The following is a 57,671-nucleotide window of genomic DNA, read 5'->3' as shown; positions in this document are numbered from 1 at the left end:
TCTAACCTTGTTGAATCTGATGATTCTCAACCTGTAGAACCTGAAACCGAAGAACAAACAATTGTGGTGGAAAATGAGGTAAAAGTAGAACCTGAAATGGAATCTGAAATAGAGGTAACGCCAACATCAACAATAACACAACAAGCGGTGTCAGATCCACAATCCACTAAAGCAAAAAGTAAATTAGGGTTGATTATTATTATTTTTGTCATTCTGCTGACTTTCGCTGGGATTGGTTTTGCAGTATGGTATTTTTTATTCTCTCAAGATAAAAATCCTTTAATTTCTCTAACTCAAAGTAATAGTCAATGTAATATTGCTAATGCAACAACTGATGATTTATCTTTTATTCAACAATGTTTACAGAGTAAACCAGATGCTGGTGCAGTAATTGATGTCATAAATCAGGCTAAACAAGCTAATAAATGTAATATCGCACAACGTTTATATGCCAATCAATCTTTATTGAATGCCAAAGTGGCCTTACTTTATGCGAAAGAATACGATGTGAAGTTTTATCAAGATAACCAGTGCTTCAAGGCAGATAAAGAAACGGCAATTTATTGGTATGAAACGTCATTAAATAATGATCCAAATAACGAGTTGGCTAAAGAACGGTTAGCTGAATTACAAAAATAATTAAGGTGCAGGTATGAAAAAAACAGTAATTTCAACATTGATTTTCGGATTTAGCCTAACTTGCTTACCTTTGGTTAGTTCGGCTTTAGAACCATTAAAGCAAGCCGGCAAAACAACACTTTATCAGCGAGTTTTGAGTACACCAACTTGTGAGTTAAAAAAAAATATTAATGATGCTACTGGTCAATCAGTACCTGCCTTTTCGCGTTATTATGTGTATGAACGGAAAAATGAAAATAATCAAGAATGGTTGAATGTGGGGCCTGATTCATATGGTAAAACTGTTGGTTGGATTAATAATTCCTGTGCTGTTGCTTGGAATATGCAACTGACTTTAGTTTTTACTAATCCTGTTGAACGTGATCCTTTATTATTTTTCAAAGATAAAGCCTCTTTATCAACAATTATTGATGCTGATAAACCGGAAACATTGATAAAACCTATTCGTGATGCACTAAAAGAAAATAAAACCACACCACAAGTGGTGGCACAAGAACCTAAAGAATTTATTGATTTTAAAAGTAATTTCTATTTATTACCTATCTTACAGGGGGAAGAGGTAATGAATGGCCAAGGCTTTTATGAAAGAATTTTAGAGGTTGCTTCGGTTAGTAAACAAGAAACAGTTGTTAAAAATAATAACAAGTCGACTAATCAGTCTGCTGATGATAATACTAATCAAGTTGCCCCATTTAAGGCAGCTATTGTATTTGTTATCGATTCAACTATTTCAATGGATCCTTATATTTCTAGAACCAAGGAAGCAGTGGAAAGAGTTTATCAACATATTGAAAAAGAACATTTACAAGATCAGGTTAAATTTGGTTTGATTTCGTTTCGCTCAAGTTTAAAAGCCTCAGATAAATTAGAATTTGTCAGTAAAGTTTTTGCAGATCCAAATAAAGTAAAAAATAAAGATGATTTTAAAAAATTAAGTGCTTCACTCAAACAAGCATCTGTATCCACCGCTTATTTTGCTGAGGACTCTTATGCAGGTGTATCTCAAGCATTAAATGATATTAATTGGAATAGCTTTGGTGCTCGATATATGATTTTGATTACCGATGCAAGTGCTATTCCAGGTGATGATAAACTTTCAAGTACCGGAATGGATGCAGCCCAGTTGCGACTTGAAGCACAGCATAAAGGAGTTGCAATTTATGCTTTACATTTAAAAACACCGAGTGGTGAAAAGGATCATCAAGTAGCAGCTGCCCAATATTCTGATTTGACTTATAACGATTTTATTCATAAATCATTGTATTATCCCGTTAATGCTGGTGATGTTAATGAATTTGGAAAGAAAGTCGATTCATTAGCACAAGCTTTATCAGAACAAGTTAAATTAGCTTATAAAGGGGAATCATCAGTTGGTAATGCGCTTAATGCTAAAGATGATGATGCCGATATGTTAAAAGATGCTTTACTATTGAGTAAGGCGATGCAATTAGCTTATCTAGGTGATACTAAAGGAACTAAAGCGCCAACTGTTTTTAAAGCATGGATTGCTGATAAAGATTTTGTTAAACCGACTATTCCAACTGCGGAACCACGAATTTTGTTAACTAAATCGCAATTAAGTGATTTGAGTGATATTGTGACTAAGATAGCTAATGCAGCTAATGATGGATTAATTTCAGCTGATGATATGTTTTCACAACTACGTTCTGTTGCTGCTGCAATGGGACAAGATCCAAATAAATTAAAATCAGATTCTGTCACTAAGATTGCTGATTTAGGTTTACTTGGCGAGTATTTAGATAATATTCCTTATAAAAGTGATGTAACTGGTCTTGATCAAGAAACATGGAAGAGTATGAGTGGAATTGAACAAGAAAAGTTTATCCGTAATCTAAATAGTAAAGTTCGTTATTATCAAAAATGTAATGCTGATGTTGATCGTTGGATTTCATTATCTGAAGGTAGTGATCCGCGCGAAAATGTCTATCCTGTACCATTAGAAATGTTGCCATAAAAAATGTTAACTATTAATAATCTGGTAATTTCCAGACCGATAGGCAAATCTTTTTTTAAAGTTTGCCTACCAGAGCTTTCGGTTAAAGCCGGTCAAGTTGTTGTCATTAAAGGTGATAGTGGTTGTGGTAAAAGTACTTTACTCGAAATGATTGGTATGATTCTTCAACCTGATGAAATTAGCCATTATCATCTTATAGTTGATAATCAAAATTACGATATTGCTGATGTGATTCAACGCAATGATGTAAATGAATTAGCGACTATACGCGCAAAATATTTGGGATTTATGTTACAAACGGGTGGATTATTACCTTTTTTAAATATTAAAGATAATATTTTATTATCAGCGAAGTTATTACAAAAAAATATTGAACCAACCAGATTTGATTACTTAATTGATAAATTGAATATAGGTCATTTGTTGAATAAATATCCTAAACAGTTATCAATAGGTGAAAGACAACGAGCATCTTTCATTCGTTCGATTATTCATAGACCTGCGTTACTGTTAGCTGATGAACCAACTTCCGCACTTGATCCTTATAATGCTAATTTATTATTTGATCTAATTATAGAGCAAGCCCAGCAAGATAATATTGCGGCTATGATTGTCACTCATGATTGGCAGAAAATTGAAAATAAAGGATTGTTTACTTTATCGGCAAAATTAACTTCTACACAATCATCAGAATTTTTACCGTTATCAAGTAAGGTATAGAAGATGGATAATGTAACCTCAAAATGGCGATTTATTATTCGGTTATCATTAGCCGATTTATGTTATGATAAGAAAGTATCATTTTGTATTATCGCATCTATAATATCAGTCATTACACCATTGTTGCTATTATTTAGTTTGAAGTATGGTGTTGTCGCTCAGCTACGCCATCAATTACTTAATGATCCACAAAATTTAGAGATAAAAATTGTTGGTAATCTACAACTTGATCAACAGATGTTCGATTGGATTGCAAAGCAACCTGAGACGGCATTTGTTATTCCTCTTACTCGTTCTTTGAATACACAAGCTGATTTGCTTAATGATTCAAGTCATTTTGTTAATAATGCTGAAGTTATTCCGACCGCTAAAGGTGATCCAATAACTCAAGATATGCCTTATCTTCCTCATAAAAATCAAATTCTATTGAGTTCTTTGGCGGCCGAGAAAATGCAAGCAGCAATTGGTAACCGAATAAAAATGGTTATTACTAGACAACTAGATGGTAAATTGGAAAAAGGAAGAACTGAATTAGAGGTTATAGGTATCATTCCTGAAGCGTATTATAGTCGTGCAGCAGGTTTTATAAGTTTAGATCTTTTAATTGAAATGGAACATTTTTATGATGGTTATCAAAGTGAAATTTTTCCAACCGGAACAGGTTTAACTGATTCTTCCTACCCTAACTCATTTGCAAGAGCTCGAATTTATGCTAATTCGCTTGATAATGTTGCTCCTTTAGCCTTTAAATTGCGTGAAAAAAATATAGAAACGCGAACTCAGGCTAATGCGATTGAAAATATGCAAGCTATTGATCGAGTCTTAGGTTTTATTTTTAGTGTGATTGCTATTACGGCAATTTTTGGATGTATATTATCTTTCAGTGGTTCATTTTTATCTAATATAGAGCGAAAACGTAAGGATATTGCTTTTATGAGGCTTATAGGATTTAAGTCTAAGCAAGTTATGCTCTATTTACTGATACAAGCAATGACGTTAAGCTTTTTAGCTTTTATCGTATCATGTTTGCTATTTTTATTAGGAAATTGTGCATTTAATCTGGTTTTAGGTAAAAATTTAGTTTCACAACCAATCGTTAGTCAATTACAATTTTATCATTTCATTATCGCATTTATATTAACACTATTAATATCATTTGTTGTTGTTGCGATAGGAGGACGAGGTGCTATCAATATTCAACCCGCCGAGAGTCTACGTGAAGCGTAAGTTTAAGCCTATTTTTTTTGGGATTATTTTCGGTTTTATTCCTAGTATGGGATATGCTCAGCCATGGGATAGTAAATTTTATAATCCTAAACCGGCCAATGATGATGTTATTCTACCTATGCCGTGTGAAGGTAGTTTGGTGATGAAAAAAGTTTTTACACCAACACGTAAACCATTGGATGATGTTAAAATTGTTTTAGGTAATAACCAAAAAGAACTTGGTTTCGCTGAGTATGCAACACCTAATTATATCTCAGGTAGTTTTTCTGATGATGGTGCAGAAAGATATTATCTTATTGGGAAATATGAAATTACCGCTCTTCAGTATCAATCAGTTATGAATGATAATTGCCCAACAGCCAAAACTAATCTTGCTTTTCCTATTACTGATATCAGTTGGTTTGATGCTGTAGCTTTTACTGATAAATATAATCGTTGGCTAATTGAACAAGCAAAAAATAGATCAAAAGACTTACCCAAAGGGTATGTTCGTCTACCAACTAATACTGAATGGGAATATGCGGCAAGAGGTGGTTCTAAAGTTAGCGAATCAGAATTCCGTGAATCAAAATTTCCTATGGTGAATAGTTTAGAAAATTATGCTTGGTTTTCTGGTGCAAAATCAGCCAATGGTAAACTGCAACTTATTGGTCGGTTAGATGCTAATCCGCTTGGTCTTTACGACATTTTGGGTAATGCGAATGAAATGATGTTCGATTCATTTCGCATGAATAAACTAGATCGTTATCATGGTCAGCAAGGAGGTATGACTGTTCGCGGTGGAAGTTATTTAACGCCAGAAGCATCGATAACTACTGCATTCAAAATAGAAAAACCTTACTATGATCTTCAAAGTGCTTATAGAAGCAAAGATGTTGGATTTCGGTTAGTTTATACAACTGAAGTTATGCAGTCGAATGATCTAGTAAAAGAACTGGACAAAGAATGGAATGAACTGGGTAACCAAGCGGGTCTTTCAAAAGATGATAATGTGGTTAGCGAGCTGGAAAAAATTACCAAGCAAGTTGATGATGAAAAAACTAAAAAAGAATTAAATCAACTTAATGCTCTTTTACGTAGCGCTAATCAAGCTCGTGATGAACAGAGAGATCGCTCTATTCAATCAGCTTTACAATTAGGTGCTTTTTTATGTGCTAATGTTTCCGATTTGAATGCTAAATTTGAATATAACAATAATTTATTTGAAATAATGACTAATGAGGTATGTGATCCAAATGAAATAGAAACATTGAATGAAGATAATATGTGTTCCAAAGTGAAGCTAAATGATTTAAAAAATGTCCTAAATGAATCTAAAAATGCCCGTGATTTTATATTAAAATATTATTCAGATACTATTGTAAATACTGCAACAAATTATGAGAAGGATACCATTAACAATCAATCTAAGCCTACGCAATTTATACTTGAAAATAGTGGTAAAGCCAACATGAGCGATTACTTAAAACTCTATTTCAAACATATTAATAAATATATTGAATCCGGGAAGATCGACCGAGCAAATTGGCTTGAGACGTGTAATGAAATAAAAGGAAAGTAATAATGAATAAATTAATAGTAACAATGACCTTGTGTATCTCACTGATTCTATCAGGTTGCCAAGCATCAGGTGGTGCAAGTTCAAAAGATGTTGATCCAGCTTTAAGCAAAAGTAATAGTGCCAAATTTTTTAGTAAATCAGCATGGCAGTCTTGTGCTATAGGGGCTGGTATCGGTGGTATTGGTTGTGTATTATTGGGCGGTAAAACTGGCACATGTCTTGCCTCAGCGGCGGTTGGTTGTGGTGTAATGATGGGGGCCAATTATTATCTTGATAATAAACGAGCTGAATATGCTGATGCTGAAATGCGACTTGATGTTTATATTCAAGATGTTCAGCAAAATACTTATGAAGTCCAAGCAGTTACTGAAAGTGCAAAAGCTGTTTTAGATAAAAACTTGGCAACATTAAAATCATTAAATAAACAAATTAATTCTCAATCCGTTACTAAAACACAGGCCCAAAAAGATCTGACTCAAATAGACGCCAATATTGCTTATTTGAAAGATAAATTATCACGCATGAAAAAAGTTGAAAATGATTGGGTTTCAATTTCATCACAAGAACGACAATCGGGTGTAAATGTGTCAAAACTTGATAAAGAAATTAATCAGTTACATAAACAAATTGCGGTACTTGAAAAACAAATTAATCTTGTTACTCAACAACGTTCAGCTGTAAGGGTAAGCTAATTATGAAAAAGATATCTGTTCTATTTTTACTTAGTCCATTGTTACTTATAACTGGGTGTTCGACAACGCCAGAACAATGTGACCCAACTAATACTAACATAGGTATTATGGATAAAATTAGCTGCAATTATTCAGGTAACTATCAAGCTCGTATTGATAAAAAAGAGCAAATTTTAGAGAATGAAAAACGAGCTAATGCACAATTCAGAGAAATTTATGCAACGATTGAAAGACAAAAAAATTCGACTTCATCAAGTGTTAAACAAAAGCAAGCACAGTTGCAAAAGTTAAAAAAAGAATTGACTCAATTAACTAATGAAGTAAAACAAAAGGCTAAAAATCGTGATGATTTACAAGCACAAGTTAATGATATTGAGCAACAGTTGAAGAAAGTTAACAATTCCAATTCATCTGAACTTGAAAAACAAGTTGAATTAGATAAGTTAAATAAAAAACTTCAACAGCTACAAAAAGCTTTAAATTTAGGTAAATAATTTAGCAATGCAACGTATAACAAGAGTTATATTTGATCAGGGTGAATCTGATAAGATTTCTTTGTTAAAAGAATATAATTCTTTGTTAGTATTGCTAAAGAATAATTTAACTGAGCGAACATTTTCAATTTTAGGTCAGCCAAAGTTAATTGATAATAATCAATATATTGGTTGGTATAGTAATTTAGAAGGGCAACCTATTTTACTCAATGATATTGAAAATGAAGAACATAAAAAACAGATAGAAAAAACGCTGAATACACGAATTAATGACCTTGAACTCGTAATCAAATCAATGTCATTGACAAGAGAGGAACAAGCTTTAATATCTGCATGGTTACCGAGAATAAAAAACTCAGGAAATACCATTTATGTAATTAATGATGAACCTGTTATTGTTAATTCATTTAAAGCTCCGATTTTACCTGAACCTACAGCAATACCACCTACATCAAAATCATTTTGGCGTTGGTGGTATTTTTTATTACTCGCACTGTTTTTAATTGTATTGCTTGGTTTTATTTGGTTCTTTTTTTGTCCTTATGGCAAAGAAAAAGCATCAGATTCTCCATCAATAATGGCACAAAATACAGAGAAAAATAGAGTTGAATCAACCCCAGTAGTTAAACAAACTAATGTTTTAGAACCAAAAAACGAAACTGTAACAGAAGTTAAGAATTGTATAACTAAAGAAGAAGCTACTAATAAGATATCGGCTTCTAAAATGGTGATAATATTTGATAATTCAGCCTCAATGACTTTAACCTTGATGGAATCACAAGAAAGTATCGATAAATATTTAAAAAGTAATTTTTATTCGATGACAGAAAAAGAAGCCGAAGCTTATGAAAGAAAAATGACCAGATTACCTAATCGTTTATCAAGTAGTAAAGAAGTAGCATTAACCAGTATTGATAAAATACAGCAAAATATAGATATTTCTCTTGTCACGTTAACAAGTTGTCCGGCTGCACAAACTACATCATTCTATCCTTATGAAGATAGAGAAAAATTAAAAAGTAAAATTAAACGGTTGCAGCCATTAGAATATAATAGTGCGACGCCATTATATAGTGGTGTTATACAGGCAAGTAAAATGCTTGATGGTATTAATCGTGATGATTATATATTAATTATTAGTGATGGTGAGGATAATTGTACTAAAAGTAATATATGTACTCTTGCTAATGAAATAGCCACAGCGCAACCTCGTTTAAAAATTAATATTGTTGATATTGCTGGACAGCATAAAATAGATTGTGTAGCAAAAAGCACTGGCGGTAACGTTTATATAGCTCAAAATCCAACCGAGCTTATTAAACAAATGAGTAATGCCGTTTCAGATATGAATATTAGTAAACCTATTTGTAAATAAGATATAATAATTTTGATTTAATTGACAATTTATAAATTAAATATTTAGCTAACTAATAGACTTTTATAAAGACTTTTTAATTAACAAGGAATAAGTTGAGAGATGCAAAGAATAACTCGTATTGCTTTTGATCATAGTAACATAGACAAGATGCAGTTACTGGAACAGTATAATTCTTTACTTTCAATACTTAAACCTCATTTGACCGCAAGAACATTTTCAATTTTTGCTTCATCAAGATTAATAGAAAACAACCAATATATTGCCTGGTATACTGATCTTGAAGGCCAACCTGTATTGCTTAATGATATAAGTGACTCGTCGCAAAAAGCAGTAATTGAAGACGCCTTACATACTCGAATCAATGATATTGAGACTACAGTCAAATTAATTCCCTTAGATCATCAACAAAAAGCTTTAGTGTCTTCATGGTTATCAAGAATTAAAAATCCAAATAATCAAATTTATGTAATTAATAATGAACCAGTTATTATTGATACTTTTGAGCCAATTGTATTACCTGAACCGCCAATTGTCGCACCAAAAAGTTTTTGGCGATGGTGGTATACCTTAATTTTAGTTTTACTTTTATTATTAATTTTAGGTTTGATATGGTTCTTTTTTAATCCTTTCAAAAAGACTAGCAAGGTGGAACCAATCGTCGAACCAGCGATTACACAACCAATTGAACCGAAAAAAACGGAACTAACCGTTGAATTTGCAAAACAACCAGAACTTGTCATTAAACCTAAACCTGAATTAAAACCAGAACCACAGGTTTCAGAGCCACAACCTGTAGTTGTACCTGACCCAACACCAGAGTCGGTTAGCAAATCAGAACCTAAACCACCAGCGCCAAAAGTAAAAAATCCACCAAATTGTATTACTAAGGAAGAATTGGTAAAAAATTCTAATCCATCCAAAATGGCGTTGATCTTTGATAATTCTTTATCCATGACGGTAACATTAGCAGAGCCTCCTTCACAAGTTCAGCAATATTTTAATTATTTAACCCATGGCTACCCTAGCTATATGCCTGCATCAGAAAGAATTGCGTATGAAAAAAGGATGTCTCGACTACCGACTCGTTTATCAACCAGTAAAAAAGTAGCATTGACTAGTATCGATAAAATTCAACAAAATATTAATATAGCATTAGTGGCATTAAATAGTTGTTCAGCGGCAGATACAACACCATTTTATAATTATTCCGGCAGAGGCGCTTTAAAAAGTAAAATTAATCGATTAACACCAAGTGCAGCTGGTGGCGGAGGTACACCACTTTATAGTGGATTAGAGAAAGCAAGTAAAATGCTTGATGGTGTAAAACGAGATGATTATATCCTTATAATTAGTGATGGCGATGATAACTGCACAAGAAGTAATATTTGTACTCTAGCTAATTATATTGCAGCTCAAAAACCTCGACTCAAGATAAATATCGTTGATATAGCGGGTGAACATAAAATAGATTGTGTAGCTAATGCTACTCGAGGCAAAGTTTATATCGCACAAAGTCCTAAGGATATGATTAGACAGATGAATAAAGCGGTATCTGATTTAAAAATTAATCGTCCTGTTTGTCAGTAAACAGATAAATAAAATTGATAATACCAAATGATTAGTACTAGATTTTACTCAATAGCTATCTTTAAGAAAAATAATTAATAAAAATAGTAAAAAAACCAGACGTAAAGTCTGGTTTTTATTGATTAAATAATCGTTATTAAAAGTCTAAGTTAGCTGCTTTTAATGCATTTTCCTCAATAAATAGTCGGCGAGGTTCGACTTCATCTCCCATCAATGTGGTAAACAATTGATCTGCTTCAATTGCATCTTTAATGGTAACTTGCAACATACGACGACTGGTTGGATCCATGGTTGTTTCCCATAATTGTTCGGGGTTCATTTCTCCTAAACCTTTATAACGTTGGATTGTTAATCCACGGCGAGATTCTCGAATTAACCAATCAACAGCCTCTTCAAATGAGCTCACTGGTTGTTTTCGTTCGCCTCGTTGTATAAATGCACTTTCTTCAAGTAAATCTTTCAATTGTGAGCCTAAATGGCAAATATTTCGATATTCATTACTATGAATAAATACTTGATCTAAAGCATAACTGGTATCAACTCCATGTGTTCTTACTTTGATTACAGGTATATATAACTCTGCTTTTTCATTGTAATCCGCACTATAATGGTAGCTACTGCCGTGTTGTTCTTTATTTGATAATTTTTCAACAATTGATTTTGCCCAGTATTCAGATTTTTGTTGGTCTTTTAAAATATCTTCATCTAATACTTCTTGATAGACTAATTCTGATAACAATGCTCGAGGATAGCGACGTTCCATTTTAGTAATTAGTTTTTCAACTTTTTGGTATTCAGCAATTAATTTTTCTAAAGCTTCACCGGCTAAAGCAGGGGCATGATCATTAACATGTAGTGATGCATCTTCCAAAGCTAGAGCAATTTGGAATTGAGTCATTGCATCATCATCTTTAATATATTGTTCTTGTTTGCCTTTTTTAACTTTATAAAGTGGTGGTTGTGCAATATAAACATAACCTCGTTCAATAATTTCAGGCATCTGACGGTAGAAGAAGGTTAACAATAAAGTTCTAATATGTGAACCATCCACATCCGCATCAGTCATGATGATAATGCTGTGATAACGCATTTTATCTGGATTATATTCATCACGACCAATACCACAACCTAAAGCAGTAATTAAAGTTGCAACTTCTTGAGACGAAAGCATTTTGTCAAAACGGGCTTTTTCAACATTAAGGATTTTACCTTTTAAAGGTAAAATTGCTTGATTCCTGCGGTTACGTCCCTGTTTTGCAGAACCACCCGCAGAGTCCCCTTCCACTAAGTAAAGTTCTGATAAAGCTGGGTCTTTTTCCTGACAGTCAGCAAGTTTACCTGGTAAGCCACCTAAATCTAAAGCACCCTTACGGCGTGTCATTTCTCGCGCTTTTCGTGCTGCTTCGCGAGCTCTAGCAGCATCAATAATTTTGCCAACCACAATTTTGGCATCCGATGGATTTTCCAGTAAATACTCGGCTAATTTTTCACCCATTACTGATTCAACTGCTGATTTTACTTCAGACGAAACCAATTTATCTTTGGTTTGTGATGAAAATTTAGGATCTGGTACTTTTACTGATACTACTGCAATTAGTCCTTCACGTGCATCATCACCAGTAGCACTGATTTTAGCTTTTTTGCTATATCCTTCAGCTTCCATGTAGTTATTTAATGTACGCGTCATTGCTCCACGGAAGCCAGCTAAGTGGGTACCGCCATCACGTTGAGGAATATTATTGGTAAAACAATAGATATTTTCTTGATAGCCGTCGTTCCATTGTAAAGCAACTTCGACACCAATATTATCTTTCTCAGTACTAAAATAAAAAATCTTCGGATGGATTGGATTTTTATTTTTATTTAAATATTCAACAAATGCTTGAATACCACCTTCATAATGGTAGTGTTCACTTTTACCGGTTCTTTCATCTGTAAGTTTTATTGAAACACCAGAATTTAAAAATGATAATTCACGTAATCTTTTAGCTAAATGATCGTAGACAAACTCGATATTAGAAAAAGTTTCTGGGCTTGGCCAGAAGCGAACATAAGTACCAGATTCGGTTGTTTCACCAATTACTTTTAGCGGTTCTTCTGGTACACCTAAATGATAAGTCTGTTTATGAATTTTACCTTCACGGTAAATAACTAATTCTAATTTATCCGATAATGCATTTACAACCGAGACACCAACACCATGTAAACCACCAGAAACTTTATATGAGTTATCATCAAATTTACCTCCGGCATGTAAAACGGTCATAATAACTTCTGCAGCAGAAATACCTTCTTCTTCATGGATGCCGGTAGGTATTCCTCGACCATCATCTCGTACTGAAACAGAATTATCAGGATGGATAGTAACTTCAATATGGTGACAATAACCCGCTAATGCTTCATCAATGGCATTATCTACCACTTCAAAAACCATATGATGAAGGCCTGTACCATCATCAGTATCACCAATATACATTCCTGGACGTTTTCGAACCGCATCAAGTCCTTTAAGTACTTTAATGCTTGAAGAATCATAAGAGTTAGACATGGATTTCTCGACTTGTTTAATTATTTATATCATTCTATATATTTAAGAAATTATACCAGATTTTATGTGAAAAATCTTATCATTTTCATCGATCATATGGGTAATTTGCTCTTGATTAACCGCTGTAATAAAAACTTGAGATTTAGCTGATTTTAATCGTTTGGCTAATAGATTACGTTTATTTTTATCAAGTTCAGAAGCAAAGTCATCTATTAAATAAATACATGATAATCCAGTTTTTTCTGAAAAATATTCACCTTGTGATAAACGTAATGCACACATAAGTAATTTTAGTTGTCCACGAGAGAGTAGATCTTCAACTGAAATATTATCTATACGTAATTTTATATCGGCTTTATGTGGGCCTAATGAGGTATAGTTAATGAATTTATCTCTCTCAAATTGTCTATATAAAATATCAGAATAATTCACCCCATATTCCCAGCCTTGATAATATTGGCAATTAAGTTGATACTCAGGTAAAAAATTCCGACAAGTTTCTATAATTTGCGGAAATATATTTTGACTATAATCAGCTCTAATTTGACTGATTTTTTCGGCAATTGGTATTAGTTCTTTATCCCAAGGTAATAATTGATTATAGTTAGACGATTGTTTTAATAATGCATTTCTTTGTTTAAATAACCGTTTTAAATTGTTCCATAATGATACAAATTCTGGGTAATGATGAAAACATCCCCAGTCTATAAACGCTCGACGATATTTTGGACCTCCAGTAAGTAAATCAAATCCTTCTGGAGTAATTAGTTGAATAGGTAATAGCTTAGCCAAGTCAGTTAATCGAAATCCCTCATCACCGTCAATTTTTATCGTATTATCATTATTTCTTGTTTTTGATAATCCTATTGTACGAATTTGTTGCGATGACTCTATTTGGCTGAATAAAACTAACTGAGGCTTTTCATGTTGTATGATCCTATTCGATTGAATATGTCTAAATGCACGGCCATGGCCGAGCATATAAATAGCCTCAAGTAGACTAGTTTTTCCACTACCATTATCACCAACTATATAGTTGAAATGATTTGATAATGATAATTCAGCGTAATCAATGTTTCGAAAATTATGGATTTTGATTTGTGAAAGAGTCATGTTGGTAAAGTTTCCGGCCGAAACCGGAAGTTTGATAGATAGTTATTATAAGCGCATTGGCATAACAACATAAGTAGCTGATTGATTATTGATATCTTCAATTTGCACACTGGATGTTGCATCCGTTAATAATAATTGTACACTATCACATTTTAATGTGTTTAATATATCTAATAAATAAGTCACATTAAAGCCAATTTCAAGCTCTTGTGATTCATATTTTACATCAATCACTTCTTCCGCTTCTTCTTGTTCAGGATTATTTGCTGTGATTTTTATTTGGTTATTATGTACATATAATCTTATACCGCGGAATTTTTCGTTTGAAAGAATTGCCACTCGTGATAACGCATTTCTAAGTTCTTCGCATGAAACTTCAAGTGGTTTATCCGGATTACGCGGCATTACACGTTTATAATCAGGAAATCTTCCATCAATAAGTTTTGAGGTAAAGGTAAAATCACCAAGATTAACACGCAAATTATTATTACCAATCTGCATATTTACCAGTTCATCGTTGTCACTAACCAGTTTAGCTAGTTCTATTACCCCTTTTCTAGGTAAAATAACTGAACAGGATTCAGAGATATTTTGACCTACGGGTTGAGCACACACAGCTAAACGGTGACCATCTGTCGCAACGGTTTTTAATAATCCATCTTCGATCTCAAATAGCATACCATTTAAATAATATCTGACATCTTGATTAGCCATTGAAAATTGGACTGCATCAATAAGTCGTTTGATTGTCTTTTGTGGTATAGATAGATCAACATCACTTTGCCAATTTTCTAAATTAGGAAAATCTGTAGCCGGTAATGTGGCTAAGGAAAATTTACTACGCCCAGATTGAATGATTAATCGATTATCGTCAACGCTTATCGAAATTTGGGCATTACTTGGCAGATTTCGGCAAATATCGAGGAACTTTCTTGCCGGAACTGTTGTTGCCCCAGGCTCACAAGGTTCGGTTAAAGGAAGATGGGATATCATCTCTATCTCTAAATCGGTTCCGGTCATAGATAGTGTATTATCGATGACTTGTAATAATAAATTACCTAAAATAGGTAAAGTAGGGCGACTGCTTAACGGTGCGCTAACAAGCTGTAAGGGCTTAATAAGTTTTTCACGATCTATAATAAATTTCATAGTGTTAATTCTTTTTTAAGTTGATAATGTTCTAATTAAATTGGAATAATCCTCTTTAATATCATTGCTTTCTTCTTTCAATTCTGCAATTTTTCGGCATGCATGTAATACAGTTGTATGATCTCTACCGCCGAAACCATCTCCAATCTCTGGGAGGCTCTTATTCGTCAACTCTTTTGCTAACGCCATCGCGACCTGTCTTGGTCTTGCAACTGAACGGGAGCGACGTTTTGATAATAAATCAGAAACTTTGATTTTATAATATTCAGCAACCGTTTTTTGAATATTTTCAATAGTAATCAATTTTTCTTGCAAGGCAAGTAAATCTTTCAAAGCATCTTTCACAAAATCAATAGTGATAGATTTACCTGTAAAATTGGCATTGGCAATCACTCGATTCAATGCTCCTTCTAATTCACGTACATTTGAACGTAAGCGTTTAGCAATGAAAAATGCTACCTCTTCAGGTAGTTTTATATTATTTTCTTCTGCTTTTTTCATTAGAATAGCAACGCGAGTTTCCAGCTCCGGCGGCTCGATAGCAATGGTTAAACCCCAGCCAAATCTTGATTTTAAACGATCTTCAACGCCATTAATTTCTTTTGGATAACGATCAGAAGTTAAGATAATTTGTTGATTACCTTCTAATAATGAGTTGAAAGTATGAAAAAATTCTTCCTGAGATCGTTCTTTATTAGCAAAAAATTGTATATCGTCAATAAGCAGAGCATCAACAGAACGATAATAATTTTTGAATTCTTCAATAGCATTATTTTGTAGTGCTTTTACCATGTCTTGCACAAAACGTTCAGAGTGCATATAAACCACTTTGGCATTGGCTTTACCTGCCATAATCCCATTACCAACTGCATGTAATAAATGGGTTTTACCTAAACCGGTTGAACCATATAAAAATAATGGGTTATAAGCTTTTCCTGGATTTTCCGCTACTTGTTTAGCTGCTGCTACAGCTAGTTGGTTAGATTTACCTTCAACAAAACTATTAAACGTATGTTTATGATTAATTCCCGAATAGTAAGTATGGTTATTATTGCTTTCTTTGGTTGTTTTCCAAGCAGGAATAACGTCAGATTTAGATTGGTTAACTTCGGATTTTTTTTCTACAGATAGAGTGGAGCCGACTTCAAGGTATAATTTTAATGAATCATTACCTAAAAGTGTGTTCAATAACTGTGAAATAGTCGTTAAATATTTATTTTTGACCCAATCTAATACAAATCTATTAGGCGCATAAATATATAGTTTATTCTCAATCATTTCTGCTTGCAACGGGCGAATCCACAAGTTGAATTCTGTTGTTGGAAGGGCTTCTTGTAATTGAGAAAGACAATCTTGCCAAATCGCAGTAGGCACGGCTACTCCTTTAACTAGGATACTAACAATATTGTGTTGATTATAATCTTTTTTGTGGATAATTTATAGCTTAAAAGCAAGATATAATTTATTAATTAACAAAATATATAAATAGAAAACCCAGCTTAAAGCTGGGTTTTAGGAGATATCATTAATCAACAATTATTATTTTGTTTGATCAATTACTTGAACTTCTTGAACGTTACGTGCTTTAACTTCAATTTCAACGCGACGATCTGGTGCTAAACATGCTTTTAAGTTAGCGCCACGAAGTGCATTACATTTAGTACCAGTAACTGGTTGTGATTTACCCATACCACGTGAAGTGATAATTTCAGCAGGCACACCTTTTTGTACTAAGTAGTTTAATACAGTTTGAGCTCGACGTTCTGATAGTTTTTGGTTGTAGTTATCTGAACCAATACGGTCAGTATGACCAATTACTACGATAGCACTTTGAGATGGGTTAATTTTAACAAGCGTTGCTAATAAGTTATCAAGTGCTTGGCGACCTTCTGCTTTTAAGTCAGCTTTTGCATAAGCAAATAACACATCTTCATTTAAAACATAACGGTTTACTTCAGTTTTGATTTCAACAGGAGCTGCAACCGCTGGTGAACCTAAACGGTAAGTGATACCTAAGCTCACAGTACCTGCGTCTGGAGATGCATCAGTTTTAGTATGAATATGTTGAACATATTGATATTCTAAACGAGTTGAGAAGTTTTCAGCAAAACGATAATCAAGACCTAAAGCATAAACAGGTGATAAATCTGTTTTTGTTCCGCCTTTACCGTATGCTTCTTTAACATCACCACCATTTTTCCATTTAGCAATAGTTACCATTCCACCCGCGCGGCCATAGATATCTAAATCGTCAGAGATAAATGATAATGGATAGCTTAATTTACCAGTTAAAGAAACGCCTTGAGCTGAAATTTTGCTATTACCTGCTTTGCTATGATCATATAGGTCAGTTCTTTTATATTTTGCAGAACCTAACCAGTCATAACCTAATTCAAATGCTAAGTAAGGATTAGCTTGAAAACCTAAGAATGCACCGCCAGCAATATTACTGCGATTAGAAGTTTTAATGCTGACATCATCAAAAGCACGAACTTTTTTTGCATCTAATTTATAAAGTTCTGACCAACCTAATTTAGCACCTGTATAAAAAGTGTTGTCTTCATATGCTGCATTAGCGGCAGTAGCGGTTAAACTTGCAACTGCAATTGCTAGAGCTAGAGTTGTTTTTTTCATTTTTTGCCTCAACTTATTTGTTGTTATAGACGTTGTTTAATTTGATTTTATTATTTAAATTTACTTCTTATAAATAGATATTACTAATAATTATGTTACACATAATCTAACATTAATTATAGCACATAAATTGCGCAAAGCTAGATAGAATAATTTTACATTGTATAAATTAAATAGCTTAAATTGCATTAATTAATTTTATTAATTGTAATATATAAATCATTTATAGAGTTAGATAACGTATTGGCCATAATGCAAAAATCCGCTTCGAGTCGTTTATCAAACTCATCAGAACCAATATCTTCATTTTCGTCCATTATAATAGAATCAAATTTTACTTTTTTCAATGTTAAGTCTGGGTTGATAATAAAATTGATACCACGTTCATCAATAATTTTAAGTTTAGTTACCCACTTACCAGAATCTAAGTGAACTAACATTTCGTCACTAGTGATATCTTGTTTTTTGCAGTTAATAATTCCATTACCTTCAAGTGGATCTTTTAATTCAGCTTCATCACCTAATATAAAAGGAGGAAAATTTAACTTTTCTTTAACCCAAGTAGTCATTATCTTTTCAAGTGGTTTATCAATTGATAATGGAGTTAATGCTAAAGATCCTAGCTCTTTACGTAAGATTGCTAAAATATCTTCAGCTAGTTTAAAACTACTACAATCAATAATAATTCTTTTATTTTCAGTATCGATCCATAACCAATAATGGTTATATTTACTAAATGCTCTAGGCATTAAATCGATCATCACCTCATCTTTTAATGTCGCTTTTTCATTTTTGCTGAGTTTTCGACTTAATGCTTTCTCTTGTTTGTCAATTTTATCAATAAGTGCTTGTTTAATTACTGGCGCGGGTAATATTTTAGTTTCTTTTTTAATCCGTAACAGTAAATGTCCTTGCATATCAATAATGAAATCATCTAAGTTATTATCATTATAAGGCGAAACCCATCCCATCTTAGTGGTATCTAAATTACCGCACGGCGAAAATGAAGCCGATTTAAGCGCTTGTTCAATAGTTTGTTTATTAAGTAAATTGTCATTATTAAGTTGGTAAATAATTGCGTTTTTAAACCAAAGCATAGTGTTATATTTCCAAAAATTTGCTTTATGAAGTTTATTTTATCATAACGATTTATAATAAAAATTTCATAGACGATGATTTATTATCGCCTTAGTAATAATATTTGATAAGAAATTCTTTAAAATTTATAAGATACACCCATATAAATCGATGTTACCGTACTATCATCAACCATTGGGCTATCGGCTGCATCGCCTGTTAGTTTATCAATATGGACTCCACCAAAGGTTGCAATATTATCTGTTAACGAATATTGAGCAGCAATTTCAAAGTAAGGCGTAAAAGAGCTATCAGCATTGAAATAACCTAAGCCTGAACGTGCAGATTCTTTGTGCGAGATTCCATAATAATAGTCATTATGTTTACGATTTGCCCAATTTATACCGATAGCAGGTGCAACTATCAAATTATCTTCAATATAAGGCACAGTATAATCAGCATTAACTAAAATACTATTACTATTATCAAGGATATCAGCGCCAATACTACTAGAAAAAATCCCCCAATTGGTATTAAGTGAATATTCAATATCAGCCAGTAGGGTTGAGTGGCGACTATCGAGCTGTTTTAGTTTATGATTATCAGAATCGTGAGGTTTAAATTCATTCGCTAAATAGCGAGCGCCAAAGGATAGGCTTTGATTCTCATCATTGAGTGCATAAACTCCAGCAGAAAGATCATCAATAAAAAACGAGCCATTGTCATAATCAATGTGTGGTATAGGATAGTAGTTTGAACTATAACTTTTATATGGTGAAGTTGACCAACCTAAACCGATTCCCAATGAGGTAGGTTCTGCTGATACAATTTGCGTATATCCTAGAGAACACATTGATAATAGCGAAATTATACAGCTTATTCTTTTCATTTTGATACCTATTCATAGTGATATGGTTTACAAGAGTTATTGTGATTTCTTTATCTCAAGTCTGTCGTCACAAAATCTATACAGTAATTGTACATTGTTACAATCACTTTTCTCCGATAATAATGCCACATTTTGTCATATTTGAATATGGATTAGTGAGATAAATTATGAGTAAACCAACTAAAGAAATGATTAACAGTCGCCCTGACGACGCAGTATTATTAGCTGATGAAGCAAAATATTGCTCATTTGGCGATACTGTGCATTACGTTGAACCACCAAAGATTTTTGATGGCTGTGAAGGTAGCTACATGTATGATAAAGAAGGTAAAGCTTTTCTTGATTTACAAATGTGGTACTCAGCTTGTAACTTTGGTTATGCCAATGAGCGTCTAAATAACGTACTTAAAAAACAAATCGATACTTTACCGCAATGTGCGAGTCAGTATCTTCATCCAACTAAAATTGAACTAGCAAAAACTATTGCTCAAGGTATGGAAAAACGATTTGGTTACCAAGGCCGTGTGCATTTTAATGTTGGTGGTTCACAATGTATTGAAGATTCATTAAAAGTGGTTCGTAATGCGACTGGTGGTAAATCTTTAATGTTTGCTTTCCAAGGTGGCTACCATGGTCGTACTCTTGGTGCATCATCAATTACTTCAAGTTATCGTTATCGCCGTCGTTATGGTCATTTTGGTGATCGTGCAATGTTTGTTCCTTTCCCATATCCATTCCGTCGCCCTAAAGGAATGACTTCAGAAGAGTATGGTGAACATTTAGTTGCTGAATTTGCTCGTTTATTTGAAACAGAATATCACGGTGTTTGGGATCCTAAAGTAGGTCAAGCTGAATATGCTGCTTTCTATGCCGAACCTTTACAAGCAACAGGCGGTTATATTGTCCCTCCTCGTAACTACTTTAAAGGTTTGAAAAAAGTTTTAGATCAATATGGTATTTTATTAGTCGTTGATGAAATCCAAATGGGCTTTTATCGTACAGGTAAACTATGGTCAATCGAACACTTTGATGTTAAACCTGATGTAGTGGTATTTGCCAAAGCATTAACTAATGGTTTAAATCCACTAGGTGGGTTATGGGCTCGTGAAGAGTTAATTAATCCTGAAGTATTTCCTGTTGGTTCAACACATTCAACTTTTGCTTCAAATCCATTAGGTACTGCGGTTGGCTTAGAAGTATTAAAAATGACTTCAGAAACCGATTACGAAAAAATGGTGATGGAAAGTGGTGCATACTTCCTTGAAGGATTAAAAACACTTGAGAAGAAACATAAAGAAATTGGTGAGGTTGATGGCTTAGGTCTTGCACTACGTGCTGAGATTTGTACCGATGACGGTTTTACAGCTAATAAAGCATTAGTTGATAAAATGGTTGATATTGGTATGTCAGGTGATCTTGATTGGAAAGGTAATAAAATGGGCTTGGTGCTTGATATTGGTGGTTATTATAAAAATGTTATCACTTTTGCTCCTTCATTACATATTACTCGTCAAGAAATCGATCAAGGTATTGAATTACTTGACCAATTAATTACTCGAGCTAAAAAAGAACTTTAAGTCTTAAAGCAAAATAATCCCGCTAATATGTGTTAGCGGGATTCTAGTTATACCGATCCTTTATAGAAAGTTATGCGATATATCAATCAACTAGAACCAAATGAATTAATCAATAATTTTATTTCTCATCCACCACAGGAATTTACGAGCTGGATGAGTGAAGATGGTGTACCTGCTTTTTCTGCTAAGTTTGATTTGCTCACAACTGCCGATGATGATTTTAAACATAAAGTTCATAAATTACCTTTTTATAGCAAATGGCGACATTGGTTACAACCAAAAACATGTTTTGTCGGAACGACAGTTTCAGAATACAGTTTGTTAACTGATAAAGTGAATGCACAGCAATTAGCTGATAATGTTAAAACAGCGTACGCAAAGAAATATCCTTTTACTATTGTGAAAGATTTACCTTCCGATTCGCCTTTACTAAGTAAGCAGGATAATCAATATTCTAAACAGGTTATTGGGTCTTTAAAAGATAACGGTTTTATTGAAGTTGAAGGACAAGCTTTAGCGTGGGTTCCAATCGATTTCGAATCGATAAATGACTTTTTGGCAAAATTATCATATAGCCGTCGAAAGAATTTAAGAAGAAAGCTGAAATCTCGTGAAAAATTAGAGATTAATATCTTACAAACTGGTGATAACTGTTTTTTTGATGACGCCAATCTTGATTTATATTATCAGCTTTATCTTAATGTATATGAACAAAGTGAAATACATTTTGATTTATTAACCAAACCATTTTTTATCCAATTACTGCAAAGTAAAGCAGCAAATGGGCGTATTTTCACTTATCACTATAATGGCCAATTAATTGGTTATAACATCTGTTTTGTGGTGAATAATGTTCTAATTGATAAGTATATTGGTATGGTTTATCCGCAGGCACGGGAGTTGAATCTCTATTTTGTTAGCTGGTTTGTTAATCTTGAATATGCGTTACAACAGAAACTAAGTAGTTATGTCGCAGGTTGGACAGATCCCGAAGTTAAAGCTTCGTTAGGTGCTAGTTTTACTTTAACCAAACATCTAGTTTATATTCGAAATCCTCTGTTAAGAATAATTTTACGTAAATTAATAGGCCATTTTGAAACCGATAAGGAGAAAGTAGCATGACATTGCCGGTTATCCTTAATTTTGATCAAAGCGTAGGTGAAATTAATGACGCTAAAACGATTGATTTCACGCAGTGGCAAGATGTAATTCGCTTTGGTTGTAATGAAAAAAATTTCCAAAAATTTAAAATGCAATTACAACAATCATTACCAGAAAACTATGGCACAGTGTTGATGGGGAGCGGTGATTATCATCATATTTCGCTATTACTAATTGAGCAACTTGCTAAGCAATATTCAGCAGATAATCCAATTGAAGTGATTATTTTTGATAATCATCCAGACAATATGCGTTATCTATTTGGTGTTCACTGTGGCTCATGGGTGAGCTATGTAGCAAGTTTACCGTTCGTAAGTCATGTTCATGTGTTAGGCATAACTTCTAATGATATTGGATTATGGCATTTTTGGGAAAATAGATGGTCACCGCTATTTCATAAAAAATTGACTTATTGGAGCTTAGATGTCAATGTTTCTTGGGCGAAAAAAATTGGCTTGAATCAAGCTTTTCGTCATTTTGATTCGCCTGATGATTTGATTACCCAGTTTCTATCTGAACAATATCGTAATACTAAACCAATATATTTATCGATAGATAAAGACGTATTAAGTGAAGAGGTTATTCATACTAATTGGGATCAAGGAAAACTGCAAACTTATCACTTATTGGATACTATTTCCTCAATTAAACCACGAATTATTGGTAGTGATATCACTGGTGAATTATCAATATGGCAACCGAAAAGTTGGTTTAAACGATTGCTTAGTTCATTAGATAAACAACCAGAAATATCCTTAGAGAACTTAAATGGTTGGCAACAAGAACAATATCAACTCAATTTAACATTATTAAACGCTTTAAAAGCCTAGTATTATTAATCTATTATTCTTTTAATAAAATACAGCTAGGCTTGACTTTAGTTTTGATTAATAACTGTTATGACTGTTTTTGTTGGTTAGTTTACTTTCCGCCAATGCAAGAAACATAATTCCTGAAACAATCAATATTGTTCCAATTAACTTAAATAACGTTATTGGTTCATTAAATAACCAAACTGATGCAATCATTACCGTGACGACTTCGAAATGAGATGCCGCAAAAGCTGGTCCGACAGGCGCTTTTTTTAATAAAGTCATCCAAGTGAAGAAAGTAAAAATATAACCTGCAATTGATACATAGATCCAATGGCCAGAAAAAACCCTAATAATCCATTCAACACTCATCGCAAGAGGTTGTGCATGCTCAGCAGCCAATTTGAAGCTGCACTGGGCAATGGTATCAAACATTAATAATACGGTAAAACCAATCAAATAAAACTTAGCCATATTAAGACATTCCCACAAAAATAACACCAGCAGTTATTAATAACATACCAATAATGCGATAAAGAGTGAGTAATTCTTTGAAAAGAATTCGACCAACTAACATAATAGTAATAATATTAAATGAGGCCAGTAATACTCCTTGAGATAGTGGCACTAAAGTTAAAAAGGCTAGCCACAATAAAAATTCAGCAATGTAAGATGCTATTCCTACCCAAATCCAATGATTTTTAGCCAAATCCAACCAGTAATACCAACCATCTCGATTGGTTGGTGATATTGCAGCATATTTAAAGGCAACTTGTCCTAAAGTATCAAAACAGATATTACTAACCCAAAGAAAAATAACTAAGGATGACATTATGCTTGATTTCCTTCTACAATATGATTAAAGAATGAAGCACATTCTTTAATCACTTCTCGGCGTTGGCTATCAATGGTAATTAAATGATAACTATCATTTAATACGATTAACTGTTTTGGGCCGGAAACGTGTTTTTCAACTAATTTTGCATTTGTTTCAATATTGGCAATGTCATCATTGCCTGAATGCATAATTAAACACGGTGAGGTAACTTTAGGTAACTCCTGACGCATATGTTTAGCCAATAACTGCATTTCAGCTAAAGCTGGGAAAGGGTTACCTGCCAGTCCTGCAGAGGCGGCGTCACCACTTAACATGCTTTCAGACACAACAGCCCGAATCCGCTCATCCTTAAGGCCATAAGGTGGTTTTTCAATAAAAGATACTTTTTGAAAAATACCAAGTTTTTTGAAATAGACTAATAGAAAGAAGAATTTTTTAGCCCAAAATGGCATGCTCCAGCCATCATAAGAAAAAGTAGGCGCTAAAACACCAACACCTTTCACTTGATTGGGACGATCAGCAGCTAATTTTAACGCTAATAATGCGCCCATAGATAAACCTGCAACAAACAGATTATCAACATGTTGAGCTAAATAATCAGCACCATCTTGAACACTTTTATACCAATCTTGCCAAGTTGTTTTACATAGATCTGCTTCTGTACCACAGTGACCAGCTAACTGTATTGCATACACAGTAAATCCAGCTTTATGTAAACCATTGGCTAAAATACGCATTTCATTTGGTGTGCCAGTTAAACCGTGAATTAATAGCACACCATTTTTATTACCAGGTAAAAAATAAGATAAATCTTCAATTGTACTCATTATTATTCCTTTATTTTACCGCCATGACTGGAATTAGTGTTTGTTGCATTTGTTTTAATGCTTCGGTTACATCAGCAAAACTCTCAATAGCACTGTGTTTAATATTGTTTTTTTCACAATAATTAATCAACTTATCTTTGGCGAAAACAAGATCGACATGATGAGAAACGCAAAAATCGGACGTACCATCACCAACATATAGTATCTGAGGAAAATGTTGCTGTTGTTTAACATGATTGCATTTGCAGTTACCGCTTTGTTTAATACAATCTTTATTGGCAAATGGGAACTCCAGGCGCCAACTTCGTTGATTATTATGCATTAACTTATTGGCATAAATAGGTAGATGCTCAATACCATGGTGTTTTAACACAAACTGAATAGCATAATCTAAGCCATCACTAACTACATGAACTGGAATATGATTTTTTTCGGTGTAATCAATAAATGCTTTAAAATTATCATCAATTTCAATTTTTGCTAATGCTTGATTGAGTTCCTCCAGACTAGCATCCATTAATGCAATCTGTTTACTCATACATTCTTGAGAGCCGATTTTGCCACTAACCCATAATTCTTCAAGTTCGTCACAACCATCTTGACCGAATTGGCTAAGTAAAGTATCAGTAACATCTTTAACACTAATTGTGCCATCAAAATCACATAAAATAATAGGGTTTTGGTGGTGAGTATAAGATGGCTGAAAAAGATGATTAGTAATTGATGAAAAAGTATTCATAGTTAACGTAAAAATTGCTTAGTTATAGATATTGGCGCCAATTCTCTCATATAGCGGTCGTAAACTTTGTAGGCTCTTTGTATATCTTTTGTAACGAGGCTACATTTACCTGTATAATAAGGTATTTTGAAGTACACATTATACGGTAAAGAGAACCGAAAATGAGTGAACGTATATTAATCATCGAAGATGATGAAAGATTAGCCAATTTAATCCAAGTTTATTTAATCCGTCAAGGATATATGGTTGATTGGCATAATAGTGGTGCCGGCGCCGAGGAAAAAATACAACAGATCAACCCAGATCTAGTTATTTTAGATGTCATGCTACCAGAAAAATCTGGATTCGATATATGTCGAGATATACGTTCGTGGTTTACAAACTATATTTTGATTATGACTGCGAGTGAAGACAATATTGATGAAATTGTTGGTTTAGAATTAGGTGCAGATGATTATTTAGCTAAACCTGTAGAACCGCGGTTATTACTTGCTCGTATTCGTGCATTGTTGCGACGAAAACAGATCGAAACCGATAAAGAAAGCTATAAGGAACTAGTAGCTACGTTTAATAATAATACACTGGTCTTTGATAATTTAGTCATTGATAGCGAAAATCGAAAGGTCTTATTAGATGGGCAAGATATCGATTTGACTACGGCAGAATTTGATTTACTTTGGTTATTAGCAAATAACGCTGGTAAGATTTTATCGCGAGACGATATATTCTCTCAAGTAAGAGGTATTGATTTTGACGGTAGCGATCGCTCAATTGATGCGCGCATTTCACGATTACGGCGCAAATTACTAGATGATCCTGACAACTCATCACGGATTAAAACAGTGCGTGGAAAAGGCTATTTATTTATGCGTGAAGGGGAAAATCATTGAAACAATTATTAGCTAAACCGCTATTTTTCAATCGCCGCATCGTCTTTTACCTTGTTATTTTGCTTTCGTTACAATGTATTATTGCTTATGGTGCATTATTGGTATTTGACTCATTACCTTCGTCATTAACTGATATGCCCGATGATCATCTTGTTTTTCGTGAATCACAACGCGGAACTGTCAACTTAATTCGTAAACACATAGATGAAAATAAGCAACGTCCATTGCAAGATGTAGTTAATGAATTACAGCCTTCTTTTGGTTATCCAATAAAAGTTTTACCAGAACAGACTATTTTGTCTCATTCAGTTAAAAAAGAGTTAGAAAAACTTGGTTTTGCTTATGATGGTGATGACGAGGTTGTCTATATTGATTTAAAGGATGGACATTTATTGCAATTAGGTCCGATTTTAATGCGAGATATATTAGAATCAAATACCATGTCGTTGGGTGTATTTCTTATTATTTGGGCCTTGTTTAGTGCCATAGTCTTTTTTATTTTAATCTATTTTGCTTTCAGTGCAGTTTGGAAAGATCTGGTTAATATCCGTCAAACCGCAGAGCAATTGGGACAAGGAAATTTAAAAGCGCGTACTGAAAATGTAAAAGGTTGGTTATTTAAACCGTTAGCTAATGTACTTAATAACATGGGGACTCACATAGAACATTTAGTTAGTACCAATCAAACGATTTCACATGCGATGGCTCATGAACTACGCACGCCACTTGCACGGATGCGATTTGAGTTAAGTATGCTTGAAGAGTCCAGCGATGAGCATGAAAAAGCATTACTGCAAAAAGGAATGAGCGATGATATTAATGAACTTGAAACGCTGATAAATGCCAGTTTGAATTATTTCAAAATGCAGCAGAGTAATATCGAATTAAATCTTACTAATGTATCGTTGAAAGAGTGGGGCGAAAAAGTTTGTCAATCATTAGCACTATTTAAACCAGAAGGGTTTGAATTAATTTGTAATAGCCAAAATGTCGAAGCTAAAATTGATACTAATTTGGCTGAAACCATGGTCAAAAATTTACTACTCAATGCGTTTAAATATGCTGCACATAAAGCGGTGTTGAATATCACAAAACAGGATCATCGAGTGATTTTAGAGATTGATGATGATGGGACTGGTATTCCTTTTGATGCTCGTGAAAAAATTTTTATGCCTTTTGCTCGACTTGATACTAGCCGCACACGTTCAACCGGCGGATATGGGTTAGGGCTTGCTTATGTAAAATTAATGGCTGAATTTCATGATGGTAAAGCATTTGTGGTGACTAGTCCATTAGGGGGTGCTAGATTTGTGGTTTCGATAAAATCAGGTGAAGAATAATCAAGCTAGATTTAATAAAATTTAATCAAAAATTATTAAGAAAGATATAGATTTAAATAACAATATTTTTTCAGATAACTTAAAACTCTCGTTTTTAACGTTTCGAAAAAACAAAAAATTTGTTATATTCTTTGCTCAAAATGATAAAAGTGAAAAATCTCATTTCTAAATTGGTCATGAGTAAACATATATAATTAGAGGTTTTTTATGAGCGGTGTATTACCGACAGAGAACGAAACTCGTCCAACTAACTTTATACGTCAAATTATTGATGCAGATCTTGCGGCAGGAAAATATAAAACAACCCATACTCGTTTTCCGCCTGAGCCTAATGGTTATCTACATATTGGTCATGTAAAATCTATCTGTTTAAATTTCGGGATTGCGCAAGATTATCAGGGTAAATGTAATTTACGCTTTGATGATACCAATCCTGCCAAAGAAGATATTGAATACGTTGAATCTATAAAAGAAGATGTTCGTTGGTTAGGATTTCAATGGGATGGTGAAATCTGTTACTCATCTGACTATTTTGACCGTTTATATGAATATGCAATTGAACTGATTAATAAAGGTCTTGCTTATGTTGATGAGTTGTCTGCTGATGAAATCCGCGAATATCGTGGAACATTAACACAAGCAGGTAAAAATAGCCCTTATCGTGATCGAAGCATTGAAGAAAACCTAGCATTATTTATCCAAATGAAGGAAGGTAAATTTGCTGAAGGTAAAGCCTGCTTAAGAGCAAAAATTGATATGGCATCACCATTTATTGTTATGCGTGATCCCGTGTTATATCGTATAAAATTTGCTGAGCACCACCAAACTGGCAATAAATGGTGTATTTACCCAATGTATGATTTTACACATTGTATCTCGGATGCCATTGAAAATATAACTCATTCACTTTGTACGCTTGAGTTTCAAGATAATCGTCGTTTGTACGATTGGGTTTTAGATAATATTACTATTGAAGCAAGACCACATCAGTATGAGTTTTCAAGACTAAATCTTGAATATGCTATTACTTCTAAACGAAAATTAACCCAGTTAGTTTCTGAACAAATTGTTGACGGTTGGAATGACCCTCGGATGCCTACCGTATCGGGTTTGCGTCGCCGTGGTTATACACCGGCATCAATTCGTGAATTTTGTCGTCGAATTGGTGTAACTAAACAAGAAAATACGGTTGAAATGAGTACACTTGAGTTCTGTATTCGTGAAGATCTCAATGAAAATGCGCCACGAGCAATGGCGGTACTTGATCCTGTTAAAGTTGTCATTGAAAACTTTTCGGAAACAATTGATGAAGTACTTAGCATGCCAAATCACCCTAATCGCCCAGAATTAGGTCATCGAGAAGTGACATTCACGCGTGAAATTTATATTGATCGAGCTGATTTTAGGGAAGAAGCAAATAAAAATTATAAGCGTTTAGTGTTAGGTAAAGAAGTTCGCTTGCGTAATGCTTATGTGATACGAGCAGAGCGTGTTGAAAAAGATGCGGACGGTAATATTCAAACTATTTATTGTAGTTATGATCCTGCTACATTAAATAAAAATCCTGAAGATGGACGTAAAGTTAAAGGCGTTATTCACTGGGTGTCAGCTAAATTTGCTAAGCCAGCTGAAATTCGTCTTTATGATCGGCTATTTAATACTCCAAATCCAGGTAGTGCAGAGGACTTTTTATCAACTATCAATCCAAATTCATTAATTATTAAACATGGGTTTGTTGAGCCTAGTTTGCAAAAAGCTGAAGCAGAACAAGCTTATCAATTTGAACGTGAAGGTTATTTTTGTCTTGATAGTAAATATGCCACTGAAGATAATTTAGTATTTAATCGAACAGTAGGATTAAGAGACAGTTGGAACGAAGCTTAATCATAATCAATACGCCAACTCTGGTTGGCGTATTGATTTAATCTGCTCTACTTTATATTTTTATTGATATCATCATCAGAAGGTTAATTTGGCATACTTTTGTAGTATAAATATAATCCTCATAATAATGATTACTAACTGATTGTAATTAAAAATTTTCTTAATTTACTAATAAACATTAAAGATTTATTTAAAAAAATTGTAGTGTTTTAAATAATCATAAAAAGTCGTATTGAATGTTAAAAAACCCCCTTTCCTCAAAATTCTTTGATTACATTATATTATGATTTTTAAGATAGCCTCTTTGGTCAGTTTATTTTATAATGTTGTTCTATTTTTTTCCTATTTTGGCTTAAAAAGAGTACTCTTAGCATGAAAATTTTAGCTGGTTCTTCTGCTCTATCTGCATTTCGTATTAATAAAATTTTATCCTCTTGTCGTGAACAATCTATCCCTATAACAAATATTGAAGCCCAATACATTCACTTTATTGATTTAAGTGATGAATTAACCGTTCAACAACAATTAACCTTAGATAAGTTGTTACAATATGGTCCCAAAAGTGCGCAAATAAATGTCGAAGATAAAACCAGTAAAATACTCTTTTTAGTTACTCCACGCGAAGGTACTATTTCGCCATGGTCATCTAAAGCTACTGATATTGCACATAATTGTGGATTATCACAAATCCATCGAATAGAACGAGGTATTGCTTATTATGTGCAAGCTAGTTCTCTGTTAACTGATTGTCAAAGAAATACTTTTTTAGGATTGATACATGACCGAATGATGGAGACCGTATTAAACAGTTTTGAGCAAGCAGAACAATTATTTAAGGCTGACCAACCCAAACCAGTAACAATTATTGATTTGTTAGGACAAGGTCGTCAAGCATTAGAGGAAGCTAATCTAAAATTAGGTTTGGCTTTAGCACCAGATGAAATTGACTATTTGGTTGAGAATTTTCAAAAATTAAACCGTAATCCGACTGACATTGAGCTTTATATGTTTGGTCAAGCAAACTCTGAACATTGTCGTCATAAAATATTTAATGCTGATTGGATTATTGATGGTGTTAAACAACCAAAATCATTATTTAAAATGATCAAAAATACTTTTGAACATACGCCTGATTATGTGTCATCCGCTTATAAGGATAATGCCGCTGTTATGGATGGTTCGAAAGTTGGACGATTCTTTGCTGATTATGATAGTCGAAGTTATGATTATCATCAGGAATATGCTGATATTTTAATGAAGGTGGAAACCCATAATCACCCAACGGCAATATCACCTTGGCCAGGTGCGGCAACCGGTAGTGGCGGTGAAATTCGAGATGAAGGAGCGACAGGAAAAGGAGCTAAACCAAAAGCAGGATTAGTTGGTTTTTCTGTTTCGAACTTACGAATTCCAAATTTTGAACAGCCTTGGGAACAAGATTTTGGTAAACCCGATCGAATTGTTAGTGCGTTTGACATTATGATGGATGGGCCCTTAGGTGGTGCAGCATTTAATAATGAATTTGGTCGTCCAGCTTTACTTGGTTATTTTCGTACTTATGAAGAGAAAGTAAACAGTTATAACGGCGATGAAGTCAGAGGATACCACAAACCGATTATGTTAGCTGGTGGTATGGGCAATATTCGTCGTGAACATATTCAAAAAGGTGAATTTCCTATCGGCTCCAAATTAATTGTATTAGGTGGGCCTGCCATGAATATTGGTTTAGGTGGTGGTGCTGCCTCATCTATGACATCAGGACAATCAGATGCAGATCTTGATTTTGCTTCAGTTCAACGTGATAACCCAGAAATGGAGCGTCGTTGCCAAGAAGTAATAGATCGTTGTTGGCAACTTGGTGATAAAAACCCAATTTTATTTATTCATGATGTTGGTGCGGGTGGTTTGTCCAATGCGATGCCTGAACTAGTTAGTGATGGTGGTTGTGGCGGTCAATTTGAATTGCGCAAAATATTAAGTGACGAACCAGGTATGTCACCGTTAGAAATTTGGTGTAATGAATCACAAGAGCGCTATGTACTAGCTATTCATCCAGAAAGTTTAGAATTGTTTGATGAACTTTGTAAGCGTGAACGTACACCTTATGCAGTAATTGGTGAAGCTACAATTAATAAAGCAGTCGTGTTACATGATGAACATTTTAATAATAATCCAATAGATTTACCGTTAGATGTGCTATTGGGTAAAACGCCAAAAATGTTCCGAGATGTTAAAACTAGCCAAGCACAAGGTGATCATTTTTCAACATCCGATATCAATTTATATGATGCGGTAAAACGAGTATTACATTTGCCAGTTGTGGCGGAAAAAACTTTCTTAATTACCATTGGTGATCGTTCGGTAACAGGTATGGTTGCTCGTGATCAGATGGTAGGACCTTGGCAAGTGCCGGTTGCCGATTGCGCAGTGACAACAGCAAGTTTAGACAGTTATTACGGTGAAGCCATGTCAATGGGGGAACGAGCTCCTGTTGCCCTGCTTAATTTTGCGGCATCAGCTAGATTAGCGGTTGGTGAAGCAATTACCAATATTGCTGCGACAAATATTGGCGACATTAAACGTATTAAGCTTTCAGCTAACTGGATGGCTGCAGCTGGTCATCCTGGTGAAGATGCTGGTCTTTATCAAGCTGTTAAAGCCATTGGTGAAGAGTTATGTCCTGCTTTAGGATTAGCCATTCCGGTTGGTAAAGACTCTATGTCAATGAAAACAACATGGCAACAAGATGGTGAACAAAAAACGGTAACTTCACCGTTATCATTGGTGATTTCCGCATTTGCTCGAGTTGAAGATGTGCGTAAAACAGTTACCCCACAACTTTGTACAGATGAGGATAATCTATTACTATTTATTGATTTATCTAAAGGTCATCAAGCATTAGGGGCAACAGCATTAGCACAAGTTTATCGTCATCTAGGACAAAGAACAGCTGATGTTCATGATGCTAAAGAATTAGCCGCTTTTTATCAGGCCATCCAAAGTTTAGTTGTGCAAAATACCTTACTTGCTTACCACGATCGTTCTGATGGTGGTTTATTGGTAACCTTAGCAGAAATGGCATTTGCAGGACATTGTGGTATAGATATTGATATTAATTCACTTGGTAGCGATGTTATTGCCTCACTATTTAATGAAGAACTCGGCGCAGTTATTCAAATTCGTAATGGTGATTTAGAAAAAGTCATGACATGCTTTAAGCAGTTTGGTTTATCTCAAGCGATTCATACATTAGGAATAGCTAAAACAGGACAGCAATTTATTATTCGTAATAATAGCGCTGTGGTGTATAGCGAATCGCGATTGACATTAAGAACATGGTGGGCAGAAACCACTTGGCAGATGCAACGCTTACGTGATAACCCACAATGTGCAGATCAAGAACACCAAGCTAAGCAAAATGATGAAGATCCAGGTTTAAGTGTTCATCTTACTTTTGATATTGCGCAAGATATTGCTGCACCTTACATAGTCAAAGGCGTGAAGCCTAAGGTTGCAGTTTTACGTGAACAAGGTGTTAATTCACATGTTGAAATGGCAGCAGCATTTGCTCGAGCAGGTTTTGAGTCAATTGATGTTCATATGACGGATTTATTATCAGGTCAAGTGACTTTGAATCAATTTAATACGTTAGTTGCTTGTGGTGGTTTTTCTTATGGCGATGTATTAGGGGCTGGTGAAGGTTGGGCTAAGTCTATTTTATTTAATGAACAAGTTCGTCATGAGTTTGAGCAATTCTTCCAGCGCAATGATACTTTATCGTTAGGTGTTTGTAATGGCTGCCAGATGATGTCGAATTTAAAAGAACTGATACCTGGTGCTGAGTTATGGCCTCGTTTTGTTCGTAATGTATCGGAACGTTTTGAGGCTCGATTTAGTCTAGTTCAAATTCAGTCTAGCCCTTCATTACTTTTTACTGATATGGCTGGATCGCATATGCCGATTGCTGTTTCACATGGTGAAGGTCAAGTTGAAACCTATGATTTAGCGCATTTAACTGATTTAGAAAACTCAGGTTTGATTGCCGCTCGTTATATTAACCACTTTGGTCAAGTGACAGAAGAGTATCCTGCTAATCCAAATGGATCGCCAAACGGTATTACTGCGGTAACATCTAATGATGGGCGTGCAACAATCATGATGCCACATCCTGAGCGAGTATTTAGAACCGTAACCAACTCATGGCATCCTGATAATTGGGGAGAAGATAGCCCGTGGATGCGAATTTTCCGTAATGCACGTAAACAACTAGGTTAAAAAAAATTCGCCGACCAGAGGTCGGCGAATTTACTTAATGTTATAGAAAATAGTCTAAATTTAGATAGTCTGCTTTTGTCGACTAAGTAGTGGTTTAGCTAAATCACTATCCATTCTTCGCAATAATTGCTCAGTCGTTTCAAAGTTAATACAAGCATCAGTAACAGATACTCCATATTTGAAATTTTCTTTTGGTTGTTCAGATGATTGATTACCTTCAAATAAATTACTCTCTATCATTACTCCAATAATTGAGTTATTGCCTTGCTTAATTTGCTCAATAATCGAGTCTGCAACGATAGGTTGATTGCGGTAATCTTTGTTGGAATTAGCATGACTACAATCTATCATTAAGTTAGGGACTAATTTAGCCTTATCCATTTGCTGTTCACATAAAGCAACATTTTCAGCATCATAATTAGGTGTTTTTCCGCCTCTTAGAATCACGTGACCGTGCGGATTACCTAAAGTTTGTAATACTGTAACTTGCCCTTTTTGATTAATACCAACAAATCGATGCGCCATTGAAGCTGATTTCATTGCATTAATTGCTACGTCTAAACTCCCATCTGTACCATTTTTGAAACCAACAGGCATTGATAGGCCAGAAGCCATTTCTCGATGGGTTTGTGATTCAGTTGTTCTCGCTCCAATAGCTGACCAGCTAATTAAATCACCAATGTATTGCGGTGTGTTTGGATCTAATGCTTCTGTTGCAATTGGTAATCCAATCTTAGTGATATCAAGTAACAATTTACGTGCTTTTTTTAAGCCATGTTCAATATCAAACGAGCTATCCATATGCGGGTCATTAATCATACCTTTCCAACCAACAGTAGTTCTTGGTTTTTCAAAATAAACTCGCATAACAATAAATAAGTTATCTTTCACTTCATCAGAAAGTTTTTTTAGTTTATGTGCATATTCAATAGCTGCATCAGGATCATGAATAGAACAAGGACCACAAACTATAAGTAATCGGTGATCTCGACGTTCTAAAATATCAACAATGGTTTGTCGGGATGAAGCAATTTCATTTTCTAATTCAGATGATAATGGATAAAGTTTTTTTATTTCTTCTGGTGTGATTAACATATGCTCATCTCTGATTCGAACATTATTTAGTGTGTCTTTTAACATTTGGTTTTCCTTGTTAAAATCATTCATATTTTTATATGTAAAATATTAATTACATAAACAGGCAATATGTAAACACAAAATTACGGAATAGTAAATAAAAAATTAACATATTGTTAGATTAATTGATGGCATGTAAATTAATGTTTACAAAAATTCATGATTAAACTTGCATGAATGTAAATAAATATATACGGATGCGGTGAGAGAATTGTATGCATCCGTATATTGAATATGGCAGGTTATGTAAAAAAGAAGAATTTAAATAGATGAGATTGCTTCTAATATCAATTGTTTATCTACAACATCAATGACTTCAACTGCACCTATTTTAGTTGGTAAGACCAATCTAATTTGTCCTGACAGAACTTTTTTATCTCGTAGCATATGTGGAATATAGGATTCAATTGTCATTTGTTCCGGTCTTTTAACTGGTAGTTTAGCTTTAATTAATAAATTTTTTATTCGTTGAATATCTTTATCTGTTAACTTACCAAGTAATTTAGCTGTTTGTGCCGCCATTAACATACCAACACTAACTGCTTCACCATGTAACCAATTACCATAACCAAGTTCCGCTTCAATAGCATGACCATAAGTATGACCAAGATTCAAAATAGCACGCATGTCTTGTTCTGTTTCATCGGCAGCAACGACTTGTGCTTTTAGTTTACAGCAGTGATAAATACAATAACTCAAGGCATCTACGTCTAAATTAAGTAGATCATCGATATGTGTTTCTAACCAGTTAAAAAACTCAGAATCCATAATGATGCCATATTTAATTACTTCGGCCAAACCGGCTGAAAGCTCTCGTGGTGGCAGAGTTTTAAGACAATTAATATCAATGACAACAGCTTGTGGTTGATAAAATGCACCAATCATATTTTTACCAAGAGGATGATTAATAGCTGTTTTTCCTCCAACGGATGAATCTACTTGTGATAATAATGTTGTTGGTACTTGTATAAATTTAATTCCTCGTTGATAAGCTGAAGCAGCAAAACCAGCGACATCACCAATAACACCTCCACCTAACGCTATAAGGATGCTATTTCGAGTATGATTGTTGGCAAGTAGAGCGGTTAGAATTTGATTCCATGTTTCCATGGTTTTATATTGTTCACCATCAGGGACTATAACAAAATCTGTTTTTATCCCATGAGCTTCAAACATATCTATCAAATGCTGTAGATAAAGCGGAGCAATTGTGTCATTTGTGGCAATAAGTACTCGCTGGCCGCTGTGTAGTTTGAAATGTTCGAATTGACTAAGTAAGTTTTCGCCAATAGTAATAGGGTAACTGCGATTTTCTAATGCTACATTTAGGATCTTTTGCATAATTATTTCCCAACAAGTTTATGCCAATTTAATATTGCATGTTAACGATAAAAAAGTGGCAGCGCAACTTAGAATCATTTAAACTTACTGCCAATTTTTATCTGTAATGTTGAATTTATATGTCCTTATCTTTCGTATTAGCACAAAAAAATTGGCGTGTAGGTGATATTGAAGGTAATACTCAGCAAATCATTGAATTGATGCAACGCCATTCATCTCATGATCTTATTATTTTCTCTGAACTTGCAATTTGTGGTTATCCTCCAGAAGATCTAATTTATCGTGATGACTTTAAAAATCGTTGCCAACATGCGCTATCGGCCATCAAACAAGCTAGTCGACAATGTGGAGTAATTGTTGGTCATCCTCATTGGCAAAATGGTTTGGTTTATAACTCATTGTCACTATTTTTCGATGGACAACAATTAGCGTGTTATCACAAACAGCAATTACCTAATTATGATGTATTTGATGAAAAACGCTATTTTGCTGCTGGTGAGCAAACTTGTGTGGTTGATTTTAAAGGTAAAAAAGTTGGCTTATTAATCTGTGAAGATCTTTGGCAATGTGAACCGATTGATCGAATTGCAGCAAACAGTGCCGACTTGGTTATTTCGATTAATGCTTCACCGTATGCTTATGAAAAACCGCAGTATCGTCAAGAACTTATTAAACAACATGCAGTAAGAACCGGATTACCAATTGTGTATGTGAATCAAATTGGTGGTCAAGATGAGCTTGTTTTTGATGGTAGTTCATTTGTCTGTAACGAGAAGGGTGATATCGTCCATCGATTAAATTCGTTTGAAGAGCAAATTTCTATTTTTCTGCTCAATGATAATTATAAACCAATACCTAGCCTTAAAGACGATCCATTAGCGGCTGTTTATGATGCGTTAGTACTTGCAACGCGTGATTATATTACTAAAAATGGTTTCCAAGGTGCGGTATTAGGGTTATCAGGTGGTATTGATTCAGCGTTAACTTTAGCTATTGCGGTTGATGCGTTGGGTAAAGATAAAGTACAGGCTGTTATGATGCCATTTCGTTATACGGCTGATATTAGTATCGCTGATGCAAAGGAAGAGGCGGAAATATTGGGGGTTGAATTTGATATTATTTCAATTGAACCGATGTTTGATGCCTTTATGACCTCTTTAACACCGATGTTTTTAGGTACAGCAAAAGATACTACCGAAGAAAACTTACAAGCACGTTGTCGGGGTGTTATTTTAATGGCTTTGTCAAATAAACGTCGTAGGCTAGTATTAACAACAGGTAATAAAAGTGAAATGTCTGTCGGATATGCAACACTTTATGGTGATATGGCTGGTGGTTTTGATGTACTTAAAGATGTACCTAAAACTATGGTATTTGCATTGTCTAAATATCGAAATAGTCGCTCTTATGTTATTCCAGAACGTGTGATTACTCGCCCGCCATCAGCTGAGCTTGCTCCAGATCAAAAAGATGAAGATAGCTTACCACCTTATGATATTTTAGATGGAATATTAAAGGGTTATGTTGAACAGGATTTTTCGATTGAACAACTAGTTGCACAAGGTTATGATGAAGAGACAATAAGACGTGTTATTAGATTAGTTGATATTAATGAATATAAAAGACGACAATCAGCAGTAGGTCCAAAAATTACTGCTCGTAACTTTGGTAAAGGCAGACGCTATCCAATTACTTCTGCTTTTGGATTTAAGAATTGGTAATCTCGAATTAAGGGTAAAGAGATATGAAAAAAATTGAGGCAATCATCAAACCTTTTAAATTAGATGATATTCGAGAAGCACTCGCTGATCAAGGTATTACAGGTATGACAGTGACTGAAGTGAAAGGTTTTGGCCGTCAAAAAGGACATACTGAACTTTATCGTGGTGCAGAATATATGGTTGATTTTTTACCTAAAGTAAAAATAGAACTTGTTGTACCTGATGATATTTTAGAAACCTGTATTGAAACTATCATGAAAACAGCGCAAACAGGTAAAATTGGTGATGGTAAAATATTCGTTTATAACGTAGAACAGGTGATTCGTATTCGTACTGGCGAGATGGATGAATCGGCTATTTAATAACTTTATTTGCATAAATATCAGGGCGTTCTTGCTTAAGTAGATTATTAGTAACAACGCCTTGAATTGAACAAATCAAAAGATGCATATTCTCACCTTTTTCAATTAATAATAATTTTTCAGTTGTATTTGGTGCGGGAATTGTTTTTACACCAACAACAGAGCCGGTATTTTTATGCCAAACTTGAATATCATCATTAATACTTCGAATTTTTGGATTAGCGATATAGAGTAGGTTATCTTCCATATTTTTCCATTCTAAAAAATCTAAGCTATCGCGGATTTGGTTGATATCATTTTCAATAATGAAACCCCAAAAATAATATTTCCCCATTTTTTTTAAATCCATAGCACTATCATAGTAACCAATAAGCTTAAGATTTTTATATGCGATAGGGCTTTGAAAATAGATGAAGTTTTTTGTCGGATCACTACGGTTTTCAACCGGAATATAGGCTTGGTTCTGATTAAAAGTTTCAACGTTAGTGTGATTTTTTAGCTCATCTTTGTAATCATATACATGTTTAAAAAAATCAGGATTACAAGATGTTAATGCTTCTATCAGAGCTAATTTGTCGGCTGATGCGGTTGATGCAAGAAACAAAAACAGTAATATAAAAACGTTTTTAAACATGTTGATTCATCTTGACAAAAATATCTACCATTAAATTAACTATTATTGATTGTATAATTATTACAACATAATAACAATGTAAAAACAGCTTTTCTTTTTTAAAGAAATATTAAGAGATGCTGCAAATTTAAACGATTAAAAAAGTCATAATTTTTTAGAACAAAAAAATATAATTAATCAAGTATAAATATTATTAATGTTCATTTATGGAAGGCAGATCCCATATTTATCAATTTATATCAAATAATCATTTAAATATCAAAGAAATTGCTATAGTTTAACATAAAAACACTCCCACTAAAATTACTTAAACGAGTAAGTTAAAAAGGAACTTATTATGCGTAGAAAATTAGCGGAAAAAATAAAACAAGAGTTTTCTGGTTTTAAAGACGTTTCGATAAGATCGTTTTTTGGCGGATTTAGTCTTAATAGTGAGTCAACTATGTTTGGGTGGGTTGATCAAAAAAATTTTTATTTAAGAGCTCATCCTAATTATCGATCTCTTTTTATTGATCTAGGGATGAAGCCTCTTAATTTAGTTTTTGATGGTTCAAATAAATTACTTGATTATTATAAAGTTGGTGACGATCTGTTGACAGATCGTAAGAAGTTACATGATATTGTGAAAATAGTTATTGAGTATGCTAAACAAGATCAAAACGAAAAATTAGCAAAAACACAAAATCGTTTAAAAGCATTACCGAATATGACGGTATCCTTAGAAAAACTAATGATAAGTGTTGATATTACTGATATTCAGAGCTTTAAAAGAATAGGTTATTTGGAAACTTATTACCGAATTAAGCATAAGAATCCGAAACTTTCACTTAATATTTTATTTGGGTTATATGGCGCATTATCTGGCCAACATATGGCATTATTATCTCAAGAATTAAAAAAAGAAATAAAATTAGCTTATCAGGAGTTTTTGCAAACTAAGCAACATATTGATTAGTTGTCTGTTTATCTTATAAGTTCAATACCATCATTAAAGTTATTAACTTAATGATGGTAATGAGTTAACTCTTATTTAAGCAGATAGCAGCTACCTTGTTATGATGGCTTTCTACGAGTTGTTCTTTTGAAAGGTCTTGGTGTCGGTAGATCTGTAAGTAATGCTTGAGGATCATATTGACTAACCGGAATAGCGTGATCAATTGCTTTTTCAATAGCTGGTAGGTTTTGAGAGTAACGCTCACAAGCTAATGAAATTGAATAACCTTCAGCTCCAGCACGGCCAGTACGACCAATTCGATGTCGATAATCATCACAATCATCAGGCAGATCATAATTAAAAACGTGAGTTACATTTGGAATATGTAAACCTCGTGCAGCAACATCCGTTGCAACTAATATATCAAGATCACCTTGAGTGAATTTATCAAGAATAGATAAACGTTTTTTTTGTGCTATATCACCCGTCAATAAGCCGACACGATGACCGTCAGCCACTAAATGGCGCCAAATTTTCTCACAAGCAACTTTAGTATTTGCAAATACAATACAGCGATCTGGCCATTCTTCTTCAATTAAAGTTTGTAGTAAAGCTAATTTATCCTCATTTGATGGGAAAAATAGTTCTTCTTTAATTCTATGACCAATTTTTTGTTCAGGTTCAACTTCAATATATTGTGGCTCATTCATATATTCAAAAGCAAGCTCACGAACATTATGAGTTAAAGTTGCAGAAAATAACATAGTGAGGCGTTTTTTAGGCGATGTCATATGTTTAAATATCCAACGAATATCACGGATAAAACCTAAATCAAACATACGATCTGCTTCATCAAGAACGGCAACCTGAATTGCCTCTAAGTTAATATAATCTTGTTTTGCATAATCAATTAGTCGACCAGTGGTAGCAATTAATATATCAACACCAGTAGACAACATTTTTAATTGTTTATCATAACCATCACCTCCATAAGCTAAACCTAATTTGAGGCCAGTTTGTTCTGAAAGCGTTTGTGCATCATGATAAATTTGTACCACTAATTCACGTGTTGGTGCAATAATGATAGCTCGTGGCTGATTCGGCTTATGATCGGCTAATGGATCATTATTCAATAAATGATTAAATGTTGAAGCCAAAAACGCAATCGTTTTACCCGTACCAGTTTGTCCTTGTCCTGCAATGTCAATTCCTTTTGAGGTTAATGGTAATGTTTGTTCTTGAATTGGGGTACAGTAAACGAAACCTTTTTTCTCCAATGCTTTTATAACTAATGGATGCAGGGGAAATTGATTGAAAGTTGTTTTTGTAAGATATGATTGAATCATTATTGTTTAAAGTATAATTATCAGAATTCGGCAATTGTAACATACTAAATATAACAACTTCACTAATAATTATATCCTATTATAATAATTACTAGCAGTAGATATGAAAATATCCTAATATAATTTCAGATAAATTCCTTAGGAGATAATTAAATGAGTCATAGCATTGTTTCACTTTCTGAAGCTACATTTGATAATACAATTAACGAATCAACAAAACCTGTATTAGTTGATTTTTGGGCTGAATGGTGTGGACCTTGTAAAATGGTTGCCCCTATTTTAGAGGAAATCGCTCAAGAGTATGGTGATAAAATTATTATTGCTAAATTAAACGTAGAACAAAATCCAAATATAGCGCCAAAATTTGGTATTCGTGGTATTCCAACATTATTAATTTTTAAAAATGGTGAAGTAGTAGCTACTCAAGTGGGTGCATTATCAAAAGCACAACTTAAAGCATTTATCGATCCACAACTTTAATTTGTTCAATAAATATAAATAATAAGCGTTTATAATGGCGCTTATTATTTTTATTTCCATAAAATATAATTAAAAATATAGACAGCCTTATAATTTTAGTGTAAATTGCTAAAATTCTTACAGAAACCCCTTTCAGCAATCCATTGTTTTTCTTGATAAAGTGGTGAAATTCAATATCCAATCGCGTAATTATCATCAAAAGCTAAGTAATAATTAATTTTATACATTGCTAGAAAGAGAAATTTTTAGAAGTAAATGAAAGAAATATACAACAAAAGCAGTAATTGCAAACATATCAATTTTATCCTCAAGAATTTTTAAAACTATGAATTTAACTGAATTAAAAAACACATCTGTTGCCGAGCTTGTAGCGCTTGGTGAGAAAAAAATGGGGCTTGAAAATCTTGCCCGTCTTAGAAAACAAGATATTATCTTTGCAATCTTAAAACAGCATGCTAAAAGTGGTGAAGATATTTTTGGCGACGGTGTTCTGGAGATTTTGCAAGATGGTTTTGGCTTTTTGCGTTCTGCTGATAGTTCTTATTTAGCAGGGCCTGATGATATATATGTTTCACCAAGTCAAATTAGGCGCTTTAATTTAAGAACTGGCGATACTATAGCCGGTAAAATTAGACCGCCAAAAGAAGGCGAGCGTTATTTTGCTTTATTAAAAGTAAATGAAGTTAACCACGATAAACCTGAAGATGCTCGCAATAAGATCCTTTTTGAAAACTTAACTCCTCTACATCCAAATTCTCGCTTACGTATGGAACGTGGCAATGGCTCAACCGAAGATATTACTGCAAGAGTACTTGATTTAGCCTCTCCAATCGGTAAAGGTCAACGTGGTTTGATTGTTGCGCCACCTAAAGCGGGTAAAACCATGTTACTACAAAACATTGCTCAAAGTTTAGCAGTTAATCACCCTGAGTGTGAATTAGTCGTATTGATGATCGATGAGCGACCAGAAGAAGTGACTGAAATGCAACGCCTAGTTAAAGGTGAGGTCGTGGCTTCAACGTTTGATGAACCAGCGGCAAGACATGTTCAAGTTGCCGAAATGGTAATAGAACGTGCAAAACGTTTGGTTGAGCACAAAAAAGATGTCATTATTTTATTAGACTCAATTACTCGTTTAGCGCGTGCATACAATACTGTTATTCCATCATCAGGCAAAGTATTAACTGGTGGTGTTGATGCTAATGCCTTACATCGTCCTAAGCGCTTTTTCGGTGCTGCACGTAATGTGGAAGAAGGTGGTAGTTTAACCATTATAGCGACGGCTCTAATTGATACCGGTTCTAAAATGGATGAAGTTATTTACGAAGAATTTAAAGGTACTGGTAATATGGAAGTACATTTATCGCGTAAAATTGCTGAACGCCGTGTATTTCCTGCTATTGACTTTAATCGCTCAGGTACTCGTAAAGAAGATTTAATGACTTCTCCAGACGAATTACAGAAAATGTGGATTTTACGTAAAATTCTCAATCCAATGGGCGAAATTGACGCAATGGAGTTTTTAATCGATAAACTTGCCATGACTAAAACCAATGACGAGTTTTTTGAAATGATGAAACGCTCATAATTTGTTTTATTTAAAGCAGTTTAATTAAAGTTATGAAAAAAGCCGTATTAAGTATTGATACGGCTTTTTTATGGCAGAATGTAATCTAATTATGACTAAATAATTGTGTTAATGCAGTAATATCAAACCTTATAAGGTTATAAAGATTAAATCAAGTAAAGGAGCCAAATTATGTCTAAACAACAAATCGGTGTCATCGGAATGGCCGTTATGGGGCGAAACCTAGCACTGAATATTGAAAGTCGTGGATTTTCAGTATCAATCTACAATCGCTCTAGAGACAAAACAGAAGAGGTTATAGCAGAACATTCTGATAAACGATTGGTTCCTTATTATAGTATTGAAGATTTTGTTAATTCTTTAGAAAAACCTCGCCGTATCCTAATTATGGTGCAAGCAGGTAAAGGCACTGATGCTGTCATTGATGAACTCAGACCCTTGTTAGATAAAGGTGATATTATTATTGATGGTGGTAATGCTTATTTTGAGGATACAATTCGTCGTAATAAAATGTTATCTGATGAAGGCTTTAATTTTATCGGAACAGGTGTTTCAGGTGGTGAAGAAGGCGCACTAAAAGGGCCATCAATTATGCCTGGCGGTCAAAAAGAAGCTTATGAACTTGTTGCACCAATTTTAGAAAAAATTGCAGCAAAAGCAAATGGGGAACCTTGTGTAGCTTATATAGGTCCTGATGGAGCCGGACATTATGTTAAAATGGCTCACAACGGTATTGAATATGGTGATATGCAACTAATCGCTGAAAGCTATAGTGTGTTAAAACATGTAGGTGGATTAACTAATGATGAACTTTCTGACGTTTTTTCCGATTGGAATAAAGGCGAGTTAGATAGTTATTTAACCGAAATTACCGCAGATATCTTTAAATATAAAGATGAAAATGGCGATTATTTGGTTGATAAGATTCTGGATGCGGCAGGCAATAAAGGTACTGGCAAATGGACAAGCCAAAGTGCATTAGATTTAGGTGAACCATTATCTTTAATTACTGAATCAGTTTTCGCACGTTATATTTCAGCGATTAAAGATCAACGTGTTGCAGCATCAAAAGTACTAAAAGGGCCTAGTAAAGAGGAATTTAGAGGGGATCAGCAAGCGTTAATTGAAAAAGTTCGTAAAGCGCTTTATATGGGGAAAATTATCTCTTACGCACAAGGGTTTGCTCAATTAAAGGCTGCATCAGAACATTATAACTGGCAACTAAATTATGGCGAAATTGCTAAGATTTTTAGAGCAGGTTGTATTATTCGCGCACAATTTTTACAAAAAATTACTGATGCTTATAGTGAAAATAATAATATTGATAACTTACTTTTAGCGCCATATTTTTCTAAAACTGTTGAAGCCTATCAACAATCATTGCGTGATGTAATCTGTTTAGCTGTTTCGCAAGGTATTGCTGTTCCTACACTGTCAGCTGCAATCGCATATTATGACAGTTATCGTTCAGCAGTATTGCCCGCTAATTTGATTCAAGCTCAACGAGATTATTTTGGTGCACACACTTATAAACGAATCGATAAAGAAGGTGTGTTCCATACTGATTGGTTAAATATTGAATCTTAATTTTGATTAATACCTATACTTGTTCTTATATAAGAGTGCAAAATTAATTTGCACTCTAACAAAATTTATCCATCTTTTATATCCTATTTATTCAAATTTTTTTAATGCTATTCGCCGAAAGACTTGTGATTATTGGCGTTTGCTTTGTCAAGTAAATTATTTTTTTAAAAAACTAGTAAAGCACAACATATGGTGTATAATTCAAATATATTTACTACATATAGTGTTTTCTAAAGCGATGTGAAAATCCGAGTTTATATCAAAAAGCCTCATATTTTAATAAAAAATCAATAGTATTGAATAAGTACATTAACTATTAAGGTCGATAAAAACTCATGCTAAGCGCTAACTATTAATGAATATTGAGGAGTATATATGCCCGTAGTAATCAAACGTGATGGTTGTCAGACTGCATTTAATGAGACTCGTATTAAGGATGCTATTATAAGAGCAGCTGTTGCGGCTAATGTTAATGATCCAGATTATTGTGCAGCGGTAGCTCGCGTGGTGACTAATCAAATGATGGATCGTGAAAGTGTCGATATTAATGAGATTCAAAATGTTGTTGAAAATCAACTAATGTCAGGCCCTTATAAAAAATTAGCGAGAACCTATATTGAATATCGACATGATCGCGATCGTGCTCGTGAAGAGCGTAGCCGTTTAAATCAAGATATTCGTGGGCTAATAGAACAAAGTAATGTCGCTATTTTGAATGAAAATGCGAATAAAGATAGTAAAGTTATTCCCACTCAACGTGATTTATTAGCAGGTATTGTTGCTCGACATTATGCGAAACAATATTTATTACCAAAGGATATTTCACGTGCTCATGATTGTGGTGAAATACATTATCATGACCTTGATTATGCCCCATTTTTCCCAATGTTTAACTGTATGCTAATTGATTTAGATGGCATGTTAACTAATGGTTTTAAAATGGGTAATGCTGAAATTGAACCGCCAAAATCTATTGCAACAGCAACAGCAGTAACAGCTCAAATTATTGCGCAAGTCGCTAGTCATATTTATGGTGGCACCACCATTAATCGTATTGATGAAATTTTAGCAAAATTTGTCACTATTAGTTATCAAAAACATAAGCAAGTTGCTGAAGAATGGAATATCCCAAATCCAGAGGCTTATGCAGAAAGTCGTACCCAAAAAGAGTGTTATGATGCATTTCAATCTCTAGAATATGAAGTAAATACTTTACATACGGCTAATGGACAAACTCCATTTGTTACATTTGGGTTTGGTTTAGGAACAAGTTGGGAATCACGGTTAATTCAAGAATCAATTTTAAAAGTGCGTATAAAAGGGTTAGGTAAAAATCATAAAACTGCGGTATTCCCTAAATTAGTGTTTGCCATTAAAGATGGTATTAATCACAAACAAGGTGATGCTAATTATGATATTAAACAGTTAGCGTTAGAGTGTGCAAGTAAACGTATGTATCCAGATATTTTAAACTACGATAAAGTTGTTGAAGTAACTGGATCATTTAAAACGCCAATGGGATGTCGTAGCTTTTTAGGTGTTTATGAAGAAGATGGTCAACAAATTCATGATGGACGGAATAATTTAGGTGTCATTAGTCTTAACTTACCTCGTATCGCCATTGAAGCTAAAGGTGATGAAACTCGTTTCTGGGAAATTTTAGACAAACGTTTAACACTTTGTAAAAAGGCATTGATGACTCGTATTGCTCGTCTCGATGGTGTCAAAGCTCGTGTTGCTCCTATTTTATATATGGAAGGTGCTTGTGGTGTTCGCTTAAAAGAAGATGACAATGTTTCTGAAATCTTTAAAAATGGCCGTGCATCAATTTCTTTAGGTTATATTGGTCTGCATGAAACTTTAAATGCACTTTATGGTAACCAAACTCATCCATTCGATAGTGAAACCTTACGTAATAAAGGTATAGCAATCGTTGAACATTTAGCTAAAGCGGTTGAGCAATGGAAAAAAGAGACTGGTTATGGATTTAGTTTATATAGTACACCGAGTGAAAACTTATGCGATCGATTCTGTCGTTTAGATACTTCTGAATTTGGTATTATTCCTGGAGTAACAGATAAAGGTTATTATACTAATAGTTTCCACCTTGATGTTGAGAAAAAAGTGAATCCATATGAAAAAATCGAATTTGAAAAACCTTATCCAGCAGTAGCAAGCGGTGGTTTCATCTGTTATGGCGAATACCCTAACATGATTAATAATGTTAAAGCATTAGAAGATGTGTGGGACTACAGCTATACGCGTGTACCTTATTATGGTACCAATACGCCAATTGATGAATGTTATGAATGTGGTTATACCGGTGAATTTTCATGTACTAGCAAAGGTTTTGTTTGTCCTAGCTGTGGTAATCATGATTCAGCTAAAGTTTCTGTTACTCGTCGTGTTTGTGGATATTTAGGCAGTCCCGATGCTCGTCCATTTAATGCAGGTAAACAAGAAGAAGTCAAACGCCGAGTTAAACATTTAGATAATGGGCAAATAGGCTAATAAATTATTTTATCATTATGAATTATCATCGTTATTATCCTGTTGATGTGGTTAATGGTGAAGGGACTCGTTGTGCACTTTTTGTTGCAGGCTGTATACATCAATGTCCTGGCTGTTATAACAAAAGCACATGGGGAATAAACTCTGGTAAGCCATTTACACAATCACTTGAAGATCAAATTATTAAAGATTTACAAGATACTGAAATAAAACGCCAAGGATTATCGCTTTCTGGTGGTGATCCTTTGCACCCACAAAATGTCCCTGCCATTTTAAAACTGGTCAAACGAGTAAAAAATGAGTGTGATAATAAAGATATTTGGTTATGGACAGGCTATAAGCTTGATGAATTAACCGATGCTCAACAAGCTGTAGTTCCCTATATAGATGTTTTGATTGATGGAAAATTTGTGCAAGAACTGGCTGATCCCAAACTATTATGGCGAGGCAGCAGTAATCAAATTATCCATCGATTTAAGTAAAATTATTGTGATTTATGCAAATTTAACAGATAAGAAATTGCTTCTCGATAATTGATTTCAAGGTTTTCACTACTTGATGATGTAATATGTAAGTCAGTAATCTTGCCATTATCAATCCCATAAACCCAACCATGTAAATTAACTTTTTTGCCTCTTTGCCATGCGGATTGAATAACGGTTGAATGTCCTAGATTATAAACTTGTTCAATAACATTAAGCTCACATAAAATATCTAAACGAATATCGGCAGGAAACTCACCGATTAAAGAACTATAACGGAACCATAAGTCGCGAATATGTAGTAACCAATTGTTAATTAGACCTAGATCGGGGTTTTCGACTGCAGCTTTAATTCCACCACAACCTAAGTGTCCACAAATGATAATATCTTCTATCTCAAGTACATCAACGGCATATTGCACGACAGATAAACAGTTAAGATCGGTATGGATAACCAAATTACCAACATTACGGTGAACAAATAATTCTCCGGGTTTTAATTTAATCAATTTTTCAGCGGGCACTCGACTATCAGAACAGCCAATCCATAAAAATTTTGGGTTCTGAGCAACGGCAAGCTGTTTAAAAAAATCAGGATCTTCTTGTTCTATTTTTTCTGACCATTCGTGATTAAAGCGAATAAGATCGCTAACATCAAACATAATGTCTATTCCTTGTTATATTTCATTGTTAGAAACATTTGCTAATTTTGTATTAACTAAATTGTTTTTATATGCTGAATTTTACTTTTCATTATTAACTTTCGCCATATTGGCGTAGTAAGAATTTTTGCTTTAATAATTTTGCTATATAGTTTAAAGCGTAAAGGCATTGTTTTTTGATAATAATGTTTATTAGGTTTTGCTACGCCACTATTTAATATTTTGCTAAGAATTTCAGCGCTATCAAGTGCATAACTGATACCTTCTAGCGAGCTAGCACTAATAAAACCAGCTGCTTCACCAATTAAAAATATATTTTCATTACCAGTATAAAAATCTCGGAATCGATTTGGGTAAACAACAAGACACTTTTCGGTTTTTAAAGGTTCGCCAAAAATAAAACCTTGTTGAGCTAATTTTTCTTTTAATAACTCGAAATGTTGATTGGCTGTCTTTTTAGGGAAGGCTCCACCAAAAATGAAATGTTTATTTTTGGAAATGCTCCACGCATAACAATTTGTGGTTTTATTATCAAAAATACAAGAATAAAAAGGAATTTTATGGTTGTCTGTAAACCATTGTTGGATAGCAACATATTGTCTAATAGAATGATTAGGATAGCGCATACGTCGAACAACTGAATTTGCGCCATCAGCTCCAACTACATATCTAGCGGTAATCTTATGTTCAATTTTATTTTCATCAATATAAGTGACTTGATATCCATCAATGACTCTTCTGATTTCTTTGCATAGCGTATCATGTAACACATTGACACTATTTGGTATAAGCGACTTTAACCATAGGTCGAATTTATGTCGATCAAAACTGACATAACTGCGTTGATAATTACGGATCAGTTTCGTTTGCAGATCGATGGTTTTTACGCTGAAAATTTGCGGATCAGTTAATATATCCAATGGTAAATTCAGCTTTTGTCTTACAAACGCTTTTTGTGCATCATTAGCCAATAAGCCACCACATGGTTTTTGAAAACCTTCATCACCAGCTTGATGTTTTTTATCTAATGCAATGATCTTAAAAGATGGGCTAAGTAACCGAGCGAGCGTGCTACCGGCAGGTCCAAGTCCAATGATGGCAATATCGTAATCCATATTCTTGTGTTATCTGTTTTATTTGGTTGAAAGCTGACCATTTTACCATATTCGATAAAAAGGCAGTTAATAGTAAAATCGAAGATTTAGTCGATTTTACTAAAAAATTTTGAGGAAAGGGGTTTTTTAGTCGATTTTAATTAATTGTGATCAGTTAATTTGCTACCGTCTGTAAAAATTCCTTATTTAACTCATCAAATGGTAAAGTTCGACTAATCACAACTAAGCGAGATATTTTTTCGGAAGCTTGTTGCCATGGAGAACCGTAATCAAAACCGACAATTTTATGGACTCCTTGAACAATGAGCCTTTGGTTATTGTCTTTAATTGCAAGTATTCCTTTATAGCGGAGCATATCATTGCCATATTTTTCAACTAGATTTTCCATAAATGAGCCAATCTTTTTAAGATCAAGTTCTCCAGCTTCAAAAAGATAGGAACAGATATCATCATTCCAGGATGAGGTTTGATATGGAATTATTTTAAAAATAGTTTCTAACTGTTTGGACGGATTAACAATAAAAAAACCTTTATTAAGAACTAATTCCTCATCTAAATCAAAAGCATGGATATCTAACCATTGTGATTTTGCAATTTTACCATTAATCGCTTGATAGATAGTTGCTTTACTATTAATTTTCTGAATGCGATTTAGAATTTCAATTTGTTGTTGTTCGGTGATGCAGTCGGTTTTAGATAAAATAATACGATCGGCAAAACCAATTTGAGAAACAGCAACTCGATGTTCATTTAAATGTTGCAAAATATGTTGAGAATCAACAATCGTAATAATTGCATCTAGCCTAATGGTTTCTCTAATTAGCTCATCAATAAAAAAAGTTTGAATAATAGGTGCCGGGTCGGCAAGCCCAGTGGTTTCAATAATAAGTCTATCAAATTGCAATTTACCAGCTTGTCTTTCTGTGTGCAATTGATGGAGAGCTTTGGTCAATTCTCCTTGCACAGTACAACAAATGCAACCATTGGTCATTTCAACAATTTGAATATCCTGATTCGGTGTAAGTAAGTTGCTATCAAGATTTACTGGACCAAATTCATTTTCAATAATCATTATTTTTTCATTGTGATTATTTTCAAGCAGGTAATTGATGAGTGTTGTTTTTCCTGAGCCGAGAAAACCAGTTAATAAGGTGACTGGTAATAAGGAAGTACTAATATCTTGTGTCATAAACTATTCCTTTCTATTTAACAACACTTAAAGCCACCTTTACCACTATAACGAGCATCTTGTCGTTCTTTAAAAAACTCTTCATAAGTCATTGGCGTTTGTTCTGGATGAGTTAGTTTCATATGTTGTACATACGTATCGTAATCGGGAATTCCAACCATTAGTTTGGCTGCTTGACCTAAATATTTTCCAGCTTTAGCGATTGAGTCAAACATATTTATCTCTTTTATTAAACAAAGCAGTTAAAATTATTTTATTTTTAAACAGTTGATATTTTCAAAGATATCAATCTCACTATAAATGTCGATGTGAAGTGAGTCAATCTCTGATTAACAATAATTTTAATCTAAATTATTAAATAAAATTTAGGAAAAATAAAAGAGGTATATCAAATCCTTGAAATTGTGTTGAGTTGTTTTAGTGAAGATAAATTAGTCATTATATTTTGGCAAAATTCATTTATCTATTGATAAATAACTTCTATAATAACGACCATTTAAAATGAATAAGAGTTAACAATGGAAAAGTTTCACGTTACTGGCCCTACTTCTTTAAATGGTGAAGTTGTCATTTCTGGCGCTAAAAATGCTGCGCTACCTATTTTATTTGCTGCAATTTTGGCAGAAAAACCAGTTGAGCTGCAAAATGTTCCCAAATTAAAAGATATCGATACAACACTCGAATTGCTTGCGCAATTAGGCGTGAAATACCAACGTAACGGTTCTATTCATCTTGATGCTGGCCAAATTGACAATTATTGTGCACCTTATGAACTCGTCAAAACCATGAGAGCATCAATTTGGGCTTTAGGTCCATTGGTTGCTCGATTTGGGCAAGGGCAAGTTTCATTACCGGGTGGATGTGCAATAGGAGCAAGACCTGTAGATTTGCATATTACTGGTTTACAACAGTTAGGTGCGACAATCACTTTAGATGAAGGATATGTTAAAGCAACAGTTAATGGCCGTTTAAAAGGTGCTCATATTGTTATGGATAAGGTGAGTGTTGGGGCGACAGTAACAATTATGTGCGCAGCAACCTTAGCTGAAGGTAAAACTATAATAGAAAATGCAGCTTGTGAGCCTGAAATTGTTGATACCGCAAAATTCTTAAATATGCTGGGCGCTAAAATTACTGGTGTTGGCACTATGCGTATTGAAATTGAAGGTGTTAATAGTCTGGGTGGTGGTGTACACGAGGTTGTTTCTGATCGTATTGAAACAGGAACATTTTTGGTTGCGGCCGCTATTTCAAGAGGTAAAATAACTTGTCGTAAAACTGATCCAAATTTATTAGATGCTGTGCTATCAAAATTGAAGGAAGCTGGTGCTAATATTGAAACAGGTGATGATTGGATCTGTTTAGATATGCAAGGCAAACGAGCAAAAGCTGTAAATATTCATACTGCACCACATCCGGGATTCCCAACGGATATGCAAGCCCAGTTTTCATTATTAAATATGGTGGCAGAAGGAACTGGAATTATCAAAGAAACAATTTTTGAAAATCGCTTTATGCATGTGCCAGAGCTTATTCGTATGGGGGCGCATGGTGAAATCGAAGGTAATACATTAATTACTCATGGAGTCGAAAAACTTAGTGGTACTCAAGTTATGGCGACTGATTTACGAGCTTCAGCAAGTTTAGTTTTAGCTGGATGTATCGCTGAAGGTTCGACAGTTGTTGATCGTATTTACCATATTGACCGTGGATATGATAATATTGAAGAGAAGCTTAGAAAATTGGGCGCTAATATCGAACGAGTAAAATAGTTTTAATTTTTGACGCTGTTTAAACACAGCTATTAGATAAAAAGGAGTATAACATGACAAAGCAAGCATTAGTATTTTTATCAAATGGCTGTGAGGAAACCGAAGCAGTCACAACTATTGACCTATTAACTCGAGCCGGAATAAATGTCACTTACGCTAGCATAACCGAAGATAGACAAATTAAATGTTCTCGTGGAGTAACAATCTTAGCCCAAAAGGTATTTTCAGAAGTTAATAATCTTGAATTTGATGTGATTATTTTACCTGGTGGATTAAAAGGAGCGGAAAACTTTCGCGACTCCCAACAATTAATTGAAAAATTAAAACAAGCACATCAAGCTGGCAATATAATTGCTGCTATTTGTGCATCTCCGGCAATGGTTCTGCAACATCATAATTTATTTCCAGATGCATATATGACCGGTTATCCAGAAACGAGAGATGCTTTTAAACATTGGAAATCGGATAGAGTTTATTTTGATGCACAAAATAGAGTCATTACCAGTCAAGGTCCTGCAACGTCTATTGATTTTGCATTGAAAATTATTGAAATTCTATTAGATAAAAAGGCTGCAGCTCAAGTTGCTGCACAGCTAGTTCTACCACAAGGAATCGCATCCTACCAATAAATAGGTAACAAATGTCAAAATCACATTTGTACGAAAAGTTAATTAAAAGGGCTACATTAAGTGCCGTTTTAATTTCTGTTTTCCTAATTATTATAAAATTACTTACGTGCTGGTTTACTGGCTCGATGAGTTTATTTGCCTCTCTTTTAGATTCGAGTATTGATTTATTGGCATCTGGACTTAACTTTTTCTTAGTTCGTTATGCATTAAAACCGGCTGATGATGATCATACTTTTGGTCACGGAAAAGCCGAATCGTTGGCTGCATTAGCACAAAGCACCTTTATTATTGGTTCTGCAACTATTTTATTACTTTCAAGTATTAAATCTATTATTCATCCAGAAGCAATAGCTTCACCTTTATTAGGTATTGCTGTCTCTGTGATTTCAGTTATTGTGACAGGGGTATTAGTTTTATACCAAAAACATGTAATAAAACAGACTAAAAGCAAAGCAATTGAAGCTGATATGTTGCACTATTCTTCTGATATGTTTATGAATATTGCGGTTATTGTGGCTCTCTTTTTAAGTTGGTATGGTATTACTTATGCTGATGCCTGTTTTGCCTTTTTTATTGCGCTATATATTTTTTATAATGCTTATCAAATAGCTTATAGTGCAATTCAAGACTTATTAGATAAAGCCTTACCAGAAAGTGATAACCAAAAAATTAGTGAAATTGTTACTTCATACTCAAATGTACATGGTTTTCATGATCTGAAAACTCGACAAGCTGGGCCATTAAAATTTATACAATTGCATCTTGAATTAGACGATGATATGCCTTTAATCAAAGCGCATGCTGTCGCTGATGCAGTTGAAAAACATATTGCTCAAGAATTTGCGCCTGCAACAGTGATTATTCATCAAGATCCTGTTTCTGTTGTCCCCTTAGAAATGAATAAGTAGATAAACTAATCAAAATAGCCTCTAAACTTTTATTGTTAGTTAATTATTATGACCTTATAATAGCCGAAGGTTTATATATTGGAGTTATTTTGTATGATAAAAAAAATAGGTATTTTAACCAGTGGTGGTGATGCGCCAGGGATGAATGCAGCTATTCGAGGTGTTGTGAGAACCGCATTAACTGAAGGATTAGATGTTTTTGGCATTTATGATGGTTATTTAGGTCTGTGTGAAGATCGAATCGTTCAGTTAGATCGTTCTAGCGTTTCTGATATTATTACTCGTGGCGGTACATTCTTAGGATCAGCTAGATTTCCTGAATTTAAAGATCCAGAAGTTAGAAAAAAAGCGATCGCTAATTTAAAGAAACATCAAATTGATGCATTAGTTGTAATTGGTGGTGATGGCTCTTATATGGGTGCTATGCGCTTAACAGAAGAAGGTTTTCCATGTATCGGTTTACCTGGTACCATTGATAACGATATTCGAGGGACTGACTACACTATTGGGTATTTTACTGCACTAAGCACTGCTGTAGAATCTATCGATAGATTAAGAGATACTTGTTCTTCACATCATAGAATTTCTGTGATTGAAATCATGGGCCGTGATTGCGGAGATTTGACACTAAATGCGGCAGTTGCTGGTGGTTGTGAGTTTATGATTATCCCTGAGGTTTCTTATACTAAAGAAGACTTAATTGAAGAGATAAAATTAGGTTTTGCTAAAGGTAAAAAACATGCGATAGTTACTGTGACTGAAAATATGTGTGATGTAAACCAATTGGCAAAGGATATTGAAGCTGCTGTTCATCATGAAACTCGAGCAACGATTTTGGGACATGTACAACGTGGTGGTTCACCAGTACCTTATGACCGAATTTTAGGTTCGCGCATGGGGGCTTATGCTGTTGAATTACTTATTAATGGTCATGCTGGACGTTGTGTAGGCATCCAAAATGGTAAATTAGTGCATCATGATATTATCGATGCGATTAATAATATGAAAAGACCATTTGATATGGATCTTTATAATACTGCAAAACGTTTATTCTAAAAATTGCTCTATTAATAATCAAATAAGATGTGGATAATTGATAAGATTAAGGTTTTAAATAGATATATCAATTATCCACCCTATTGATCTTATAAAGATTTTTTTATTAATAAATTTCTATAATTTTCTAGTCATGGTTCATTAATTTCGATAAAAATTTGAGGTTTTTATGACATTACAATATAAGCAAGAAGATGACCGTTTTTATGTTTGTAATGATAATAATCAAGAAATAGCTGAAATGACATTTACTCGAATTGGTGATGATAAGGCAACGATTAATCATACATATACTGATCCTGCTTATCGAGGGCATGGTATTGCAGACAAGTTACTTGAACTTGTCGTTAAAAAATTACAGCAAGAAAAGCGTGAAATTATACCTTTATGTTCGTTTGCTAAAAATAAATTAAATAATTAATTAAAATCAGTTTTATATATAGATCTTTTGTAATCCTCTCCAGCTTTTGTCAAGAAATATTTTATTGTTTTTCTATAATAATCCTAGTTTTTATTAGCAGATTTTATGCTAATGTATGCTAAATTTTCTTCGTTAAATTTAGTGTGTTAAAATGGCAACAGTCAAACCTCAAAAAATCCACTCTATCCATGTATTACGTGGCGTAGCTATCATTATGATCGTCTTTAGCCATTGCTTAGGTGTTTTTAAAAATAGTAATTTAATCGCTAATAGTTATTTATTTTCTTTTTTGAATTTATTTGCTTTTAACTTCACCACTTTTTTTGTTTTAATTGCGGGTTTTTTATTTCAACATTTAACATACAAATATAAGGTAAAGGAATATTATTTATCTAAATTCAAAACAGTTGTATGTCCATATATATCAGTATCAATATTCTGTTTTTTATACTTTCACTATCAGTCTTTATCTAGCTTACCTTTTTTTTCATCTACTGAACCGAGTGCGCTTGGTTCTATTGTCAAGATGATGTTGACTGGCACGCAACTGTTACCATTGTGGTTTATGCCGATGATTATCATGATTTTTGCAATCAGTCCTTTACTATATTCCTGGTCTCAAAAAAGTTTGATTGTTATTGGTCTGATATCAATGTTTTGGGTAGTTATGTTCACTAAACCTGATTATACCCGGCCGTTATTAAATTTGTTGCATTATGGACCGGTTTATTTAACGGGTATGATGATAAAACAGAATTATGAAAAAATTATGCAATTAGTTAAAGATAATCTATTGCTAGTAATTTTCTTTTTTGGTTTATGTTTTTGTATTCCATTTGCTTATCGTTATGTTGACTATTTAGGTGTTGAAAAACTTTATTATGATACATTACAAAAAATTATTTTATTTATTTTAGCGCTTTATTTTTTAGATGGTTTAAACCATAAGAATGAACATGGAAGAACATATAAGTTTTTTTCATATATGGCCAATATAAGTTTTCCAATTTACTTTATTCATGAAATTATCGTGTTACTTTTGGAACAACAAGTATTTAATTCACCAATAGCAGATGTAATTAGAACTGATGACGGACAATTAGCTTCACTTGGTGCAATTAGCTTTTTAATATCTACATTAACGATAAGTATCATTATAGCTAATCTGATAAAATGGGTATTTAAAGATAAAGCAAAATATTTAATTGGCGGTAATCGTTAAAATAAAATTGCTATTGAAAGAGAAAAAATAGTTTTTTTATTTTTTGGATGTTGAAAAATGTGACTTATAGCAAAGTTTTGTTTTTTATTATGTTTATAATAATTGCTGGGGAAATATTATAAATATACCAATATGAGTATTGAACAAATAAAAAACAAACGGAATCGTGATTGCAATTTTTCACTTGCCAAAAAAAATGAAGTGCCTATAATGCGCATCCACTGACACGGCGTCAGCGACAAGCAGACAAAACCAGTGTTAGTGAGCAAGATCAAAAATTTTAAAAAAAGATCTTGACGAATGAAAAGGTGTAGCGTAGTATACGCAGCCCTTGAGACAGCAAACTGAAACAAGAAATTGTGAAGTAAATTAAAAAGCTGTCAGCTCTTTAAAAAGAAGAAACAGACAATCTGTGTGGGCACTTGCGAGACGAAAAATTAAAAGTCTACGGACTAAAAAAATTAAGTCTTGATAAGTGACACTGAAGATTCATTTGAATAATGTCAGAGACAGTTATTGAGCATCAAACTTTAAATTGAAGAGTTTGA

General features: G+C 33.8%; 49 protein-coding genes (1 of these 49 running past the window's edge). 30 read left to right on the top strand and 19 right to left on the bottom strand.

Annotated features, from left to right (window positions below; genetic code table 11):
* The 9 genes from H3T54_RS04525 to H3T54_RS04485 all read left to right on the top strand — a co-directional run.
* Window positions 1-639, top strand: partial view of a hypothetical protein gene (locus H3T54_RS04525; protein WP_198221195.1) — the 3' portion only. Its footprint begins 414 nt before the window's first position; 639 of the gene's 1,053 nt are visible here — the last part of the coding sequence; its start codon lies beyond the left edge, outside the window; the stop codon is at window positions 637-639.
* Window positions 640-652: 13 nt separating this feature from the next.
* Window positions 653-2,614: a vWA domain-containing protein gene (locus tag H3T54_RS04520; protein WP_198221194.1), complete on the top strand. Its 1,962-nt coding sequence runs from the start codon at window positions 653-655 to the stop codon at window positions 2,612-2,614.
* 3 nt (window positions 2,615-2,617) lie between these two features.
* Window positions 2,618-3,334, top strand: a complete 717-nt coding sequence (locus H3T54_RS04515) for an ABC transporter ATP-binding protein (protein WP_110447008.1) — start codon at window positions 2,618-2,620, stop codon at window positions 3,332-3,334.
* 3 nt (window positions 3,335-3,337) lie between these two features.
* On the top strand, window positions 3,338-4,561 hold the full coding sequence (locus tag H3T54_RS04510; RefSeq protein WP_198221192.1) for an ABC transporter permease: 1,224 nt from the start codon (window positions 3,338-3,340) through the stop codon (window positions 4,559-4,561).
* Window positions 4,551-6,122 carry an SUMF1/EgtB/PvdO family nonheme iron enzyme gene (locus H3T54_RS04505; RefSeq protein ID WP_198221190.1) on the top strand — a complete coding sequence of 524 codons (1,572 nt, stop codon included), beginning with the start codon at window positions 4,551-4,553 and terminating at the stop codon, window positions 6,120-6,122. Before H3T54_RS04510 ends, H3T54_RS04505 begins: the two co-directional genes overlap by 11 nt.
* Before the next feature lie 2 nt (window positions 6,123-6,124).
* Window positions 6,125-6,814, top strand: a complete 690-nt coding sequence (locus H3T54_RS04500) for a hypothetical protein (RefSeq protein WP_086361445.1) — start codon at window positions 6,125-6,127, stop codon at window positions 6,812-6,814.
* Window positions 6,815-6,816: 2 nt separating this feature from the next.
* On the top strand, window positions 6,817-7,308 hold the full coding sequence (locus H3T54_RS04495) for a hypothetical protein (RefSeq protein WP_110447011.1): 492 nt from the start codon (window positions 6,817-6,819) through the stop codon (window positions 7,306-7,308).
* Window positions 7,309-7,315: 7 nt separating this feature from the next.
* Window positions 7,316-8,683, top strand: a complete 1,368-nt coding sequence (locus tag H3T54_RS04490; protein WP_198221188.1) for a VWA domain-containing protein — start codon at window positions 7,316-7,318, stop codon at window positions 8,681-8,683.
* A 102-nt stretch (window positions 8,684-8,785) separates the two neighbouring features.
* Window positions 8,786-10,273: a VWA domain-containing protein gene (locus tag H3T54_RS04485; RefSeq protein ID WP_198221186.1), complete on the top strand. Its 1,488-nt coding sequence runs from the start codon at window positions 8,786-8,788 to the stop codon at window positions 10,271-10,273.
* A gap of 136 nt (window positions 10,274-10,409) precedes the next feature.
* Here the strand turns inward: H3T54_RS04485 and gyrB are convergent, their stop codons facing one another.
* The 7 genes from gyrB to H3T54_RS04450 form a co-directional block, all read right to left on the bottom strand.
* Window positions 10,410-12,821, bottom strand: a complete 2,412-nt coding sequence (gene gyrB, locus H3T54_RS04480; protein ID WP_110447014.1) for a DNA topoisomerase (ATP-hydrolyzing) subunit B — start codon at window positions 12,819-12,821, stop codon at window positions 10,410-10,412.
* Window positions 12,822-12,863: 42 nt separating this feature from the next.
* Entirely contained in the window at window positions 12,864-13,934 is a 1,071-nt protein-coding gene (gene recF, locus H3T54_RS04475; protein ID WP_198221184.1) for a DNA replication/repair protein RecF, read from the bottom strand.
* 45 nt (window positions 13,935-13,979) lie between these two features.
* Window positions 13,980-15,083 carry a DNA polymerase III subunit beta gene (dnaN, locus tag H3T54_RS04470; protein ID WP_198201637.1) on the bottom strand — a complete coding sequence of 368 codons (1,104 nt, stop codon included), beginning with the start codon at window positions 15,081-15,083 and terminating at the stop codon, window positions 13,980-13,982.
* A gap of 15 nt (window positions 15,084-15,098) precedes the next feature.
* Complete coding sequence (gene dnaA, locus H3T54_RS04465) at window positions 15,099-16,457, bottom strand: chromosomal replication initiator protein DnaA (protein ID WP_198221182.1); 1,359 nt, start codon at window positions 16,455-16,457, stop codon at window positions 15,099-15,101.
* 165 nt (window positions 16,458-16,622) lie between these two features.
* Complete coding sequence (gene ompA / locus H3T54_RS04460; RefSeq protein ID WP_198201635.1) at window positions 16,623-17,717, bottom strand: porin OmpA; 1,095 nt, start codon at window positions 17,715-17,717, stop codon at window positions 16,623-16,625.
* A gap of 188 nt (window positions 17,718-17,905) precedes the next feature.
* Window positions 17,906-18,814, bottom strand: a complete 909-nt coding sequence (locus tag H3T54_RS04455) for a recombination-associated protein RdgC (RefSeq protein WP_198221180.1) — start codon at window positions 18,812-18,814, stop codon at window positions 17,906-17,908.
* Window positions 18,815-18,933: 119 nt separating this feature from the next.
* Window positions 18,934-19,683, bottom strand: a complete 750-nt coding sequence (locus H3T54_RS04450) for a MipA/OmpV family protein (protein WP_198201633.1) — start codon at window positions 19,681-19,683, stop codon at window positions 18,934-18,936.
* A 167-nt stretch (window positions 19,684-19,850) separates the two neighbouring features.
* Between H3T54_RS04450 and H3T54_RS04445 the strand changes: the two genes are divergently transcribed.
* The 3 genes from H3T54_RS04445 (at window position 19,851) to H3T54_RS04435 (ending at window position 23,251) form a co-directional block, all read left to right on the top strand.
* Window positions 19,851-21,260, top strand: coding sequence for an aspartate aminotransferase family protein (locus tag H3T54_RS04445; protein WP_086356644.1), 1,410 nt, complete (start codon window positions 19,851-19,853; stop codon window positions 21,258-21,260).
* Between the two features lie 72 nt (window positions 21,261-21,332).
* Window positions 21,333-22,382 carry a GNAT family N-acetyltransferase gene (locus H3T54_RS04440; protein WP_198201632.1) on the top strand — a complete coding sequence of 350 codons (1,050 nt, stop codon included), beginning with the start codon at window positions 21,333-21,335 and terminating at the stop codon, window positions 22,380-22,382.
* Window positions 22,379-23,251: an arginase family protein gene (locus tag H3T54_RS04435; RefSeq protein ID WP_198221178.1), complete on the top strand. Its 873-nt coding sequence runs from the start codon at window positions 22,379-22,381 to the stop codon at window positions 23,249-23,251. The genes H3T54_RS04440 and H3T54_RS04435 overlap by 4 nt, the downstream gene beginning before the upstream one ends.
* A 57-nt stretch (window positions 23,252-23,308) precedes the next feature.
* Here H3T54_RS04435 and H3T54_RS04430 read toward each other — a convergent pair whose 3' ends face one another.
* Genes H3T54_RS04430 through H3T54_RS04415 form a run of 4 tightly spaced genes read right to left on the bottom strand, consistent with a single transcriptional unit; the run spans window position 23,309 to window position 25,637 of the window.
* Window positions 23,309-23,707 (bottom strand): multidrug efflux SMR transporter, encoded by a 399-nt coding sequence (locus H3T54_RS04430; RefSeq protein WP_110447024.1) that lies wholly within the window; start codon window positions 23,705-23,707, stop codon window positions 23,309-23,311.
* A gap of 1 nt (window position 23,708) precedes the next feature.
* Window positions 23,709-24,065, bottom strand: a complete 357-nt coding sequence (locus H3T54_RS04425; RefSeq protein WP_034901884.1) for an EamA family transporter — start codon at window positions 24,063-24,065, stop codon at window positions 23,709-23,711.
* Window positions 24,065-24,898, bottom strand: coding sequence for a carboxylesterase (locus tag H3T54_RS04420; RefSeq protein ID WP_034901882.1), 834 nt, complete (start codon window positions 24,896-24,898; stop codon window positions 24,065-24,067). The genes H3T54_RS04425 and H3T54_RS04420 overlap by 1 nt, the downstream gene beginning before the upstream one ends.
* A gap of 10 nt (window positions 24,899-24,908) precedes the next feature.
* The gene (locus H3T54_RS04415) at window positions 24,909-25,637 is read right to left on the bottom strand and encodes an MtnX-like HAD-IB family phosphatase (RefSeq protein ID WP_065614670.1); all 729 of its coding nucleotides are present in this window, start codon (window positions 25,635-25,637) and stop codon (window positions 24,909-24,911) included.
* Window positions 25,638-25,798: 161 nt separating this feature from the next.
* On the opposite strand from H3T54_RS04415, the gene H3T54_RS04410 reads away from it, so the two are divergent.
* The 4 genes from H3T54_RS04410 (at window position 25,799) to purL (ending at window position 34,026) form a co-directional block, all read left to right on the top strand.
* A complete protein-coding gene (locus tag H3T54_RS04410; RefSeq protein ID WP_086362597.1) occupies window positions 25,799-26,527 on the top strand; it encodes a response regulator transcription factor in 729 nt (242 codons plus the stop codon).
* Window positions 26,524-27,867, top strand: a complete 1,344-nt coding sequence (locus H3T54_RS04405) for an ATP-binding protein (protein ID WP_198221176.1) — start codon at window positions 26,524-26,526, stop codon at window positions 27,865-27,867. The genes H3T54_RS04410 and H3T54_RS04405 overlap by 4 nt, the downstream gene beginning before the upstream one ends.
* Before the next feature lie 207 nt (window positions 27,868-28,074).
* Window positions 28,075-29,751 (top strand): glutamine--tRNA ligase, encoded by a 1,677-nt coding sequence (gene glnS, locus H3T54_RS04400; protein ID WP_198221174.1) that lies wholly within the window; start codon window positions 28,075-28,077, stop codon window positions 29,749-29,751.
* A gap of 372 nt (window positions 29,752-30,123) precedes the next feature.
* Window positions 30,124-34,026, top strand: coding sequence for a phosphoribosylformylglycinamidine synthase (gene purL / locus H3T54_RS04395; RefSeq protein ID WP_198221172.1), 3,903 nt, complete (start codon window positions 30,124-30,126; stop codon window positions 34,024-34,026).
* A 60-nt stretch (window positions 34,027-34,086) separates the two neighbouring features.
* Here the strand turns inward: purL and H3T54_RS04390 are convergent, their stop codons facing one another.
* Entirely contained in the window at window positions 34,087-35,166 is a 1,080-nt protein-coding gene (locus tag H3T54_RS04390) for a 3-deoxy-7-phosphoheptulonate synthase (RefSeq protein WP_198221170.1), read from the bottom strand.
* A gap of 258 nt (window positions 35,167-35,424) precedes the next feature.
* The gene (gene aroB, locus H3T54_RS04385; RefSeq protein ID WP_110447030.1) at window positions 35,425-36,504 is read right to left on the bottom strand and encodes a 3-dehydroquinate synthase; all 1,080 of its coding nucleotides are present in this window, start codon (window positions 36,502-36,504) and stop codon (window positions 35,425-35,427) included.
* A gap of 113 nt (window positions 36,505-36,617) precedes the next feature.
* Between aroB and H3T54_RS04380 the strand changes: the two genes are divergently transcribed.
* Window positions 36,618-38,225: an NAD+ synthase gene (locus tag H3T54_RS04380; RefSeq protein ID WP_370527358.1), complete on the top strand. Its 1,608-nt coding sequence runs from the start codon at window positions 36,618-36,620 to the stop codon at window positions 38,223-38,225.
* A gap of 23 nt (window positions 38,226-38,248) precedes the next feature.
* Complete coding sequence (gene glnB / locus H3T54_RS04375; protein WP_065577823.1) at window positions 38,249-38,587, top strand: nitrogen regulatory protein P-II; 339 nt, start codon at window positions 38,249-38,251, stop codon at window positions 38,585-38,587.
* Here glnB and H3T54_RS04370 read toward each other — a convergent pair.
* Window positions 38,580-39,221 (bottom strand): hypothetical protein, encoded by a 642-nt coding sequence (locus H3T54_RS04370; protein WP_198201627.1) that lies wholly within the window; start codon window positions 39,219-39,221, stop codon window positions 38,580-38,582. The two genes, glnB and H3T54_RS04370, sit on opposite strands and share 8 nt — an antisense overlap.
* 337 nt (window positions 39,222-39,558) lie before the next feature.
* Between H3T54_RS04370 and H3T54_RS04365 the strand changes: the two genes are divergently transcribed.
* Window positions 39,559-40,176: a TfoX/Sxy family DNA transformation protein gene (locus H3T54_RS04365; protein ID WP_198201626.1), complete on the top strand. Its 618-nt coding sequence runs from the start codon at window positions 39,559-39,561 to the stop codon at window positions 40,174-40,176.
* A 98-nt stretch (window positions 40,177-40,274) separates the two neighbouring features.
* Here the strand turns inward: H3T54_RS04365 and rhlB are convergent, their stop codons facing one another.
* Window positions 40,275-41,501, bottom strand: coding sequence for an ATP-dependent RNA helicase RhlB (gene rhlB / locus H3T54_RS04360; protein WP_198221166.1), 1,227 nt, complete (start codon window positions 41,499-41,501; stop codon window positions 40,275-40,277).
* A gap of 153 nt (window positions 41,502-41,654) precedes the next feature.
* Between rhlB and trxA the strand changes: the two genes are divergently transcribed.
* The 5 genes from trxA to nrdG all read left to right on the top strand — a co-directional run bounded on the left by trxA (window position 41,655) and on the right by nrdG (window position 48,149).
* On the top strand, window positions 41,655-41,981 hold the full coding sequence (trxA, locus tag H3T54_RS04355) for a thioredoxin TrxA (protein ID WP_198201625.1): 327 nt from the start codon (window positions 41,655-41,657) through the stop codon (window positions 41,979-41,981).
* Window positions 41,982-42,306: 325 nt separating this feature from the next.
* On the top strand, window positions 42,307-43,569 hold the full coding sequence (gene rho / locus H3T54_RS04350; protein WP_065577819.1) for a transcription termination factor Rho: 1,263 nt from the start codon (window positions 42,307-42,309) through the stop codon (window positions 43,567-43,569).
* Between the two features lie 171 nt (window positions 43,570-43,740).
* Window positions 43,741-45,156, top strand: a complete 1,416-nt coding sequence (gndA, locus tag H3T54_RS04345) for an NADP-dependent phosphogluconate dehydrogenase (RefSeq protein ID WP_198221164.1) — start codon at window positions 43,741-43,743, stop codon at window positions 45,154-45,156.
* 375 nt (window positions 45,157-45,531) lie between these two features.
* Window positions 45,532-47,667 (top strand): anaerobic ribonucleoside-triphosphate reductase, encoded by a 2,136-nt coding sequence (gene nrdD, locus H3T54_RS04340; protein WP_198221162.1) that lies wholly within the window; start codon window positions 45,532-45,534, stop codon window positions 47,665-47,667.
* 17 nt (window positions 47,668-47,684) lie between these two features.
* Window positions 47,685-48,149, top strand: a complete 465-nt coding sequence (gene nrdG, locus H3T54_RS04335) for an anaerobic ribonucleoside-triphosphate reductase-activating protein (protein WP_086359305.1) — start codon at window positions 47,685-47,687, stop codon at window positions 48,147-48,149.
* A gap of 2 nt (window positions 48,150-48,151) precedes the next feature.
* On the opposite strand, the gene can is transcribed toward nrdG, so the two are convergent.
* The 4 genes from can to H3T54_RS04315 form a co-directional block, all read right to left on the bottom strand.
* The gene (gene can / locus H3T54_RS04330; protein WP_086321232.1) at window positions 48,152-48,811 is read right to left on the bottom strand and encodes a carbonate dehydratase; all 660 of its coding nucleotides are present in this window, start codon (window positions 48,809-48,811) and stop codon (window positions 48,152-48,154) included.
* A gap of 56 nt (window positions 48,812-48,867) precedes the next feature.
* A complete protein-coding gene (locus H3T54_RS04325) occupies window positions 48,868-49,926 on the bottom strand; it encodes an FAD-binding protein (RefSeq protein ID WP_110447038.1) in 1,059 nt (352 codons plus the stop codon).
* A 154-nt stretch (window positions 49,927-50,080) separates the two neighbouring features.
* Entirely contained in the window at window positions 50,081-51,115 is a 1,035-nt protein-coding gene (locus H3T54_RS04320; protein ID WP_198221161.1) for a GTP-binding protein, read from the bottom strand.
* Window positions 51,116-51,132: 17 nt separating this feature from the next.
* On the bottom strand, window positions 51,133-51,330 hold the full coding sequence (locus H3T54_RS04315; RefSeq protein WP_034883017.1) for a YbdD/YjiX family protein: 198 nt from the start codon (window positions 51,328-51,330) through the stop codon (window positions 51,133-51,135).
* 303 nt (window positions 51,331-51,633) lie between these two features.
* Here H3T54_RS04315 and murA point away from each other — a divergent pair, with 303 nt between their 5' ends.
* From murA to H3T54_RS04285, 6 genes are all read left to right on the top strand, one after another.
* Entirely contained in the window at window positions 51,634-52,887 is a 1,254-nt protein-coding gene (gene murA / locus H3T54_RS04310) for a UDP-N-acetylglucosamine 1-carboxyvinyltransferase (protein WP_198221159.1), read from the top strand.
* A gap of 53 nt (window positions 52,888-52,940) precedes the next feature.
* The gene (locus tag H3T54_RS04305) at window positions 52,941-53,516 is read left to right on the top strand and encodes a DJ-1 family glyoxalase III (protein ID WP_198221157.1); all 576 of its coding nucleotides are present in this window, start codon (window positions 52,941-52,943) and stop codon (window positions 53,514-53,516) included.
* A gap of 11 nt (window positions 53,517-53,527) precedes the next feature.
* The gene (locus tag H3T54_RS04300; protein ID WP_086364378.1) at window positions 53,528-54,424 is read left to right on the top strand and encodes a cation diffusion facilitator family transporter; all 897 of its coding nucleotides are present in this window, start codon (window positions 53,528-53,530) and stop codon (window positions 54,422-54,424) included.
* A 93-nt stretch (window positions 54,425-54,517) separates the two neighbouring features.
* Window positions 54,518-55,480, top strand: coding sequence for a 6-phosphofructokinase (gene pfkA / locus H3T54_RS04295; protein ID WP_198221155.1), 963 nt, complete (start codon window positions 54,518-54,520; stop codon window positions 55,478-55,480).
* Between the two features lie 169 nt (window positions 55,481-55,649).
* Entirely contained in the window at window positions 55,650-55,901 is a 252-nt protein-coding gene (locus H3T54_RS04290) for a GNAT family N-acetyltransferase (protein ID WP_110447043.1), read from the top strand.
* A 151-nt stretch (window positions 55,902-56,052) separates the two neighbouring features.
* A complete protein-coding gene (locus H3T54_RS04285) occupies window positions 56,053-57,123 on the top strand; it encodes an acyltransferase (protein ID WP_198201618.1) in 1,071 nt (356 codons plus the stop codon).
* The last annotated feature ends 548 nt before the right edge of the window (window positions 57,124-57,671 follow it).

This window comes from Gilliamella sp. B14384G10 (assembly GCF_016101685.1).
Lineage (GTDB): Bacteria > Pseudomonadota > Gammaproteobacteria > Enterobacterales > Orbaceae > Gilliamella > Gilliamella apis_A.
This window is presented reverse-complemented; position numbering and strand designations above follow the sequence as displayed.

Bases quoted from the DNA above. Each gene is read 5' to 3' on its own strand.
- H3T54_RS04520 (WP_198221194.1), top strand. From the start codon at position 653: ATGAAAAAAACAGTAATTTCAACATTGATTTTCGGATTTAGCCTAACT.
- H3T54_RS04515 (WP_110447008.1), top strand. From the start codon at position 2,618: ATGTTAACTATTAATAATCTGGTAATTTCCAGACCGATAGGCAAATCT.
- H3T54_RS04510 (WP_198221192.1), top strand. From the start codon at position 3,338: ATGGATAATGTAACCTCAAAATGGCGATTTATTATTCGGTTATCATTA.
- H3T54_RS04500 (WP_086361445.1), top strand. From the start codon at position 6,125: ATGAATAAATTAATAGTAACAATGACCTTGTGTATCTCACTGATTCTA.
- H3T54_RS04495 (WP_110447011.1), top strand. From the start codon at position 6,817: ATGAAAAAGATATCTGTTCTATTTTTACTTAGTCCATTGTTACTTATA.
- H3T54_RS04490 (WP_198221188.1), top strand. From the start codon at position 7,316: ATGCAACGTATAACAAGAGTTATATTTGATCAGGGTGAATCTGATAAG.
- H3T54_RS04485 (WP_198221186.1), top strand. From the start codon at position 8,786: ATGCAAAGAATAACTCGTATTGCTTTTGATCATAGTAACATAGACAAG.
- gyrB (WP_110447014.1), bottom strand. From the start codon at position 12,821: ATGTCTAACTCTTATGATTCTTCAAGCATTAAAGTACTTAAAGGACTT.
- recF (WP_198221184.1), bottom strand. From the start codon at position 13,934: ATGACTCTTTCACAAATCAAAATCCATAATTTTCGAAACATTGATTAC.
- dnaN (WP_198201637.1), bottom strand. From the start codon at position 15,083: ATGAAATTTATTATAGATCGTGAAAAACTTATTAAGCCCTTACAGCTT.
- ompA (WP_198201635.1), bottom strand. From the start codon at position 17,717: ATGAAAAAAACAACTCTAGCTCTAGCAATTGCAGTTGCAAGTTTAACC.
- H3T54_RS04455 (WP_198221180.1), bottom strand. From the start codon at position 18,814: ATGCTTTGGTTTAAAAACGCAATTATTTACCAACTTAATAATGACAAT.
- H3T54_RS04450 (WP_198201633.1), bottom strand. From the start codon at position 19,683: ATGAAAAGAATAAGCTGTATAATTTCGCTATTATCAATGTGTTCTCTA.
- H3T54_RS04445 (WP_086356644.1), top strand. From the start codon at position 19,851: ATGAGTAAACCAACTAAAGAAATGATTAACAGTCGCCCTGACGACGCA.
- H3T54_RS04440 (WP_198201632.1), top strand. From the start codon at position 21,333: ATGCGATATATCAATCAACTAGAACCAAATGAATTAATCAATAATTTT.
- H3T54_RS04435 (WP_198221178.1), top strand. From the start codon at position 22,379: ATGACATTGCCGGTTATCCTTAATTTTGATCAAAGCGTAGGTGAAATT.
- H3T54_RS04430 (WP_110447024.1), bottom strand. From the start codon at position 23,707: ATGGCTAAGTTTTATTTGATTGGTTTTACCGTATTATTAATGTTTGAT.
- H3T54_RS04425 (WP_034901884.1), bottom strand. From the start codon at position 24,065: ATGTCATCCTTAGTTATTTTTCTTTGGGTTAGTAATATCTGTTTTGAT.
- H3T54_RS04420 (WP_034901882.1), bottom strand. From the start codon at position 24,898: ATGAGTACAATTGAAGATTTATCTTATTTTTTACCTGGTAATAAAAAT.
- H3T54_RS04415 (WP_065614670.1), bottom strand. From the start codon at position 25,637: ATGAATACTTTTTCATCAATTACTAATCATCTTTTTCAGCCATCTTAT.
- H3T54_RS04410 (WP_086362597.1), top strand. From the start codon at position 25,799: ATGAGTGAACGTATATTAATCATCGAAGATGATGAAAGATTAGCCAAT.
- glnS (WP_198221174.1), top strand. From the start codon at position 28,075: ATGAGCGGTGTATTACCGACAGAGAACGAAACTCGTCCAACTAACTTT.
- purL (WP_198221172.1), top strand. From the start codon at position 30,124: ATGAAAATTTTAGCTGGTTCTTCTGCTCTATCTGCATTTCGTATTAAT.
- H3T54_RS04390 (WP_198221170.1), bottom strand. From the start codon at position 35,166: ATGTTAAAAGACACACTAAATAATGTTCGAATCAGAGATGAGCATATG.
- aroB (WP_110447030.1), bottom strand. From the start codon at position 36,504: ATGCAAAAGATCCTAAATGTAGCATTAGAAAATCGCAGTTACCCTATT.
- glnB (WP_065577823.1), top strand. From the start codon at position 38,249: ATGAAAAAAATTGAGGCAATCATCAAACCTTTTAAATTAGATGATATT.
- H3T54_RS04370 (WP_198201627.1), bottom strand. From the start codon at position 39,221: ATGTTTAAAAACGTTTTTATATTACTGTTTTTGTTTCTTGCATCAACC.
- H3T54_RS04365 (WP_198201626.1), top strand. From the start codon at position 39,559: ATGCGTAGAAAATTAGCGGAAAAAATAAAACAAGAGTTTTCTGGTTTT.
- rhlB (WP_198221166.1), bottom strand. From the start codon at position 41,501: ATGATTCAATCATATCTTACAAAAACAACTTTCAATCAATTTCCCCTG.
- trxA (WP_198201625.1), top strand. From the start codon at position 41,655: ATGAGTCATAGCATTGTTTCACTTTCTGAAGCTACATTTGATAATACA.
- rho (WP_065577819.1), top strand. From the start codon at position 42,307: ATGAATTTAACTGAATTAAAAAACACATCTGTTGCCGAGCTTGTAGCG.
- gndA (WP_198221164.1), top strand. From the start codon at position 43,741: ATGTCTAAACAACAAATCGGTGTCATCGGAATGGCCGTTATGGGGCGA.
- nrdD (WP_198221162.1), top strand. From the start codon at position 45,532: ATGCCCGTAGTAATCAAACGTGATGGTTGTCAGACTGCATTTAATGAG.
- nrdG (WP_086359305.1), top strand. From the start codon at position 47,685: ATGAATTATCATCGTTATTATCCTGTTGATGTGGTTAATGGTGAAGGG.
- can (WP_086321232.1), bottom strand. From the start codon at position 48,811: ATGTTTGATGTTAGCGATCTTATTCGCTTTAATCACGAATGGTCAGAA.
- H3T54_RS04325 (WP_110447038.1), bottom strand. From the start codon at position 49,926: ATGGATTACGATATTGCCATCATTGGACTTGGACCTGCCGGTAGCACG.
- H3T54_RS04320 (WP_198221161.1), bottom strand. From the start codon at position 51,115: ATGACACAAGATATTAGTACTTCCTTATTACCAGTCACCTTATTAACT.
- H3T54_RS04315 (WP_034883017.1), bottom strand. From the start codon at position 51,330: ATGTTTGACTCAATCGCTAAAGCTGGAAAATATTTAGGTCAAGCAGCC.
- murA (WP_198221159.1), top strand. From the start codon at position 51,634: ATGGAAAAGTTTCACGTTACTGGCCCTACTTCTTTAAATGGTGAAGTT.
- H3T54_RS04305 (WP_198221157.1), top strand. From the start codon at position 52,941: ATGACAAAGCAAGCATTAGTATTTTTATCAAATGGCTGTGAGGAAACC.
- H3T54_RS04300 (WP_086364378.1), top strand. From the start codon at position 53,528: ATGTCAAAATCACATTTGTACGAAAAGTTAATTAAAAGGGCTACATTA.
- pfkA (WP_198221155.1), top strand. From the start codon at position 54,518: ATGATAAAAAAAATAGGTATTTTAACCAGTGGTGGTGATGCGCCAGGG.
- H3T54_RS04290 (WP_110447043.1), top strand. From the start codon at position 55,650: ATGACATTACAATATAAGCAAGAAGATGACCGTTTTTATGTTTGTAAT.
- H3T54_RS04285 (WP_198201618.1), top strand. From the start codon at position 56,053: ATGGCAACAGTCAAACCTCAAAAAATCCACTCTATCCATGTATTACGT.